Origin of the sequence: Angustibacter luteus, assembly GCF_039541115.1 — a bacterium.
Lineage (GTDB): Bacteria > Actinomycetota > Actinomycetes > Actinomycetales > Angustibacteraceae > Angustibacter > Angustibacter luteus.
In genome coordinates this window covers 570,029-621,684 of record NZ_BAABFP010000008.1, presented here as the reverse complement: position 1 = coordinate 621,684, position 51,656 = coordinate 570,029, and the positions used below count along the sequence as shown (strand labels likewise).

Annotated in this window: 39 protein-coding genes, 1 tRNA gene and 2 pseudogenes (1 of these 42 cut by a window edge); 29 read left to right on the top strand and 13 right to left on the bottom strand. The window is 70.6% G+C overall.

From position 1 onward, the window contains the following. From ABEB17_RS19915 to ABEB17_RS19905, 3 genes and pseudogenes are all read left to right on the top strand, one after another. Positions 1 to 301: pseudogene (locus ABEB17_RS19915) on the top strand (hypothetical protein); the annotation flags it as partial. Beyond that, positions 298 to 1,455: a DNA polymerase III subunit delta' gene (locus ABEB17_RS19910; protein ID WP_345718489.1), complete on the top strand. Its 1,158-nt coding sequence runs from the start codon at positions 298 to 300 to the stop codon at positions 1,453 to 1,455. The pseudogene ABEB17_RS19915 and the gene ABEB17_RS19910, both read left to right, overlap by 4 nt. After that, positions 1,452 to 2,987 carry an alpha/beta hydrolase gene (locus ABEB17_RS19905; RefSeq protein WP_345718488.1) on the top strand — a complete coding sequence of 512 codons (1,536 nt, stop codon included), beginning with the start codon at positions 1,452 to 1,454 and terminating at the stop codon, positions 2,985 to 2,987. The genes ABEB17_RS19910 and ABEB17_RS19905 overlap by 4 nt, the downstream gene beginning before the upstream one ends. A gap of 16 nt (positions 2,988 to 3,003) precedes the next feature. Here ABEB17_RS19905 and ABEB17_RS19900 read toward each other — a convergent pair whose 3' ends face one another. Continuing rightward, positions 3,004 to 3,525 carry a dimethylsulfonioproprionate lyase family protein gene (locus tag ABEB17_RS19900; protein WP_345718487.1) on the bottom strand — a complete coding sequence of 174 codons (522 nt, stop codon included), beginning with the start codon at positions 3,523 to 3,525 and terminating at the stop codon, positions 3,004 to 3,006. A gap of 71 nt (positions 3,526 to 3,596) precedes the next feature. Here ABEB17_RS19900 and ABEB17_RS19895 point away from each other — a divergent pair, with 71 nt between their 5' ends. Together ABEB17_RS19895 and ABEB17_RS19890 are read left to right on the top strand one after the other, a co-directional pair. Beyond that, positions 3,597 to 4,259, top strand: a complete 663-nt coding sequence (locus tag ABEB17_RS19895; RefSeq protein ID WP_345718486.1) for a TetR/AcrR family transcriptional regulator — start codon at positions 3,597 to 3,599, stop codon at positions 4,257 to 4,259. A gap of 65 nt (positions 4,260 to 4,324) precedes the next feature. Then, a tRNA-Thr gene (locus tag ABEB17_RS19890) sits at positions 4,325 to 4,398 on the top strand. Positions 4,399 to 4,435: 37 nt separating this feature from the next. Here ABEB17_RS19890 and ABEB17_RS19885 read toward each other — a convergent pair. Beyond that, positions 4,436 to 5,443, bottom strand: a complete 1,008-nt coding sequence (locus tag ABEB17_RS19885) for a tyrosine-type recombinase/integrase (protein ID WP_345718485.1) — start codon at positions 5,441 to 5,443, stop codon at positions 4,436 to 4,438. Positions 5,444 to 5,561: 118 nt separating this feature from the next. Beyond that, entirely contained in the window at positions 5,562 to 6,263 is a 702-nt protein-coding gene (locus ABEB17_RS19880) for a hypothetical protein (protein ID WP_345718484.1), read from the bottom strand. A gap of 122 nt (positions 6,264 to 6,385) precedes the next feature. On the opposite strand from ABEB17_RS19880, the gene ABEB17_RS19875 reads away from it, so the two are divergent. Beyond that, positions 6,386 to 6,595 (top strand): helix-turn-helix domain-containing protein, encoded by a 210-nt coding sequence (locus tag ABEB17_RS19875; RefSeq protein ID WP_345718483.1) that lies wholly within the window; start codon positions 6,386 to 6,388, stop codon positions 6,593 to 6,595. A gap of 1,087 nt (positions 6,596 to 7,682) precedes the next feature. Here the strand turns inward: ABEB17_RS19875 and ABEB17_RS19870 are convergent. Then, positions 7,683 to 8,294 carry an HNH endonuclease gene (locus ABEB17_RS19870; protein WP_345718482.1) on the bottom strand — a complete coding sequence of 204 codons (612 nt, stop codon included), beginning with the start codon at positions 8,292 to 8,294 and terminating at the stop codon, positions 7,683 to 7,685. Between the two features lie 246 nt (positions 8,295 to 8,540). Then, positions 8,541 to 9,689: a sigma-70 family RNA polymerase sigma factor gene (locus ABEB17_RS19865; protein ID WP_345718481.1), complete on the bottom strand. Its 1,149-nt coding sequence runs from the start codon at positions 9,687 to 9,689 to the stop codon at positions 8,541 to 8,543. Positions 9,690 to 10,623: 934 nt separating this feature from the next. Here ABEB17_RS19865 and ABEB17_RS19860 point away from each other — a divergent pair. The 5 genes from ABEB17_RS19860 to ABEB17_RS19840 all read left to right on the top strand — a co-directional run bounded on the left by ABEB17_RS19860 (position 10,624) and on the right by ABEB17_RS19840 (position 18,291). Beyond that, the gene (locus ABEB17_RS19860) at positions 10,624 to 13,101 is read left to right on the top strand and encodes a UvrD-helicase domain-containing protein (protein WP_345718480.1); all 2,478 of its coding nucleotides are present in this window, start codon (positions 10,624 to 10,626) and stop codon (positions 13,099 to 13,101) included. Next, entirely contained in the window at positions 13,101 to 15,845 is a 2,745-nt protein-coding gene (locus ABEB17_RS19855) for a hypothetical protein (RefSeq protein ID WP_345718479.1), read from the top strand. Before ABEB17_RS19860 ends, ABEB17_RS19855 begins: the two co-directional genes overlap by 1 nt. A 244-nt stretch (positions 15,846 to 16,089) precedes the next feature. Continuing rightward, positions 16,090 to 17,034, top strand: coding sequence for a DNA cytosine methyltransferase (locus ABEB17_RS19850; RefSeq protein WP_345718478.1), 945 nt, complete (start codon positions 16,090 to 16,092; stop codon positions 17,032 to 17,034). A gap of 47 nt (positions 17,035 to 17,081) precedes the next feature. Beyond that, a complete protein-coding gene (locus ABEB17_RS19845) occupies positions 17,082 to 17,861 on the top strand; it encodes an HNH endonuclease (RefSeq protein WP_345718477.1) in 780 nt (259 codons plus the stop codon). 16 nt (positions 17,862 to 17,877) lie between these two features. After that, positions 17,878 to 18,291, top strand: a complete 414-nt coding sequence (locus ABEB17_RS19840) for a very short patch repair endonuclease (protein ID WP_345718476.1) — start codon at positions 17,878 to 17,880, stop codon at positions 18,289 to 18,291. Here the strand turns inward: ABEB17_RS19840 and ABEB17_RS19835 are convergent. From ABEB17_RS19835 to ABEB17_RS19825, 3 genes are all read right to left on the bottom strand, one after another. Continuing rightward, complete coding sequence (locus ABEB17_RS19835; protein WP_345718475.1) at positions 18,288 to 18,899, bottom strand: hypothetical protein; 612 nt, start codon at positions 18,897 to 18,899, stop codon at positions 18,288 to 18,290. The two genes, ABEB17_RS19840 and ABEB17_RS19835, sit on opposite strands and share 4 nt — an antisense overlap. 731 nt (positions 18,900 to 19,630) lie before the next feature. Then, a complete protein-coding gene (locus tag ABEB17_RS19830) occupies positions 19,631 to 20,110 on the bottom strand; it encodes a hypothetical protein (protein ID WP_345718474.1) in 480 nt (159 codons plus the stop codon). A gap of 89 nt (positions 20,111 to 20,199) precedes the next feature. Continuing rightward, complete coding sequence (locus tag ABEB17_RS19825) at positions 20,200 to 23,961, bottom strand: S8 family peptidase (RefSeq protein ID WP_345718473.1); 3,762 nt, start codon at positions 23,959 to 23,961, stop codon at positions 20,200 to 20,202. A 229-nt stretch (positions 23,962 to 24,190) separates the two neighbouring features. On the opposite strand from ABEB17_RS19825, the gene ABEB17_RS19820 reads away from it, so the two are divergent. Next, positions 24,191 to 24,832 (top strand): TetR/AcrR family transcriptional regulator, encoded by a 642-nt coding sequence (locus ABEB17_RS19820; protein WP_345718472.1) that lies wholly within the window; start codon positions 24,191 to 24,193, stop codon positions 24,830 to 24,832. Positions 24,833 to 24,895: 63 nt separating this feature from the next. On the opposite strand, the gene ABEB17_RS19815 is transcribed toward ABEB17_RS19820, so the two are convergent. Together ABEB17_RS19815 and glfT1 are read right to left on the bottom strand one after the other, a co-directional pair. Then, positions 24,896 to 25,195: a hypothetical protein gene (locus ABEB17_RS19815; protein ID WP_345718471.1), complete on the bottom strand. Its 300-nt coding sequence runs from the start codon at positions 25,193 to 25,195 to the stop codon at positions 24,896 to 24,898. 70 nt (positions 25,196 to 25,265) lie between these two features. Beyond that, positions 25,266 to 26,255, bottom strand: a complete 990-nt coding sequence (gene glfT1, locus ABEB17_RS19810; protein WP_345718470.1) for a galactofuranosyltransferase GlfT1 — start codon at positions 26,253 to 26,255, stop codon at positions 25,266 to 25,268. Between the two features lie 167 nt (positions 26,256 to 26,422). On the opposite strand from glfT1, the gene ABEB17_RS19805 reads away from it, so the two are divergent. From ABEB17_RS19805 to ABEB17_RS19770, 8 genes are all read left to right on the top strand, one after another. Then, entirely contained in the window at positions 26,423 to 27,319 is an 897-nt protein-coding gene (locus ABEB17_RS19805; protein WP_345718469.1) for a glycosyltransferase, read from the top strand. Further along, a complete protein-coding gene (gene glf, locus ABEB17_RS19800; RefSeq protein WP_345718468.1) occupies positions 27,316 to 28,503 on the top strand; it encodes a UDP-galactopyranose mutase in 1,188 nt (395 codons plus the stop codon). Before ABEB17_RS19805 ends, glf begins: the two co-directional genes overlap by 4 nt. Beyond that, on the top strand, positions 28,500 to 30,482 hold the full coding sequence (locus ABEB17_RS19795; protein WP_345718467.1) for a glycosyltransferase: 1,983 nt from the start codon (positions 28,500 to 28,502) through the stop codon (positions 30,480 to 30,482). Before glf ends, ABEB17_RS19795 begins: the two co-directional genes overlap by 4 nt. Then, positions 30,479 to 31,345, top strand: a complete 867-nt coding sequence (locus tag ABEB17_RS19790) for an ABC transporter permease (protein WP_345718466.1) — start codon at positions 30,479 to 30,481, stop codon at positions 31,343 to 31,345. The genes ABEB17_RS19795 and ABEB17_RS19790 overlap by 4 nt, the downstream gene beginning before the upstream one ends. After that, positions 31,342 to 32,070: an ABC transporter ATP-binding protein gene (locus ABEB17_RS19785; RefSeq protein WP_345718465.1), complete on the top strand. Its 729-nt coding sequence runs from the start codon at positions 31,342 to 31,344 to the stop codon at positions 32,068 to 32,070. Before ABEB17_RS19790 ends, ABEB17_RS19785 begins: the two co-directional genes overlap by 4 nt. Then, positions 32,067 to 34,043 carry a DUF6541 family protein gene (locus ABEB17_RS19780; protein WP_345718464.1) on the top strand — a complete coding sequence of 659 codons (1,977 nt, stop codon included), beginning with the start codon at positions 32,067 to 32,069 and terminating at the stop codon, positions 34,041 to 34,043. The genes ABEB17_RS19785 and ABEB17_RS19780 overlap by 4 nt, the downstream gene beginning before the upstream one ends. Continuing rightward, entirely contained in the window at positions 34,040 to 34,957 is a 918-nt protein-coding gene (locus ABEB17_RS19775; protein WP_345718463.1) for a sulfotransferase family 2 domain-containing protein, read from the top strand. Before ABEB17_RS19780 ends, ABEB17_RS19775 begins: the two co-directional genes overlap by 4 nt. A gap of 127 nt (positions 34,958 to 35,084) precedes the next feature. Then, entirely contained in the window at positions 35,085 to 37,940 is a 2,856-nt protein-coding gene (locus ABEB17_RS19770; protein ID WP_345718462.1) for a S8 family serine peptidase, read from the top strand. A 24-nt stretch (positions 37,941 to 37,964) separates the two neighbouring features. Here ABEB17_RS19770 and ABEB17_RS19765 read toward each other — a convergent pair. Then, positions 37,965 to 38,153, bottom strand: a pseudogene (locus ABEB17_RS19765) (alpha/beta hydrolase); the annotation flags it as partial. A gap of 266 nt (positions 38,154 to 38,419) precedes the next feature. Here ABEB17_RS19765 and ABEB17_RS19760 point away from each other — a divergent pair. Next, a complete protein-coding gene (locus ABEB17_RS19760; RefSeq protein WP_345718461.1) occupies positions 38,420 to 39,166 on the top strand; it encodes a GntR family transcriptional regulator in 747 nt (248 codons plus the stop codon). On the opposite strand, the gene ABEB17_RS19755 is transcribed toward ABEB17_RS19760, so the two are convergent. Then, positions 39,125 to 39,439, bottom strand: coding sequence for an Ldh family oxidoreductase (locus ABEB17_RS19755; protein ID WP_345718460.1), 315 nt, complete (start codon positions 39,437 to 39,439; stop codon positions 39,125 to 39,127). The genes ABEB17_RS19760 and ABEB17_RS19755 overlap by 42 nt on opposite strands. On the opposite strand from ABEB17_RS19755, the gene ABEB17_RS19750 reads away from it, so the two are divergent. The 8 genes from ABEB17_RS19750 (at position 39,417) to cydC (ending at position 51,360) form a co-directional block, all read left to right on the top strand. After that, a complete protein-coding gene (locus tag ABEB17_RS19750) occupies positions 39,417 to 39,755 on the top strand; it encodes a putative quinol monooxygenase (protein WP_345718459.1) in 339 nt (112 codons plus the stop codon). The genes ABEB17_RS19755 and ABEB17_RS19750 overlap by 23 nt on opposite strands. A 66-nt stretch (positions 39,756 to 39,821) precedes the next feature. Then, complete coding sequence (locus tag ABEB17_RS19745; protein ID WP_345718458.1) at positions 39,822 to 40,436, top strand: acyl-CoA-like ligand-binding transcription factor; 615 nt, start codon at positions 39,822 to 39,824, stop codon at positions 40,434 to 40,436. Beyond that, on the top strand, positions 40,433 to 41,242 hold the full coding sequence (locus ABEB17_RS19740) for a phosphatase PAP2 family protein (RefSeq protein ID WP_345718457.1): 810 nt from the start codon (positions 40,433 to 40,435) through the stop codon (positions 41,240 to 41,242). Before ABEB17_RS19745 ends, ABEB17_RS19740 begins: the two co-directional genes overlap by 4 nt. 103 nt (positions 41,243 to 41,345) lie before the next feature. Further along, positions 41,346 to 45,326: an Ig-like domain repeat protein gene (locus tag ABEB17_RS19735; protein WP_345718456.1), complete on the top strand. Its 3,981-nt coding sequence runs from the start codon at positions 41,346 to 41,348 to the stop codon at positions 45,324 to 45,326. Positions 45,327 to 45,431: 105 nt separating this feature from the next. Further along, positions 45,432 to 46,868 (top strand): cytochrome ubiquinol oxidase subunit I, encoded by a 1,437-nt coding sequence (locus ABEB17_RS19730; protein ID WP_345718455.1) that lies wholly within the window; start codon positions 45,432 to 45,434, stop codon positions 46,866 to 46,868. A gap of 10 nt (positions 46,869 to 46,878) precedes the next feature. Next, positions 46,879 to 47,922 (top strand): cytochrome d ubiquinol oxidase subunit II, encoded by a 1,044-nt coding sequence (gene cydB, locus ABEB17_RS19725; protein ID WP_345718454.1) that lies wholly within the window; start codon positions 46,879 to 46,881, stop codon positions 47,920 to 47,922. Positions 47,923 to 47,926: 4 nt separating this feature from the next. Further along, positions 47,927 to 49,618 (top strand): thiol reductant ABC exporter subunit CydD, encoded by a 1,692-nt coding sequence (cydD, locus tag ABEB17_RS19720; protein WP_345718453.1) that lies wholly within the window; start codon positions 47,927 to 47,929, stop codon positions 49,616 to 49,618. Further along, on the top strand, positions 49,615 to 51,360 hold the full coding sequence (gene cydC, locus ABEB17_RS19715) for a thiol reductant ABC exporter subunit CydC (protein WP_345718452.1): 1,746 nt from the start codon (positions 49,615 to 49,617) through the stop codon (positions 51,358 to 51,360). Before cydD ends, cydC begins: the two co-directional genes overlap by 4 nt. Here the strand turns inward: cydC and selD are convergent. Next, on the bottom strand, positions 51,265 to 51,656 hold the 3' end of the coding sequence (gene selD / locus ABEB17_RS19710) for a selenide, water dikinase SelD (RefSeq protein WP_345718451.1). 619 nt of this gene lie beyond the right edge of the window; 392 of the gene's 1,011 nt are visible here — the last part of the coding sequence; its start codon lies off the right edge, out of view; the stop codon is at positions 51,265 to 51,267. The genes cydC and selD overlap by 96 nt on opposite strands.

The following is a 51,656-nucleotide window of genomic DNA, read 5'->3' as shown; positions in this document are numbered from 1 at the left end:
TCGCGCAGCCGCCGCGGCTGCAGCCGAGCGCGCGGCCGAGGAGCAGGCAGCCCGCGAGCAGGCGGCCCGCGAGCGTGCGGCCCGCGAGCGTGCGGCCCGCGAGCGTGCGGCCCGTGAGGAGGCCGCCCGCCAGGACGCCACCCAAGCCGCGCCTGCCCAGACCCGCCCGATGCGGGCCGTCGGCGGCGACCAGCGCCCCGGTGCGGGCGACGACGCGACGGCCCCGCTGCCCGCCAGCGCGACCCAGCCGCTGCCCCTGGAGGAAGAGATCTTCAACCTCGGCGAGCGCGAGCAGCGGTGAGCGTCTGGGACGAGGTGGTCGGGCAGCAGCCGACGGTGGACGTGCTGCGCAGCGCCGTCCGGTCCTCGCGCGGCGACGGTTCCGGCATGACCCACGCGTGGCTGTTCACCGGGCCGCCCGGGTCCGGCCGGTCGGTGGCCGCCCGGGCCTTTGCGGCGTCGCTGCTGTGCGAGCAGGACGAGGCCGGCTGCGGCGCCTGCCACGCGTGCCACACCGTGCTCGCCGGCAGCCACCCCGACGTGACGACCTTGCGCACCGAGGGCGTCATCATCAGCCGGCAGCAGGCCCTCGAGCTGTTGCCGCTGGCCCAGCGCCGTCCCTCGACAGGCCGTTGGCGGGTGATCCTCGTCGAGGATGCGGACCGGCTGAACGACTCGTCGGGCAACGCGATGCTCAAGGCGATCGAGGAGCCCACGGCCCGCACGGTCTGGTTGCTCTGCGCACCGAGCGCGGACGACGTCCTGGTGACCATCCGCAGCCGCTGCCGGCACGTCGGGCTGCGCACCCCGCCACCGGACGCGGTGGCCGACCTGCTGGTCCAGCGCGACGGCGTCGACCGGCAGATGGCGGCGTTCGCCGCCCGGGCCGCGCAGAGCCACATCGGGATGGCCCGTCGGCTGGCCACGGACGAGCAGGCCCGGATCCGGCGCCGGGACGTCCTGGGCGTGCCGCTGCGGCTGCGCGAGGTCGGCGACGCGGTGCTGCACGCGGCGTCCCTGCTGGACACGGCGAAGGCCGAGGCGGAGGCCGGTACGACGCAGCGGGACGAGGCGGAGCGGGTCGACCTCCTGCGGGCGCTCGGCGCCGATCCCCAGGCCCGCACCCAGCCGCCGCACGTACGCGGCCAGCTGAAGACGTTGTCGGACAACCAGAAACGCCGAGCCACCCGGTTCGTGCGCGACATGGTGGATCGCTCCCTGCTCGACCTGCTCTCGCTCTACCGGGACGTGCTGGTCCTGCACGCCGACCCGACCGCCGAGCTGATCAACGCCGAGATGCGGGTGGACGTCGAGCGGCTGGCAGCCCGGCTCTCGCCGTCGCAGGCCGTGCGGTGCATGGATGCCATCCGGGACGCCCGCGACCGGATCGGGGCGAACGTCGCCCCGTTGCTCGCCCTCGAGGCGATGACCTTGCAGCTGCGGACGGACGCGTGAGGGCGCGGCCGGCAGTCCTCGCCGCCGCCACCGCGGCGCTGCTGCTGCTCGTGGGCTGCTCGGGGGGCGACGAAGCCCCGGAACCCGCGGCGAGCGGTCCGAACGCGCCGTCCGTCAGCGCTCCAGCGGTGCCGGACGCGCTGAGCACCTACTACGACCAGAAGCTGAGCTGGACGGACTGCGGCGACGGGTACCAGTGTTCGAAGCTCACCGTCCCGGTCGACTACGCCGACCCGTCGGGGGCGACGATCCCGCTGTCGGTGATCAAGCTCCCCGCCGGCAAGCCCAAGCAGCGACTCGGCTCGCTGGTGGTCAACCCCGGCGGCCCCGGCGCTTCCGGCGTCGACTACGCCCGCCGGGCGAGCACGTCGATCAGTGCCGCGACCCGGCGCGCCTATGACGTCGTCGGGTTCGACCCCCGCGGCGTCGCCACGAGTGACCCCCTGGAGTGCCTGACCGACGCGCAGACCGACACCTTCATCGGCCAGGACCCGACCCCGGACACCCCGGCCGAGGTCTCGAGGATGACGGCGATCGGCAAGGGGATGGGGCTCGGGTGCCAGCGGGCCGACCCCGCCCTGGTGGGGCACGTCGACACGGTCTCGGCGGCCCGGGACATGGACGTGCTGCGCGCCGCCCTCGGCGACAAGCGACTGTTCTACCTGGGCAAGTCCTACGGCACCTACCTGGGCGCGACGTACGCCGATCTCTTCCCGACCAACATCGGCCGGATGGTGCTGGACGGCGCGATCGACCCCCGGCTGTCGGCGCGCGAGATCGACCTCGGCCAGGCGAAGGGCTTCGAGCAGGCCACTCGGGCGTTCGTGGCCGACTGCGTCGACCGGTCCGGCTGCCCGCTCGGTTCGGACGTCGGTCGCGGGATGCAGCGCATCCAGGGTCTGCTGGCGTCGCTGGACGCCAAGCCCCTCCCGTCCGGCGACCCCAGCCGGCCGCTGACCGAGGGTTGGGGCAGCTACGGCATCGCGCTCGGCATGTACGACAAGGGTTTCTGGCCGAGCCTGCGTGAGGCGCTGGACCAGGCGTTCTCCAGGGACGGACGCGGCCTGATGCAGCTGGCCGACATGTACGCGGACCGCCAGCCGGACGGCACCTACGCGGGCAACGGCACGCCGGCGCTGTACGCGGTCAACTGCCTCGACCGCCCGGTGGGCGACGGCGCCGCCGACGTGAAGGCGGAGCTGCCGACGTTCCAGCGGGCCGCGCCGACCTGGGGTGGCCTGCTGGCGTGGGGCGAGCTGCCCTGCACCTCGTGGCCGCTGCCGGCCACCGGCAAGCCGCACGCGGTCACCGCCCCCGGCAGCCCACCGATCGTGGTGGTGGGGACGACGCGCGACCCGGCCACGCCGTACCCGTGGGCGCAGGGTCTGGCCGAGCAGCTGTCCGACGGGCACCTGATCACCTACCGCGGGGACGGGCACACGGCGTACATGCGGGGCAGCCGGTGCGTGGACAAGGCCGTCGACGCCTACCTGCTGCGCGGCACGAAACCCAAGGACGGGCTGACCTGCTAGCTGGTGGCCGGCGGTCCTAGCCCACCGGGACGTCGTCCGCCGGGATCGGTGGGCCGACCACCTGCAGTCCGTAGCGCGGGCCGACGTCGTTCCAGCGGGCGATCTCCTCGGGCATCGGCCGGCCGTCGGCGCCGGGCAGGCGGCGCTCGGTCGCTGGCAGCCCGACCTCGTCGTACAGCGCGAGCAGGGCACCGGGCACCGTCATCCCGAGGATCTGCGCCGGTCGGTCCCCGGTGACCCGGAAGGCGTGCGGCACGGCCTTCGGCAGGTAGACGAAGTCGCCGGCCGACATCCGGAAGGTCTGCTCGCCCGCCCGGTAGGTCATGGTGCCCGCGAGGAGGTAGAACGCCTCGGCCTCACGGGAGTGCACGTGCAGCGGGGTGGCCGTGCCGGGCGGCTGCAGCACGAGCGACACGCCCAGCTCGTCGCCGCTCTCCTGCCCGGTGACCAGGTGCTCGAACAGCGAGCCCATCGCCCAGGTCGCCGCTCCGGTGCCGGCCGGTCGGAAGACCGCGGTCGTCAGGGTCGTCTCGTCCACGAGGCACCTCCGTGCCTGGGGTGGCAGTTCATCCGAAGTGCGTTCTGCCGAATATTGCTAAGGTAGATCGCATGCGCGAGCCGGTCAACCCCCGCCCCTACCGGTCCCCGCGGCGGGCCGCTCAGGCGGCCGCCACCCGCGTCGCCGTCCTGCGCAGCGCGCACGAGCTCTTCGCCATCCAGGGGTACGCCGCGACGTCCGTCACCGCGATCGCCAGGCGAGCGGGGGTGGCCGTCGACACCGTCTACGCCTCGGTGGGGCGCAAGCCGCAGCTGGTCCTCGCGCTGATCGACGAGGCGCTCGCCGGTCACGAGACCGACGCGCCCGGTGGCCAGGCGACGCCGTCGATCGAGCGCGACTACGTCCAGCAGGTGCGCGCCACCCCCGGGGCGCGGGCGAAGCTCGAGGTGTACGCCGCGGCGATCGTGCGGCGGCACCCCCAGGTCGTGCCCTTGGTGGTCGCGCTGCGCCAGGCGGCCGCCACCGACGCGGCGGCCGGAGCGGCGCTGACCTCCCTGGCCGACCGGCGGGCGGCGAACATGCGGCTCTTCGCGGCCGACCTGCGGGCCACCGGCGACCTGCGCGCCGACCTGACCGACGACCAGGTCGCCGACCTCGTGTGGTCCACCAACGCGCCGGAGTACTACGAGCTGCTCGCCTCGCGCGGGTTCAGTCCGGCGGACGTCGAGCGCCTCCTGCTCGACATCTGGACCCGGGTGCTGCTCGCGCCGTGACTCCGTGCACGAGCACTGCCCGCGGCCCTCTATACTCGATGCTCGTGCCCCTTCGCGGGGGCGCTGCCGCCTTAGCTCAGTCGGCCAGAGCGACGCACTCGTAATGCGTAGGTCATCGGTTCGATTCCGATAGGCGGCTCCGACAGGACCTGCTGGTCAGGTGCTGAACGCGAGTCCTAGGCTCGCAATGCCGTGACCTGCTCCGTGCCCCTAGTGGGCACGGAGTGGGCACGGCTAGACATCGCGCGCTCGCTCATGCGGTCGGCCACGTCGACCAGGTGGTCGTCGAACAGCCCCGCGTAGGTGTCCAGCGTCATCGCCGCAGAAGCGTGCCCCAGCATGCGCTGGACGGCCATCACGTTCGCCCCGGACGCCACCGCCAGGCTCGCCGCGGTGTGGCGCAGGTCGTGGAACGTGAGCCGCTCGACGCCCGCACGCACCCAGGCCTTGGCGAGCACGCGCTGAGAAAAGTTCCGGTTGTCCAGCGGGCTCCCGTCCGGGCTGACGAAGATCAGGTCGTCGCGATCCCTGTCCACCATCAGCCGGGACAGGTCCTCACGCAAGAAGCCCGGCACGACCACCTGGCGGCGCTCGTGCGTCTTCGTGTCCCCCACGAGGAGCCTTCCGCCGACCATCGAGTGGGCGCGCTCGACGGTGATCCTGCCGTGCAGCAGGTTGACGTCCCGGACGCGCAGGGCAGTGATCTCGCCCCAACGTAGGCCCGTGTACCCAGCGAGCAGGACGAATGAGCCGTAGGAACCGCACTCGTCCGCCACGGCCAGCAGCTCGTTGTCCGACAGGTAGCGGTGCGATTTGGCCTTCTTGGCCCGGGGAAGGTACGTGGTCTTGCCGGCCTTGGTCTTGGCAGGGTTGGACCTGATCAGCCCCTCGTCGACGGCTGCGTCGAGCATCCGCACCAGCTGTGCCCCCGCGTCGCGTCGCCTGGTGTCACTTGCGGACCGGCCACGGGCACCCGCCATCGTGGCGACCCAGGCCTTGACCTCGGACAGCATGACGGCGTTCAGGCGCGTGTCCTGCCAGCGCGGGAGGATCAACGACCGGAGACGCTCGTCGTAGCCGTGCCTGGTCTTAGGCGTCACCTCTAGCCCGGCGAGCCAGAGCTTGGACCACTCACCTACGGTGATCTTGCCCAGGGCAGGGTCCGTCCAGTCCCCGCGTTTCACGCGCCGCTCCTGCAGCTCGGCTGCCTCAACGGCATCCCGCTTGCGGCGCATCAGCCGCGTCGATCGCGTCCGTCCGTTGGCATCGCGATAACGCCCGATGTAACCCGCGGCTCGCTTCTCAATCCAGGCCATCTCCTGCCTCCTCAACCTTGCTGGCCCGCACCTTCCCATGAGCCTTCATCCACAGGTCGCCGAGCAAGCGCACGGCTTCCCTGGTTAGACGACCGCTAGCCCTGCCCGGGACAGCGGGAGTGAGAAGGCCCGACTGCCTCGCTTCCCGGATTCGTTGCGAGACCGTCACAGGCGACATGTCCAACTCTGCGCCTAGCGTCTCTGCGGGCTTGCGATCTCCGCGTGCGACCAGGTCGGCGTAGCGCGCGGCTAGGGCCGCGTATGCCAAACCGCTGCGCTTTGCGCCGGTGCGTCGGGCATCCTGCGTCCACACGATCAGCTCTTCCGCGATCGCGGCCTCGTACGCGTCGTAAAGCACCGATGCGTCGCGGGATACCGCTCGGGCAGCATCGATGAGCTGTCCGAGTGGGATGGCGCGCAGCACGCTGGTGGTGAGCGCCACGTCCGAGTCACTGCGGGCCGCGAGGATTGTCAGCTCAACCGGGCGGTCGAGGTCGAGCTCGTCCCGCACGAACTCGATGCCGATGATCCAGTCCTCCCCCAAGCGGCACATCGTGGTGATGCGGTCATCCTCAACGTGCGTCTGTGCCTGCGGGGCCGCCGGGAGGGCGGCGAGGGGCTGGGAGCCCAACTGGCTGCGCAGCCTCGCGCCGAGTGACTGGCGGGTCTCCGATGCGCCGTTGGTCATGACAGTGAGTCTAGCCGACCCCCTGGCCCATGTCCATGCATGGAGTCTTGACAGACTTAATGGAAAGACGATTACATGGGGTCTAGCGTTACTCAATGCGCCCAAGATGAGGAGGACTGATCTTGACCAGCAAGTTGCCTGAGCCGTTTGTAAGCACCAGGGAGGCGGCCAGGTTCCTGGACAAGCCGCCAAGCTGGCTGCACAACTGTGCCGCCAGATCTGGTGTGCCCCGCTACAAGATCGGCAAGCAGTACCGCTACCGGTTGTCGGAACTGGAGCGCTGGCTGAATGAGGATGCCGCTTCAGCGGCCCATCGAATGGTGAGGCCGTGAATCGGGCTGGCTGGCCTCCGCGATCGGACGGCGACCGGCTCGAGGCCGACCTCCCCGGAAGACTCGTGTTGGGGAGTCCCGCGAGGGCAAGGTCAGGTTCCGGTGGTGGCTGGTCTTGTCGAGTCCCATGAGCAAGCAACTGAAGGCACTGCCAGGCACCGCCGAGGCAAGCGCATCGGCAGCCAAAGCCAGGGTCGCGCACAAGATTCATTTCGCTGGCCCTCAGGACCGCTCAGGAACCTGGGCGGCGGTCGCTCAGTCCTGGGCGGCAGAGATCGGGGGAGCGAGGGGGGTTGTCCCGGGTTGGCTTAGGGTCTGGTTCTTAGCGGTCTCGCGCATGGAGAAGAGCGGGCACGCGCCGTTTCGGCAGGGAGAGTTGGTCGGGCTATTTTGCCGTCGATCAACAAGGAGAAGTCGGACCGGGGACCCTCGAGAGCGTCGCCTCGAGTCTGGATCGGTCGATCAGACAGGCCGTGCGCGTTGGCCTTCTTGCGCCAGGCTCGGGTCGGCGCTGTCTCGCTTTGCCTCGACACGTCGCCCAACAAGGGTGGCTCGGCAGGGGCCGGTGTCCAAGTTGCGGGGATCGATCGCCGTAGCGGTTTCGCCTCAAACTGCTACGCCCACGGCTCCCACGGGGAGCGTTCCGCACGTGTCGGCAGGCCGCTGACCTGCAGGTACTCACGCGTTCTCTTGAGTCAGTCTCTTTCGGCGAACAAAGGGGTGGGGGTGGGAAACAAGGCACGGCCGCCCCTATGGGGGCGGCCTGCCAATGCATCAAGCATCTGCTTCAGTATCGACAAGGCGCCTATCCGGCGCCGCCACTCTATTAGACACAAGGCTGGCGCCTTTGGCGCCACCGTTGGGTGTAATGAACACGGATAAATTGATTCTGGGCTCGGCGTGGCCAGGCGCCACGCTGAGCATTGAAGCGTTGCCTCGCATGCTCGGGACGTAGCTGCGCGTCCGGCTGAGTGCTCGAAATCGCTGCCGTTGAGCCGAGTTCTGATGCACGGCACCCTCGATAACACGGGCATCCTCCGAGCGGCATGCGTGACCCAGGCGGGCTCGGTGTCGTGCCGCCCGACTATCAGTCGGTGGCTGAATATCGCGTCGGCGCTTGTGCCAGGTAGCCGGCCCTTACACTCTCGCGAATCGAGGTGGCTACGACTTGCGCCTCCTGCATGAGGCCAAGGATCCGCCGGTGGTGATCCCAGTGCTCGGCCCAGAGGGCCGGGCCGGCCAATGAGGCGAAGTCGAGGCGAGTGGGGGCACTCCAAGCTTCGTACTGCTCGAGTCGCAGCGCCAGCACGTCGAGGTCGAAGACCCCCCGTGAGGCAGGGGACAGGGGCGAGGACCCGAGCATCCAGACCCGCCAGTGCTTGTTTCCCTTTGATTGATTGCACTTTCCGCATGAAGGGACCAGGTTGTGGATCTCGGAGATATAGCCGGTCGGCTGCTTGTTGATCACTAACGGTCGGAGGTGGTCCCACTCGGTGTGAGGATCGGCGCAGTAGGCGCAGCGAACCTGTTCCGTCATGTCGAGAATCTCGAGAGCTCTGCGAATCTCCTCAGGCGTCGGGATGACGACTGGGATGATGGAGTTGATGAACGAGTTCGTGATACTCGACGAGCGACCCGTTATCGCAACGGCCTTCGGCATCATGAATTGACGGATCACGTCGTCCACGGGGTTAGCCATTTCTGCACCGTACGCGCACGGTGAGCATTCGCCGCCGATCTGGTAGCTGGTTGCGCGCTATGGATGCGGGCGGCGCGTCCGGACGCAGTTCACGCTCGGCATCCGTCACGATGAAGCGTGCCTGAAGACGCCGATGGCCTGCTTGCGTTGTCGAGTCGCCTCCGATCGTTCTCGTAGGAGCGGGAGTGGGAGCAGTTCCACTCCCCTAACAACTTGGTGATGGCGCTTGCCGGCGCCTGGGGCTCATCAAGGCCGAGCTCGAGGCTCCGCCGCCATCGCACCGAGCTGACGCATCGCCACGACCTGGATCTGGCGTATCCGTTCCCGCGTAACCCCGTATGCGCGGCCGACCTCGTCGAGGGTCTGCTGCTCAGCGAAGGGATGAAACCCGAACCGACGCAGCACGACCTCCCTGCCTCGGGCATCCAGGCGCGACAACCATGGCCAGACATCTTCAGGAAAGAAGCCACCGACCTCGACGTGTTCGGGTTGATCGGCTTGCTGATCGACGAGATCACCCAATGTAAAGCCATCTTCGCCGTACTCCGCGTCCAGACTAAGCGGCGGTCGGCTCAGTCGCAGGCACTCGATCACCTTTCCAATGGACAGCCCGCACTCAGTCGCCAAGGCAGAGACCGACGGGCCGAAGTCATCAAAGGTAAGGCTCTGCTGCGTGGCTCGGACGCGCTGGATGAGCTCATGCATGTGCACAGGAATGCGCACCAGCCGGCTTTCGTTCGCGATGGACCGCGTGATCGACTGCCTGATCCACCAGGTCGCATAGGTAGAAAACTTGAATCCCGACTCAGGCTCGAACATCTCCACCGCACGAATGAGTCCAGCGATACCACTCTGATACAAATCATCGTGTTCCAAGCCCTGTCCGTGATACCCGCGCGCAATCTTGTGGACCAATCGCACATTGTGCAGAACCATCGCGTCGGCCGCGACGCGGGGTTCGCCCGATAGGTCAGCCAAGCCGCCCCGAGGCAATGCCCTCTCCTCAGTCCCACGGATGATGAGACTCAGCCCGACCTCTTCCTCGGCCGTGAGCAAACGCTTGTCAGGACGATGCGCTCGACGGTCCAGCTCGAGAACACGTCGTGCCGCAGCGATCGCAGCTCTCCTGGGGGCCTTCGGGTCAGGTGCCACGCCGTTGTGCATTCGTTGGTCGTGGGTCAACCCAGTGCGCAGCTCTTCGTCGCCCCCGACGACGGTGATCTGCGCCGCGCTCAACATGGCGACGACTCGTGCTCGAACGGCAGCATCCGCGCCCACTTGGGCAAGCGCCAGCTCAAGTCGGGCGTGATCGAGACTGTCGTTCTCGATCCATGGTCCGATGCTCTCGGTCACCGCCCCGACCTGGGCATTGAACGTCGGTGTGGGCTTGCTCAAGGGTTAGTTCTCCATCGTCTGCCCCAAAGTTCGGCAGTATGAGCCTAGAGATTAGGGATCCCTGGATCTGCGACTGTGCCGAGCATGCTCGGAGTCGCAGGAGGGCCGTGAGCTTTCCGAGGCTGAAAGGATCAGGATGGCGGTCGACCTGGAGGACGACAGTCACTGGCGACGTTGCGAGATCGCGTGGTCCAGGTGGCTTCTCGCTGACGGTTACCTCGTCACGCGCCTCGGGGAGGCGACCAATAACACGCCGAACGCTCAAGCCCCCTTGGTCGGGGCTGGACCTCACCGCATGCGGTCCCCAGACCTTCACACCACGAAGGCTGGGCAATCGGCTTATTGGGAAGTGACGTTTCGAACTCGGTCGGAGGTCGACCCCTTCACAGGCGAGCGGTCCCATTGGATGGAGGCGGCTGCATATCGCGACTATCTGGCGACGGCGGAAGCAGGCGGTACACGCGTCTGGATCGTCCTCTACGAAGCGGCTAGCGCTCTGACCGACGGTCGTTGGCTTCGTGCCGAGGTCCGGGAATTGCGGGACGCCGGCCGACGCGCGCGTCGCACAGGCCAAGGCGGCCTTGAGGTTGATGCCTTTGTCTGGCCGGTTTCCGCTATGACGGCGGTCCGGGGCCCGCAAGTGCCCCCGCCAGCCGAAGGGCCCCTTCCTGATCCTCTGATGCCGGCCGAGGGAGAGGGGCCTCCCCTGGAGTTCTCCGACTTCGCGCCTGTGGAGCGCGCGCTACGCTCGCGCCGCCCTCAGCGAGTACCGGAGACCAGCGAGCCGCTTCGCGACTCTGCAAGTCGCGCCGCCACCGTGCTAAACCAAGATCCAAGTACGGGCCTGGACGTACTGCGCCAATCTCTTGGCCTCCCGGTTCTGCCGAGGTACTCGGTGCTTTGGTTGGGCGCGGGGGCACCCGCTTGGGACGATGTGCTCGGACTGCTGCAATACGGTATTCGCGTCTTCGTTGTAACCCCGAGGTCCGTTACCCACTCGCTTTCAGACGATGACTACCAGGCGTTCAGGGAGAGCCGAATGCTGGAATGCGCCGTCGTGACAGAAGCCGCCGCAGTCGAGGGATGCTGGGTTGTCGACGGACAGCTCCCTAGTGAGAACGACGCGGCGTTCTCGGCGGCACTTCAAGCCGCCGACGCAACGGGACAGATCAACGTCGGTCAGTACCGCATCGTTCATGCCGACCCGGACGCAAACGTCCTTGTGACAGCCGGAGCGGGCACTGGCAAGACCGAGACGATGTCAGAGCGCATTCTCTTTCTGCTCGCCACGTCGGAATGTTCAGGCGCCCTCGACGCTCAACGCCGGAATCTGCGCGCCGACGACGTTGTGCTCATGACGTTCACTCGGGAAGCCGCGCTGGAGATGCGTCATCGAATTGCCCGCACCTTGCTGTTGCGTCGGCGCCTATCGAGACGCTGCGTGCTGCCGGTCGTTGCCTGGATGCTTCAGTTGGCAACCGCGGAGATCGGCACCATCCATTCCTACGCGAAGAGCCTCGCCCTGGCGGGCGGCGCGGCCGTGGGATTCGGTCCAGAATCGGCAGTGTCTAGGCTGACCATGGAGTTTCGCGATCTGGTGGATCAAGCACTCTCGCGACAGCTCGCCGACCTGGTGACCGCCTATAGCAACAGACAGGTGCCAGCCAGCTATGAGTGGCAAAACCACCTTCGGCAGGTCTGGGACGCGCTGGAGAACAACGGCGTTCCCGTCATTTCGTATGAGCCCGACGCCAGCCTCGCGGACGCTGTGGACCTTGGTGGGCTCGACGGTTCTGACCTTCCGGCACAGATCTGTAATGCGGTTACCTCAGCGATCTGTGAGGTGTCGCGCTCGATGTCCGAGCATGCGTTGCGTGAACAAGTCGTGAGCACAGGACAGCTGGTCCCGCTCGCGTTGGCCGCCCTCCGAGCGCAAAGCGATCCGCCGGTCCGCAGACCCAGGTTTCTCTTTGTTGACGAATTCCAGGACACAGATTCCGCGCAGATGGACTTGATCATCGAGGTCGCGAGAAGGCTTGACGCAAGTCTGTTTGTTGTTGGAGATGCCAAGCAAGGCATCTACCGCTTCCGAGGCGCGGAGGGCAGCGCATTCAGGGAGCTAGAGCGGCGAGTGCGAGCTAGCGGGATGCAAGCTCTCCGTCCCTTCTCGCTAAGCACCAACTTCCGATCCGGCCCACGTCTGCTGGAGTCGTTGCATCCGCTCTTCACGTCCTGGGCGCAGGATCGCCTCCTCGATTACAGCGATCGGGACCGGCTGCGTCCGAGCAACGTTGGCAGCGACAGGAGCCAGCCCCTGGCGAAGCGCCCAGTTCGCCCTGCCCAGGCGGCAGCGGAAGCGGCGGCGTTGGCCCTCGAGTGGCGGGAAACCCACCCCCAAGCAAGCATCGCCATCCTGTGCCGAAACAACTGGCAGGCGGTCGAAGTTCAATCCCAGGTCCGCGACCGAGGGGGGGCTTGTGAGCTGCTCGTGGGCGGCAGCTTCTATACATCGCCAGCGGTTCGTGAACTCCGCGTGCTATTGGAGGCGGTTACCCAGCCGGATGCCGCTGGTCCGACGCTCGAACTCTGCGAGTCCCGCTGGGCTGCCGGCATCCTGGCTGGCGAGCCACCGAGGGGCATCAGAGCCCGCGACTGGACGGACCCCGTCCCAGCGCTCCTTGACTGGCAGTCGCGCCTATCAACTCTCGCCTCGACGGGTTCCCTCGACTTGACGGACCTTCGGCCGGTCCACGACAGGCTACGAGCGCTTCTGGACCTGTCGCGCCGAATGCCTGCGCTGGCATGGGTGATCGAATGCGTACGGTCGTTCGCGCCCGCCGCGTCAGTGCTGCCGGGGCCGGACGATGTAACTGAGCGTGTGCGATACGCAGCCTGCCTGGACCACCTGGTCACACTGATGGACCTCCAGTACCAGGACGGGTCCACGACCTTGGAGCGAATCCTGGCATGGCTGAAACTCCAGATCGCGACGAACCGATTGGAGGATGAGCCCGTCGATAACGACCGGCTGCTAGCAACTACGACGGCGCTTACCGTGCACAAGGCGAAGGGACTGGAGTTCGATCGAGTTCTCATTCCCTACGTTGCCACCAGTTTTGGGCCACCCCGCCGTGCGAGTTCCCGCGTGGCGGTGCTCCGCAAGGACGGCGAGCTGCCCCGCCTGCTTTGGGAATGGCGTGTAAAGAACCCTTCGATCTCGAACGTTCCGAACGCGGACACGCGGGCCTGGGCAGATGACGACCTGGAGACCTCCCGCGAGGAGGCGCGCCTGCTCTACGTAGCCCTGACGCGTGCGAAGGATCAACTGACCGTTCTTGTTCCGCGCCAAAATCGACCTGCCCCTCCTCGCCCAGACTCCTGGCTGGACCTGATTAACCTAGGGAGCCATTGATGGGCAATTGGGAAGCACTCGCTTTCGACTCGGTGCGCGGCCCGATCGTACGTGCGGCGCTGGCCGAGCGCGGGATCGTCTGGAACGAATCCGCGCACGTCACGGCGACAACCACCCTCGCGAGCGCGATACGCGAGCGCGGAGCAGTCGCTCTGCCCATCGCAACGCTTATCGACGCCATCGTGATGCCGAAGCTTGCGGGCGGCGAAGAACTAAGAGTCGACGGTCTGCCAAGCCCATCGGAACTCAGTTCCCCCAAGCGCTACGGCGAGAAAATGAGCGCCTGGCAGGACCGGGCGTCAGGCCTCCGGATCCAGCAATACATTCAGCTCGAAGACAGACTGAGGGCCTACTGTAGGGAGCACGCCTCCCCCGAGCAGTACAGGGTCGTGACGCGTGGGCGGAGGGAGTTCACTCGCACCGTTGTCACCCTGGCGGCGTCCGGAGTCCATCCAAGCGAGGTGACGCCCCAAGATCCCACCGCAAATCTCGCAGTTCGCGCTTGGGAGGACATCGAGACCCATGTCCCTGGCCTGACCGCAACGCGGGACGATCTTTGGATCGACCCTGACCGGTTTCGGAAGCAGGCGGATCCCGATGCGCGAGCGCTAGCAGACCGAATGGATCGCGCCCTGCGTCACTTGTTCCCTGTCACAGGAACGCAGAGGATTCAGGTGATCCACCACGGCTTCTACTTCTTCACTCCGCCGCAGTGGGCACTGTTTCAGCTCCTCCGGGAGCTTTCGTACGTTGATCAGTGTTTTGTCGTCCACGACGACCAGCACTCAGAGGTGTTCGAAAGTTGGCGTAGGTTTTTTACGACCTCCTGGGACATGCCGCGCCCGGTCCACGTCGACTCCTTGCGGGACGCCCCCACACCAGCCGCGATTGCGTTCGAAGACGCTCTGCGTGGCGAGCCCGTTGACTCCAACGCCGTGGTCGGCAAGGTCCGGGTGCTTGAGTGCGCCAGCCCCACCGAGTTGGTCAAGCAGTTGACCCGAGAGTCGATAGAAAATGCTGAGTCTCTGGGAGGAACGCTCTACGCAGCTCAGGCAGCCCAAGTTGACAGGTTCATTCGACGGCTGGGAACTGAAGCAGCTGACGGCACCGTCGATCTCGCACAGTTGCCGGTGGGCATATTTCTGCTCGCCCTGCACCGCTGCATAGAACCGGTCCAGACCGGTCTCCCACTCATCAGGCTTGCGTCTGAAGACTTGCTGGACATGGCTTCGACGGGCTTCCTGGACGTTGACGGTGGAAGCAACGCTGCCGACCTCGTTGGCGTGCTGCGCCGCGCAACCCCGTTCTTTCAAGGTTGCAGTACTGATACGTCCTGGCGGGAACGAGCCCGGTTGCTCACCGCGCTGGTCATCGGTGACGTCGCGACGCACGGATCTAGGGCTGGGACCGAAAGCGATGTAGCGCGCTGGCAAACCGCTGCGTCAAATCCGCTGCGGCTCGTGCCCTGGGCCGACCTAACCGTAGATGAGGCCAGATCGGTGGAGGGCGTAGTCGAAACCGTTCTGCAGCTTGCGGGGCGAGTGGCGAGCAGGGAGCGAGTCTCGCTGCGCGAGCATGTCACATTCCTCAACGGTCATCTTGAACGCGGGATGCGCGGCGTCCCGCGGGCCGAGCAGCAGAGCATCCGCCAGAAGCTTCAGGGCTTGACTGGCGGACCCGACTTCGAGCTGGACGCCGACGGCCTCATCGACGTTGTCACCATGCTGCTCGGGCGGCACGTCGAGTTCGAAGATGACGGACGCCCGGATGCTACAGGCGTCCGCGAGCTCCGCGGGCTTGATGCCCTTGGCTTTGCCCGAACACCTGGCGATGTGCACCTGGCGAACCTTAGTGCCACCACCTTTCCCAGTCGCGGGCCAAGTGTCGGGTGGCCGCTTCGCCTCGAAGACCTGCGCCGTTCCCCGACCATGGCGGCAGCCACGCTGGAGATCTTGGAGGCGCGGGCCGAACTTGGTGCACTGGGCGATCTGTACTTGCTATGGCTAGGGCTTGATGGCGTGGAGCAAACCGGCGGGGTGACCCTCAGTTGGATCGCAAGGGTAGGTGGAGAGCTTCAAAACGCGTCGCCACTTGTCACGCTTCTCACCGTCCCCGACTACGACAGTCCAGCCGTACGTCAGCGAGCCGGTGGCCTACCTTCGGAGATCGTGGCTCCGGGGTCCGACCTCCCACCGCTCACAGCGCGACCGCTCACCGTGGACGCTCACTGTGACGCCGCGAGCTTGGACCTGGCCGTTGCAGAGATAGACCCCCGCGCGGCAGGGGCAGGGCAGGCGTGCCCACGCAGGTTCGCGCTTCAGTGGGCAGTGGGTCCGACGGCCGCGTTTCAAGCGGCCCACCATCTACTCATGCTCTACGGCAACATGAGGAACGCGCTCGTGCGACTTGGTTTCGTCAACAACGAGCTGGCCGCGAGCGCCCTTGCCAACCGGCTTTGGCCGTTTCTCACGCCGGGTCAGCGCGGGAGTTCCGTCGACCGCGCAGTGATCAAGCCTCAGGGGTCGCGTTCTGCTGATCCAGAATGGCTGTTCACGCTCGCCGGGTCCAAGTCTGGGTCGCGGCCACTGGACCGGGCCTACAAGGCAGCCTCAACTCGCGCGAGTCCGAGTGCTTCGGCTATCGCTCCCACCCCCGGGCGATTCCTGCCGGCGGGCATCGACGATGCGGCGACCTGCCGCAGCTGTCCAGTACGCAACCACTGCAAGGAGGTTGCGCTCGAGTGAGATCACTAGTCGCTCCGCCGAAACGGCGTCGACCCCGCACAGCAACAGCTACGGCACCCGAGTTGCGGTAGGACGGGGGCGGGGGCGCCGGCCCGTCCCTGAGCAGGGTGCAGGAGGTCGGTCGCCCGGCTGTTCGTTCATACGTTCGAGTCCATCCAGCGTGGTGTCGCAGGAGTGTCGGCGCTCTGTGATGAAATCCTGTCTACGGCTTCCCGCCTCCGCAGACTAGCCAGAGGACCACGTAGTGAGCAGGTACACATCCGTCGAAGTATGCGCCGGAGCTGGGGGACAGGCTCTCGGGCTGGAGCGGGCAGGGTTCGACCACTTGGCGTGCGTCGAGATTGATGCCCATGCCTGCGCCACGCTCCGTGACAACCGCCCCCAGTGGGATGTCCTCGAGGGCAACGTCCGCGAGTGGACGCCTGCAGGCGACCTTCGTGGCGTGACGCTTTTGGCCGGGGGGGTGCCTTGCCCCCCGTTCAGCCTGGCGGGAAAGCAACTTGGACGCGAGGACGAGCGCGACCTGTTCCCGGAAATGGTCCGCCTCGCACGTGAACTCGATCCGCAGGCAGTCATGATCGAAAACGTACGTGGTCTTCTGGGAAAGAAGTTCGACGCGTACCGGGCCGAGATCGTGGCGGAGTTCGAGGAGCTCGGCTACGAGTACTGCGGCTGGGAGCTGCTCAACTCCGCCGACTACGGGGTGCCGCAGTCAAGGCCTCGGGCGATCCTGGTGCTGATGAAGCCCCAGGCGGCCACGCACTTCACCTGGCCGGAACCTGACGGTGTGATGGTGACCGTCGGCGAACTCCTCGAACCGCTGATGGGGGAACTGCTCTGGGAGGGCGCCGGCGACTGGGCCAAGAAGGCCCAGGGCATCGCACCCGCGCTGGTCGGTGGCTCGAAGAAGCACGGCGGCGCGGACGTCGGTCCGACGCGAGCGAAAGCGGCCTGGCGGGACCTTGGCGTCGACGGCATGGGCATCGCAGACGGCCCCCCAGCGCCCGGCTTCAAAGGTCTCCCCCGGCTCACCGTCAGGATGGCAGCGGCAGTGCAGGGCTTCCCAACCGACTGGCGTTTCGCCGGCCGCAAGACCGCCGCCTACCGCCAAGTCGGGAACGCCTTCCCGCCGCCCGTTGCCGAGGCAGTCGGCCGGAGAATCGCGGCCGCGCTGGAGGCGTCGAAATAGGTCGTTCTGCTGCGCCCCCCGGTTGCTCTCTGCAATCATTTGGTCACGTGAAGCAGCAATACAAGACCGACGGCCCAGAGTCCCCCGACGGCACGCTGTGGTGGCACCTCAAGCTAACCCCCGGCACCAAATGGCAGCCTTACGGTGGCGAGAAGCGGTTGGCGGCCTACCTCTACTTCGAGGCAGAGGTCGGGGACCGGTTCACGATGCGGGAACTGCGCGAGGGGCTGGGCACTGATGGCGTAGCGGACGACGCCGAGCAGCTCAACCGCAGGCTGCGCGCCCTCCGGCCCGACGACTGGATCATTAGGTCCTACAAGGACGACCACAGTCTTCCGCCGAACACCTACCGCCTGGAGGCCGTCGGCACGCGCGTCTGGCTGGGAGAGCGCAATCCCCGGGACAAGGTGTCCAAGCTCACCGAGAAGGTCGTGATCGAGCGCGACGGCCGACGGTGCGTCGTCTGCGGCGTTGGGGCCGGCGAAGAGTACCCCGGTGAACCTGGTTCCTTCGCACGGATGACGATCGGGCACCGAGTCCCCGGGGCGAGACGCGGCGGCGCCAGCCCGGACGACCTCCAGACCGAGTGCGCCCACCACAACGAGGCCGCGCGCGACGTCCTCCCGGACCCCGAGGACTTCGACGAGGTCCTGCCCGCCGTGCGCGCCCTCAAGAGGGCCGAGCTGAGGGACGTGCGGAACTGGATGGCTGCGGGTCGTAGGTCGCGCTCGAAGTTGGACCTGGCCTACGACCGTGTGCTCAAGCTCCGCCCGTCGGAGAAGGAGCGGATGCTCGAGGCGATCGACGACATCATCGGCGACGAATAGTCGTAGCCTCGACCCTGTGACGGCATCGTGGGCGCTCAACCCGGGCCGGCGGAGAAACATGCAGGCGAACACCCGGCGGGACACGAAGCCGGAACTTCGCCTCCGGTCCGAGCTCTACCGTCGCGGCCTGCGGTTCCGCGTGTGCCACCGACCGCTGGCGTCGGCCCGCTACACAGCCGACGTGGTGTTCACGCGAGCACGGGTGGCCGTCTTCGTCGACGGCTGCTACTGGCACGGCTGCCCAGAGCATTACAAGGAACCCCGGACCAACACCGGCTACTGGGCGCCGAAGATCGCCCGAAACCGGGAGCGGGACGCGCTCGTTGACGGCCTCCTCCTCCTGGAGGGTTGGACGGTCATCCGGGTCTGGGAACACGAGCCCGTGGAGGACATCGCCGACCGCGTCGAGGCCGCAGTCCGGGCGGCTTAGGCCGCGTTGTAGACCTTGATCGCCTCGGCATTGATGCGTTGGCCGATCAATGCGATGAGGTCCACGCACTCGGTGGCCTTGGCACGGGTGTACGCGGGCGCCTGGCCGCGGTGAACGATTTGGTGCCGGTCCTCGGTGAAGGCCGTAAGTGTTCCCTCCCACCCGGCGGGGAGCCCGGTGGGAAACCGGAGCCCGGCCATGGACGCCGCAGACTTGACCTTCTCCACGCCGTGGAACGACTTGGACTCGAGCCAACCCTCCAGCGCGGACCGGAACTCCTGCTCGCGGGACGTCTCGTCCCTCGCCAGAGCCACCCGAAGGCTGAGGCCAGGGTCATCCCTGGCGATTGACCGGAGAGGCTCACGCATCTGGGCCTTGTCACCGCCGAACTTCGACACGAGCTCCAGGATGAGCTCGTGCATGAAGTTGTCCAGTGCGCCAACAGAGAACACGACCGCCCCGCGGAGCAGCTCGCGCTCGTCCGCCTTCGGCGCGCCCGGCGATCGCTTCTCCGCCCCCTCAAACAACCTGAGGAACGCACGCGATCGCCTCATGTTCTTCTCGAACACCTGATACGAGTCGCACTTCTTGCGCCAGCCTGTCGCCATCGTGCCTCCTCGCTCCTGGCTCTGGCGAGGTTAGTGCCATGAGCGGCTGTGTCGTGGCTCAATTCAGTCAACCGGCGTCGACCGATTCGAGGTCCGTCGAACCGTGAGCCCTGAGGCGTGGTCGGCGAGCAGGAGAGACGACCGCCCATTCCACAACTGCAAGGCCCGGCGCGTCAGCCCGGGACGCCGGCATCCCCGGCAAGTGGGGGTTGCCAGATCTGCCCGTGACGGCCGCCCGGCGATACCGGGAGAATACTTCTGTAGGCACAGTAGGTGGTGGGGGTGGGCGGCCGTTTTAGCAACCCCAGGTCATGGGGATGGGTGGCATCCCGCTCGGCTGTCCAGGGGGCAGGTGGTGGGCAGGTGGTGGGCAGGACAGGCACAACCATGCAGGACGAGGCGTGAGCAAGATGCTCTGGATCTGTGCTGGGGAGGACCGGTTCCAGAACCACCAGCCAGGGTTTGGATCTGGTCAGATCGAACTCGTAATGCGTAGGTCATCGGTTCGATTCCGATAGGCGGCTCCGTCTCAGACGGCCCCCGACCTGCCCCGACGCAGGGAAGGGGCCTTCTGCGTACGGCGCCGACGGCGCGCCATCCTCGGCCCACACGTGACGGAGATCGACCTCCAGATCGACTGAGCCCCGACAGCGCGAAGGCCAGGGTCCCGTCGTCCGGCGGGGGTCCCTGGCCCCACGTCCGAGCATTCGAGCCCAGGACGGCCTCCGGCGTCAGATCCCGAGCGTCGCCTTCACCTGGTCGAGCATGGCCTGCTCGCCGTCACTGACCTGCTTCGCCCCGAAACCCATGAATCCGCCGTCCTTCGCGGCGTCCGCAGCGGCCTGGGCGGTCGCGAGCAGCCACTGGTTGTAGCCGGCGCTCTCGTCCGCGGTGGCCTTGGCCGAGACGAGCCCGGCGGCCGCGCCCAGCTCGTCGAGCACCTGCTGCCCCGGGCTGGAGTCCTTGCTGAGCTTGAAGTCCTTCAGCGGGTTCTGCTTCTGCTGGCTCATCGCCTGGATGTCCAGCGCCACCTCCGCGAGCAGCTGCTCGCGGCTCGGCGGGTTCGTCGCGGACCGGATGGTCGCGATCGTCTCCTTGCTCATCTCGATCGGACCACCCGGGTCGGCCAGCGAGATCGCCATGCCGGCCACGAAGGGCGCGCGCCGGATCCGGACCCACTCCTCGTCGGTGAAGTCAGCTCTCGTCGTCACGTCCGCTCCCCTCAGGTGGCTGCCCGTCGGGTCGACCCTAGCCACCCCCTGGCCCCGACGTGGGGGACGTCGGGGCCAGGGGCGGCGGGCTAGCGCACCGAGTACGCGTCGGTGATCTCCTGCGAGACGGTGCGGCCGGCGGAGTCCGTGGCCCTGACCCGCAGGCTCGCCTTGGCGCCGGACTTGTTGGTGACCCGGACCTGGCAGGACGTCGTCCCACATGCCAGCGACGCCGGCTTCCAGGTCGTGCCGCCGTTCCAGGAGACGTCCACGCTGCGCTTGACGACGGGCACCGTGGCGACGCCGTTCGGCATCACGAAGTCGACGCCGAACCGGTACCGCCCGGCGGGCGCGCTGCCCGTCGCCGAGAGCGCCATCCGGTAGTCGACGCCGAGCATCGGCAGGATGGTCCGGAAGTCGGCCGGGGTGTCCGAGTCGAAGCCCCACTCGGTCCGCACCCGCGTCGACAGCCGCCAGAACAGGTTGTCCCGCTGGGTGTCCGTGATCACCCGGTACCGGTGCTTGCCCGCTGGCACGGTGGTGTTCATGAACACCGAGGCGAACATGTCCAGCACCAGCTCGTCGTCCGCGTAGATCTTCCCGTTGAACTCCTGGTCGTTGAACAGGTCGGAGTTCGCCATGTGCCCGTAGGCGTCGGTGTACGCGCCCATCGACAGGAACATCTCGTCGTTCTCGCGCACCGGCGGCGGCGCGCCGTTGGTGAGCTGGAACTGCGGCGAGACGCGCGAGCCGATCGGCCCGCCGAACCACGTCTCGCGGTGCGTGGCGCCGCCCGCGAAGGTCTGCCGCGGCGCCCACAGCCGGCCGTACTCGCCGCCGTACGTGGCGTCCACCACGGAGACGGTGCGCTCCCACTCGGCGCCGGTGGACACGTAGTGCGTGACGGTTGAGGGGAAGCGCACGGTGCGCTCCAGGCCGATGTTCGCCGTACCGTCGCGCTCGGGGACCCAGCCGATGAGCTCCTCGACCACCCGCAGGCCGTCGTTGCTGGTGCTGCCGAGACCGTTGTACGTCTCGACGAGCGCCGTGACCGCGCGGCCGGTGCCGTCCACGGTCCCGCCGTTCGGGACGCCGTCCGCCCAGTAGTGCACGAGGTCGTACATGTACCCGGTGTTGGCGTGGGTGACGACGTGCGCGCGCCCAGCCGAGTGCGTGAGCAAGCCAGGGACGTCCATCGGTCGGGCCTGGAAGGACGGCAGCACGGGCGTGCCCTCCATGGTCCCGGCGCAGGACTGACCCCGGCCGGCGTAGGCGACCATCGCGGCCGCACCGGCCTTCTTCAACGCCGCGGCGGTCGCGCCGAGGTCCGTGCAGGTCCCCGCCACGAGCGCGACGGCGCCCTTGACCTTGCGCAGCCGGGGCGCGGCCGCCGGCCCGGCGTCGACGACCCGCAGGTCGCCGTTCAGCCGGGGCACGGGCGTCTCGTACGCCACGGCGCCGGCCGCCGTCACCGGCCGCAGCGGCACGGCCTTGCCGCGGCGCGGCACGATCAGGCCCTCGGGCTCGCTCAGCAGCCAGTTCGCGGCAACCGCCGCGGTGCCACCGGCCAGCCCCTTCGACGGCTGGGCGTACAGCCGGTCGACGGAGCCGAAGAACGTGAAGCCGGTGTACCCGGCGTCACCGTTCCAGGACACGTCGAGGATGGCGCCGCCGTCCACGACGGGCTTGTCGACCCGGTAGTCGAAGCGCCGGGCCGCGTTCTCGTCGAGCACGATCTCGGTGTTCTTGGACACCGTGAACGACGGGTTGTAGGACACCACGCCCTCGTGCGCGCCGTCCTTGGCCAGGCCGAACGAGATGGCGCCGGTGCCGTACGTGCCGGGCGGCAGCCGGAACGTGGCGCTCTGCGCGCCCGTCGAGGCGTCGAAGGTCCGCTGCTCGTAGACCCACGGCTCGCCGTACCCGCTCAGACCGAGCTGGTGCGTGACGTTCTGCGAGCCGGCGCGGGGCTTGATGGTGACCTTCACGTCGTACCGCTCGGGCTCGAGCTGGTAGGCCAGCGCGGTTCGCACGGTGCCGCCGCCGCTGGCCACCGTCGCGGTGACGACGGCCGAGTAGGCGCCCGCCTTGGCGACGGTCGGGTCGAGGACGACGGCGGTGGACGCCGTCCCGCTGGCCGGGACGGTGAGTGTGGACGCCGCGAGCTTCATGGAGCCCGTGGGCTCCGCCGCGCCGTCCTCGCCGGTCAGCGCGAGCGACAGCGTCACCGGCGCCGCGCCGGTGTTCGTGTACGTCAGGGTCGTGCTGGTCGGCGACAGGTCGGAGTAGGGCCAGGAGTAGTTGCCCAGCGACAGCGAGGCCGGGGCGAGCACGTCCTGGTGGATCGCCTGCAGGGCGTCGATCCGCCCCGTGCCGGCGTCGAAGCCGGTCGCGTCGGCGACCTGCACCGTGCTGTTCGCGATCGCCGACTTCAGGCGCTCGCCGTCCCAGCCCGGGTGCTCCTGCTTGAGGATCGCCGCGAGCCCGGCCACGTGGGGCGTGGCCATGGAGGTGCCGCTGATCGTCGTGTAGTACTCGTCGACCACCGGGCCCAGCTCGGTGCCGGCGGCCCGTGCCGCGGTGATGTCCACCCCGGGGCCGACCACGTCGGGCTTGAGCGCTCCGTCGCGCACCCGCGGGCCACGGCTGGAGAAGCCGGCCATCGCGTCGTGGACGTCGACCGCGCCGACGGTCAGCGCGGCGTCCGCGGAACCGGGGGCCGACACGGTCGAGGCGCCGTTGCCGCCCTCGTTCCCGGCAGCGATGACGAACAACGTGTCGGACGACGCGGACAGCTCGTCGACGGCGAGCGCGAGGGGATTGGTCCCGTCGTCGGGCGTGCCGTTGCCGAGGCTCATGCTGACGACGTCCGCGCCCTGGGCGACAGCCCAGGCCATGCCGGCGAGCACCCAGGAGTCCTCGCCCGAGCCGTTGTCGCCGAGCACCTTGCCGACCATCAGGTCGGCGCCGGGGGCGACACCCTTGCGCAGGCCACCCGACGCGGCGCCGGTCCCGCCGACGGTGGACAGCACGTGCGTCCCGTGCCCGTTGCCGTCGGTGACCGTGGCGTCGGTGGTGAAGTTCGCGGTCTTGCTGACCCGCCCGGCCAGGTCGGGGTGGGTGCTGTCGTAGCCGGTGTCCAGCACGGCCACGGTGGCGCCGGTGCCGGTGAAGCCCGCGGCCCAGGCCTGCGGGGCGTGGATCTGCGGCACGGAGTGCTCGAGCGAGGCCGTGACCTGGCCGTCCAGGTCGACCCGGGCCGCGCCGTCCGCCAGCCCGGTGGGGTGGCCGGCCCGGTCCGCGCCGGTGGTGAGGTCGTCCCAGAAGGCCCGGGCGTGCTTCTTGTCCGCGGCGAACGCCGCGACGCCGAGCGCCGGGATCGTCAGGGTGCGCCGGGCAGAGTCGAGCCTGGCCGCCTTGGCCTGCGTCGCCGCGGTGGAGCCGCGGCCGTAGTCGACGAGCACCGGAAGCGAGGGGCGGGAGGCGTCGTCGTAGTCGTCCGCCAGCAGGGCGGTCACGTCGAACAGGTCGCGGTCCAGCCGCTTGGCGGCGAGCAGTCCGAACGCCTCGACGGGGACGACGTACAGGTGCCCGTGGACGTCGTTGATGGCCGCCTGCGGGACAGTGCCGTCCGGGCGGGGCAGCAGGGTGACTGTGTGCCGCTTGTCGGCACCGCTGGTGACCTGGACGACGTCGCCGGTGACCAGGGTGACCGTCTTGACCGTGGGTGGCCCCACGCGGTGCGGCTTCGTCACCGGCGCGGTGGGGGAGGTGGCGGAGGCGGTCAGGGTCGGCGCCGTGACGAGGCCGATGCTGAGCGCGAGGGTGGCCAGGCCGACCGTGGTTCGCACGGTCCTGCGGGCGGGGCCCCGACGACCACGGGTGGTGGCACGGGGGAGTTCGGACGACGGCATGGACGGGGTCCTCTCGGGTCGACGCGACACCGTTGTCGCGTCCCCACGGGGGCGCAGAGTCGGTCGGACGACCGACTTGAGCGAAAGTACGTGGGGTTCACCCGAATGGCAAGACCCCGGCCGTGCAAGACTCGGTCACGAAGGCATCGCGAAAGGGGAACGACGGGTGGTGTACGTCAAGGCGTCCGAGCGCCGCAGGCAGTTCGTGCACGCCGCGCGGGAGGTCATGGCGCGCGAGGGCGTCAGTGGGACGACGCTGCGCGGCGTCGCCGCCGAGGCCGACGTGCCGCTCGGCACCCTGCACTACGCGTTCGCCACCAAGGACCTGCTGATGCAGGCCGTCATCGAGGACGTGATGGCCGAGATCAGCGAGGTCCTGCAGGCGACCGCCGACGTGGACGGCGGCCTCGAGCACGCCCTTCGACAAGGCCTGGACGACTACTGGCAGCGCATGGTCGTCGGGAAGCCGCAGGAGCAGCTCATGCAGCACGAGCTGCTCATCCACGCCCTGCGGACCCCGGGGATGGAGAGCCTGGCCCGCTGGCAGATGGACCGCTACTGCCGGATCGTCGCCGCGTGGTGCCAGGAGGCCGCGAGCAACGCCGCCGAGACCTGCGCCGTGCCGTTCGACACCCTGGCCCGGGTCATCGTCGCTGCGGTGATCGGCATCGTCCTGCAGTACGTCGCCGACCCGGACGAGCGGCGCTCGCAGGAGGACCTGCAGGCGACGATCGAGATGGTCCTCGCGATGGCCGGGGTCCGGCCGGCCAGACGCTCGGCCCGGACTGCTGGGCGGAACGGCGCCTGAAACCGGTCGGGCGACCGAGTTTGTGGCGCGGGGCGCGGAATCCTCGCCGTGGAGCGAGGGGCGTCAGTCGGACGAGCGCCCGCGCACCTTCCGGCGCAGCCGCACCAGCGCAGCGCCGGCGAGCGCCAGGACGAGCAGCACCGGCGGGACGACGAGCGCGACCTCGCCCGCGAAGGCGAGGCAGCCGCCCACGGACCAGTCCTGCCGCGGCTGACCCCAGTCGAAGACCCAGCGCAGCACGGCGAGACCGAACGCGAGCACGAACACGAGGGCAGTGACCAGCACGTACACGATGACGAGGTCGCGCAGCTGCCGGGTGCGCACCACGGCAGGTTCGTGCTCGAGGATCTGTCGGTCACTCATCAGGGCTGGTCGTCCTTCGTCGGCTGGTCCGACGATTGTCGCCCATGCGGGGACGATCGGCCGCATCGTGCTACGGGACGGGCTCCGGCACGTGCTCCGCGACCGGTTCGGCGACCGCGTCGGTGCGTGGGTCGTGCGGTACCGCGGGGAACCGCTCGCTGCGACCCTGCGCGGACAACCTGGACCACTCACGCCAACCCCCGACGTCCCGTTCGTGCACGAGGTACCACCACGCGTAGCGCGCGGAGTCCGGCAGCCGCCGCCAGCGCAGGCCCCGCTGGGCGGTCAGGAAGCCGAGGTTGCGGAAGGTCGTCTCGCGCCGCGAGGGGTCCCGGGGGACGAGCACCTGCAGGTGACCGGCCAGGATCGGCTGCCAGTCGTCGCGCCCTTGCGGGTGCAGGTACGCCGCGGCCACGCACGTGCCGAAGCCGATCCCCGAACGGCGAACGCGCCGGTGCATCTCGACCTCGTCGCCGCGCACGAACAGCCGCGGGTCCGGCACCCCCACGGCGTGCACCGCGTGCGCCGACATCAGCGTGCCGTTGAACAGGTTGGCGGTCCCGCGCACCAGGGTCCGCGCGGTGACCTGCTCGCGCCGGGTCAGCCAGGTCAGCCCGCGGCGCAGGGGGAAGGCCAGCCGGGTCGGGTCGTCCTCGTCCAGCACCAGCGGCGAGACGACGTCCAGCTCGTTCTCGGCGGCGCAGACCAGCAGCCGCGACAACGTCCACTCGTCGGCCGGGTAGCCGTCGTCGTCGGCGAGCCAGACCCAGTCCGCGCCGAGCGCCACCGCGGTCAGGACCCCGTGGGCGTAGCCGCCGGCGCCGCCGAGGTTGCGCCGGGACGGCAGGTACACGGTGCGCAACGGGCTGGCCGCGAGCATCGCCTCGGCCACCGGGTCGTCGCCGTTGTCGACCACGACGAGCAGGTCCGGGCGGCGGATCTGGGAGGCGACCGCGTGCAGGCAGCGGGACAGCAGGTCAGGCCGGTTCATGGTGACCACCACGCAGGCCACCGTCCGGTCGGCGACGGTCAGGTCGATCGGTACTCGATGAGTCCGCACGTCGCAGACGCTAGGTCGCGACGGTGGCGTCTCTCGGACCCGCACGTGAACGGACGACGGCCGTCGGATGAGCAGCGCGCCGCCGCCGCTGAGCGTCCGGTTGCGGGACAGGCCCTCGACGCGTCGCGTTCACCTGCGGGATGTCGGGCGCTCGTAGCGTCACAGCCATGGCAGAAGCCTTTACGTTGCTCATGCCCGTGTACCGGCAGGACCGCCCGCAGATGCTCCGCCGGGCGTTCACCAGCACGGTGCACGAGCAGCTCCGCCGGCCGGCCGAGGTCGTGGTCGTGCAGGACGGCGCGATCGGGCGCGAGCTCGCCTCCGCGTTGGAGTCCCTCGAGTCCACCAGCCCGGTGCCGGTGCGCCGGCTGCGGCTGTCGCGGTCGGTCGGCCTGGCGCAGGCGTTGCAGTGCGGGCTGTCTGCCTGCTCGCACGACGTCATCGCCCGGATGGACGCCGACGACATCAGCCTGCCCGAGCGCTTCGCCCGCCAGCTCCCGCTGCTCGAGGCGGGCTTCGACCTGGTCGGCAGCGCGATCGAGGAGATCGGGGACGACGAGAGCCGGGCCGGGGTGGTCCGGGTGCCGCCCACCACGGCTGAGGAGATCGCCCGAGAAGCCCGCTGGCGCAGTCCGTTCAACCACCCGTCCGTCGTCTACCGGCGTTCCGCCGTCCTGCACGCCGGTGGCTACCGCGAGCTGCCGCTGCTCGAGGACTACTGGCTGTTCGCGCGGATGATCGGCAGTGGTGCGCGAACGGCGAACCTGGCCCAGGCGCTGGTGCTGTACCGGATCGGCGCCGGCTCCTACGAGCGCCGCGGCGGCCTGCGGCTGCTGCGCTCCGAGGTCGCCCTGCAGCGCCGGCTGCGGTCCGAGGGCTTCATCGGCGGTCGCGAGCAGCTGCGCAACGTCGCCGTGCGCGGCGGCTACCGGCTCGTGCCGGTCGCCCTGCGCCGCCGGGCCTACCGGCGTGCCTTCACCACGACCTGCACTGTGGCAGAGCCGGTCTCGCCACCCGCGGGTTCTCCGCCCCCGCTGCCCCGCCGGTCCGGGACCGTCGCGTGAGGGCGGACGTGGTGGTGGTCGGCGCCGGGCTGTTCGGCTTGACCGTCGCCGAGCGGTGCGCCAGTGCCGGACTGGACGTCCTGGTCCTCGAGCGCCGTGACCACATCGGCGGCAACGCCTGGAGCGAGGACGACCCGCAGACCGGCATCGAGGTGCACCGCTACGGCGCGCACCTGTTCCACACCTCCAACGAGCGGGTCTGGGGCTACGTCAACCGGTTCACCGCCTTCACGGACTACCAGCACCGGGTCTGGACGACGCACCGCGGCGAGGTGTTCCCGATGCCGATCAACCTCGCCACCATCAACCAGTTCTTCCGGACGAACCTGGGTCCAGCCGCCGCCCGGGCGCTGGTGGCCGGGCAGGCGGGGGAGCTGTCGGCGGACGCGGCGACCAACCTGGAGGAGCGGGCGGTGGCGTTGATCGGGCGCCCGCTGTACGAGGCGTTCGTCCGGGGATACACCGCCAAGCAGTGGCAGACCGACCCGCGGGACCTCCCGCCTGAGGTCATCTCGCGCCTGCCGGTCCGGTACGGCTACGACACCCGGTACTTCTCCGACACCTACGAGGGCCTGCCGGTCGACGGCTACGCCGCGTGGCTGCAGCGGATGGCGGACCACCCGCGGATCGAGGTGCGGCTGGGTGTCGACGTCCTGGACCCGCGGGCAAGCATCGGCCGGGACCACCTGGTGGGGCGAGTGCCCGTGGTCACGACCGCGCCGGTGGACCGCTGGTTCGACTACGCGGAGGGCCGGTTGTCCTGGCGCACCCTGGACTTCGAGCGCGAGGTGCTCCCGGTCGGGGACCACCAGGGCACCGCGGTCATGAACTACGCGGACGACGACGTGCCGTACACCCGGGTGCTGGAGTTCCGGCACTTCCACCCGGAGCGGGCGCACTACCCGGACGACCGCACCGTCGTCGTCCGGGAGTACTCCCGGGCCGCGCAGGTCGCGGACGAGCCGTTCTACCCGATCGGCACTCCGCACGACCGCGCGGCCCTGCTGCGCTACCGCGAACGGGTGGCCGCCGAGTCCGGGGTGCTGTTCGGGGGACGCCTGGGCACCTACCGCTACCTGGACATGCACATGGCGATCGGGTCGGCGCTCACCCTGGTGGACAACCAGCTGCCGAGGTTGCTGCGCGGGCGCGCGAGCGGGCTCGACCTCGTGGCGACGCCATGACGGGGGTGCCCGAGCGGGTGCTGGCCCGGGTCGTGCTGCCGCACGACCGTGACGTGGACGTGCTGCCGTTGTACGTCGACGGCGAGGCGCCCCCGGTGCTGACACCAACCTCGGACGACGACACGGCGCTGCTCGTTCCGCCCGCCCGGACCCAGCACCCGGACCAGGTGCTGGACCGCCGCCGCTACGTCGTCCCGGCCGGTACCCGGACGTCGTTCGCCACTTACCACAACGCCTTCCCGGCCTCGTACTGGCAACGCTGGTCGCGGCTGACGAGCGTCCGGCTGCGGGTGCGCACCGAGGGGACCGGGACGCTGCTGGTCTACCGCTCGACCGCGCGCGGCGCCGCACTGCGGGTCGATGCCCGCGAGGTCAGCGGAGCGGTGGAGACCGTGGTCGACCTCCCGCTGGACACGTTCGTGGACGGCGGGTGGTACTGGTTCGACCTGGTCGCGGGCCTTGAGGGGCTGCGGCTGGAGCAGGCGGACTGGACGCAGGTCGCGCCGGACGGCACGCCCCCCGCGACGGTCACCATCACGATCACGACGTTCAACCGCCCCGCCTTCTGCCTCGACCTGTTGCGGCAGCTGGCCGTCGCCACCGGCCCGGACGGTGAGCTCACCGACCTGGTCGACCAGGTGCTGGTCGTCGACCAGGGCACGAAGCGACTGTCGGACCACGGGGACTTCGCCGCCGTCCAGACGGCCCTGGCCAGCCGGTTGCGGGTGGTGCCGCAGCGGAACCTCGGCGGGTCCGGCGGGTTCAGCCGCGGGATGCTCGAGGCGCTGGACGGCGGCCGCAGCGGGCACGTGCTGCTCCTGGACGACGACGTGGTGATCGAGCCCGAGGGCATCGCCCGCGCCCTGGCCTTCGCCGACCTGGCGCGCCGGCCGCTCGTGGTGGGCGGCCACATGTTCAGCATGTACGCCAGGTCGGTGCTGCACGCGTTCTCCGAGACCGTCGCCCGCCGTCCGTTCACCTGGCAGCCGGCCGGCCCGACCCAGCACGACCACGACCTGTCGACCCGCAACCTGCGCGGCACGCCCTGGCTGCACCGCCGGGTCGATGCCGGGTACACGGGCTGGTGGATGTGCCTGCTGCCGGTCGAGGTGCTGCGTGAGGTGGGGCTGTCCCTGCCGTTCTTCATCAAGTGGGACGACGCCGAGTACGGGTTGCGGGCCCGCGCCCACGGAGTGCCGACGGTGTCGTTGCCGGGGGCGGCCGTGTGGCACGTGCCGTGGACCGACAAGGACGACTCGGTCGACTGGCAGGCGTACTACCACGCCAGAAACCGGGTGGTGGCCGCGCTGCTGCACTCACCGTTCCCGCACGGCGGCCGGTTGCTCGCCGACAGCATGGCCGTCCAGGTCAAGCACGTCGTGGCCCAGCAGTACTCGGCCGCCGAGCTGCGGATCCAGGCGCTGGAGGACGTGCTGGCGGGGCCGCACCACCTCCACGGGCAGCTGGGCTCGCGCCTGGCTGAGCTGACCGGGACGCGACGAGGGTTCACCGACGCCCGGGTGGTGGCGGACGTGGAGGACCTGCCGGCCGTCCGCGAGGTGCGCCCGCGACGGCGTGAGGACGTCGACCGCCGTCCGGGGAACCGGGTGGCGGCCCTGGCATCGGCTGCCGTGGCCGTGGCCCGGCAGGCGTTGCCCGCCAACGGATCGCAGGATCAACCGCCCCAACGCTGGCTGGCGGCACCGGACGCGGGCTGGTGGAGCATCGGGCGGCTCGACTCCGTCCTCGTGTCGACCACGGACGGCACGGGCGCGTCGTGGCACCGCCGGGACCGCGCGGTCGCCGCGGACCTGCTGCGCCGCAGCGCCGCCGTGCACGCCAGGTTGCACCGCGAGTGGCCGCAGCAAGCGGTGGCCTACCGGGCGGCCCTGCCGTCGCTGGTCTCGCCGCAGGCCTGGCGGGAGACGCTGGACGTGCCCGCTCCGGACGCGGCCGTGGCGCGGGTGGTGCCGACGTGAGCGTGCTGTCCCGACCGGACTTCGACGTCCTGCGGCCGCCCGGCCGCGGCGCGGGCCTGCTCGACGTCGTCCGGCGGCGCGATCTCGCGGTGCTGCTGGTGCGCAAGGAGCTTCGCGTCCGGTACCGCGGGTCCGTCCTCGGGTTGGCGTGGAGCTACGTCAAGCCGGCGGTCCAGCTGGCCGTCTACTACTTCGGGCTCGGGGTGGTGCTCGGGCAGGGATCTCGCGTGCCCCACTACGCGGTGTACCTGTTCGCCGGCCTGGTAGCGGTGAACGCGTTCAGCGAGGTGGTGGGCAACGCGACGCGCTCGGTCGTGGCCAACGCCGACCTGGTGCGCAAGGTGTACCTGCCACGGGAGCTCTTCCCGGTGTCGAGCCTGTGCGTCGCCGGGGTCCACCTGCTGCCGCAGCTGCTGGTGCTGACCGCCGGTGCGCTCGTCGCGGGCTGGCGACCGGACGCCGCCGGGGTGCTCAGCGCCGTGGGCGCAGTACTCCTGGTGGCGGGTTTCGGACTCGGGCTGGGGCTGGTTCTCTCCGCACTGAACGTGTTCTTCCGTGACGTGGAGAACCTCGTCGACCTGGTACTCAGCGTGGTGGTCTGGACCTCCCCCGTGCTCTACGCGACGGAACGGGTGGTCCGCCTGCTCGGCGAGGGCCCGCTGCTGAGCGCCTACCTGTCGAACCCGCTCACCGTTGCCGTGCAGCTGATGCACCGGGCCTTCTGGGAGGGCGCCGCGGGGGTACGTGGCACCGGTCCGGACGCCGCCCACCTGGCTGCCGCCACGGTCGTCGTCGTCGCCGTGCTGTGTGTGGGGCAGTGGACCTTCGCCCGCCTGTCGCCGCGGTTCGGGGAGCAGCTGTGAGCCAACCGCGCGTCGTGCTGGAGGGGGTGCAGAAGTCCTTCACCCGCCGGCACACCCGCTCGTTGAAGGAGTCCGCCGTCTGGTCGGCGCAGCGGCGCAAGCTGAACCACCGCTTCCGCGCCGTCGACCACGTCGACCTGCACGTCCGCGAGGGCGAGTCGCTGGCTCTGGTGGGACACAACGGTTCCGGCAAGTCCACGCTGCTCAAGCTGGTCGCGGGCGTGCTGGTCCCGGATGCGGGACGGGTGCTGGTGCGCGGGCGCGTCGCGGGCCTGATCGAGGTCGGCGCGGGCCTGCACCGCGACCTCACCGGCCGCGAGAACATCGCCCTGAACGGCGCGATCCTGGGCATGTCGCCGTCCCAGGTGCGGCAACGGTTCGACGCCATCGTCGACTTCAGCGAGCTCGAGGAGTTCCTCGACACGCAGGTCCGCTTCTACTCGTCCGGGATGTTCCTGAGACTGGCCTTCGCCGTGGCGGTGCACACGGACCCCGACCTCTTCCTGGTGGACGAGATCCTGGCCGTGGGGGACGAGCCCTTCCGCCGCAAGTGCCTGGACCGAGTCGCCCGGATGCGTCAGGAGGGCCGCACCCTGGTGGTGGTGAGCCACGACCTGTCGTTGCTGGACCAGGTGTGCGATCGAGGCGTCGTGCTGGACCACGGCCGCGTCGTGGCGCAGGGCTCGGTCGCGCACGCGGTGAGCTCGTTGCGGGCCCGGGCGTGAGCGGCGGTGGTGTGCTGGGCAGCTGGTGGGACGCCGTGCCTACCCTGCTCGCCGCCGCCGCGCTGCTGCTCGTCCCCGGGGTGCTGGTGGTCCGGGCCGCCGGACTGCGCGGCGTCCTCGCGGCCGGTGCGGCCCCCGCCGTGTCCGCGTCCGTGCTGTCGGTGGCGGCCGTCCTGGCGGGCGGCGTCGGCCTGGCCTGGGGGTGGCCGACGGTCGCCGTCTCGATCGGCGTGGCCGTTGCCCTCGCGCTGCTCGTCCGCCGCCTGCCGGCGTCCACGCGCGAGCCGCTCGACCCGCCGCCGACCCTCGGCACCGCACTCGGTGTCGCCGCCGGAGCCGTGCTGGTGCTGGCGACACTCGGGCGCGGGATCGGCCGCCCCGGGGCGCTGTCCCAGACGTACGACGCCGTGTTCCACCTGAACGCCGTGCGCTGGGTGCTCGACCACCAGGACGGCTCCAGCCTGCACCTGGCAGCGGCGGGTCGAGGGAGCGGTCAACCGGGCTTCTACCCGGGCGCCTGGCACGACCTCGTCGCCCTCGTCGCGAAGCGCCCCGGAACGTCGACCGTCGTGGACGTCGTCGGCGCGGCCAACCTCACGGCGATGACCGTCGCGGCGTTGGCCTGGCCGCTCGGGTGCGCCGCCCTGGCTCACGTCACCCTCGGCCGGCGGTGGCGGCTGGCGGCGGCCGTCGCGGGGGTGCTGAGCGCCGGCTTCACCGCAGCGCCCTACCTGCTGCTGTCGTTCGGTGTGCTGTGGCCGAACGCGATGGCCGTCAGCCTTCTCCCCGGCCTGCTGGCGCTGCTGGTGCGCTCCGTCGAGGGGCGAGGCTGGCGCGAGGGACTGGTGCTCCTGGGTGCGCTGCCCGGACTGGCGCTCGTCCACCCGGGTGGGTTGTTCGCGTTCGGTGTCCTCGCGCTGCCGATGGTGGCCCTCGCCGCTGCCCCCGGCGTGCGGACCGCCTGGGTGCGCCGGCCGCGCCGGACGGCGGTCGTCCTGCTGGGGGTCCTGGCCGCCGCCGCCCTGGCCGCGACGATCGTCGCCAGCTCGCCACTGGTGCGCGCCGTGAGCCAGCACGACTGGCGAGCCCGCGAGTCGGTGGCGCAGGCGGCTGGTGAGGTGCTGCTCAACGCCCAGCTCGGCGGGCCGGCCGCCTGGGTGCTGAGTGCGACGGTCGTGGTGGGGGCCGTCGTCGCGTGGCGGGAGCCGCGCACGCGGTGGATCGTCGTGTCACACGTCGCGGGTGCGCTGCTGTTCGTGCTCGCGGCCGGCAGTGACAGCCGACTGTCCCAGGCGTTGACCGGGCTCTGGTACAACGACTCCTTCCGGCTCGCCGCGCTCGCTCCGGTGACCGGGGTCGCGCTCGCCGCCGCGGGGGTGCTGTCCGCGGCGGACGCGCTGACCCGTCGCCTCCCGCAGGTGACCGGCGTGGCGCGCCCGGCGGCGGCGGTCCTGCCCGTGGCGGTGGTGCTGACCATCGTGGTGGTGGGCTCCGGCGGCCTGTCCTGGCGGGACCACACCACCAGGATCCGGCTGAGCTACTCCGGAACGGCCTACCTCGGGCCCGGCGAACGCGCTCTCCTGCAACGCCTCGCGAACGAGGTGCCGCCGGGGGCCGTGGTGGCTGGAAGTCCGTGGAACGGGACCGCCCTGTCCTATGCCCTGGCTGATCGACGCAGCCTGTTCCCGCACCTGGTGAGCGGCTGGGACACCGATCGCGAGCTGGTCGCCGGTCACCTCGACCAGGTCGCCCAGGATCCCCGGGTCTGCCCCGCGCTGGACCGCTTGGGGGTGCGGTGGGTGGTCGGCGGTGAGAGCTCCTTCTGGACCCGTGACCGACGTCAGGCCAAGTACGCCGGGATGGTCGACCTCGCCGGCCGCGCCGGCCTACGGGCGGTGGACCGCGGGGGACGCCTGACGCTCTACGAAGTGACCGCGTGCGGCGCGATCGACCCGAGAGGAGCACAGCTGTGAGCGAGTCAGCGGAGTTCAGCACCTGGGTGCGCGACTACAACGGTCTGGCGTTCCTGCACCCGCAGTGGCGGCTGCTGTTCATCTCGGTGCCGAAGGCGGCTGGCACGTCGCTGAACATCGCGCTGACCCGCAGCGCCGGTATCCCCTTTCCGGGGCGCTTCCTGTACTCGACCGGGGAGGAGTCGCTCGTCAGCCAGACGATCTGGGACGGGGCGGCCGGGGGCCGGCCGACCGTCGACGGGCTCGCCGACCCGGCCTACGACCGGTTGATGCGCGAGGGGCTGGGCACGGTCTTCACGGTCGTCCGGCACCCGGTGGCCCGGCTGCTGAGCACGTGGTCCAGCAAGTACCTGGTGCGGGCGCCGTACTACCGGACCCGGATCGGACTGCCGGACGACGCCCTGGTGCAGTTCACGGAGCTGGATCAGGTGCTCGCGGACCTGGACCGGCTGGTGGACCACCTCTACGAGAACCCCGGCATCGAGCGACGTGACGGGCACCTGACCGCCCAGCGCGACCTGCTGCGCGGTGACCTGCGGCGCTTCGACCACGTAGGGCGCGCGGAGCGGCTGCCGGACACGGTGGGCTGGCTGTCCGCGCGGCTGGCCGAGCTGGGGGTGGGGCTGCACCCGGTCGGCCGCGACAACGAGTCCGTGGCGAGCGTGGACCCGGCCATGCTGCGTCCGCGCACGCTGAGCCGGATGCGGGACCTCGCGGCGGCGGACTGCGCGTTCCTCGGTTACGACGTGGACGACCTGCCCACCGGGGGAAGTCTCTGCGCGGCAAGCCTTCCAGCGATCAACCGGGAGATCGAGCACCAGGTGCGCGCGGAGGTCCTGCACCGAGCCGGCCGGCCCCGGGTGGCGACGGCGGCGAGGGGCCTGCTCGGCCGGGCCCGGTCGTTGGTCTCCTGACGATCCGGACGTCCGGGACTGTTGTGGCATTTCATGATCAAGCGGTACGGTCGCGACTTCAGCGGCTCCGGGGTGCGGCCGGCTCGAAGGCAGGACCGTGCGCGGGGCCCAGCAGAAGGGGGCCCCAATGCTGCGTCCGTCCCGTGTGCGCTCCACCTTGCTCGCCGCCGTGGCAGGCACGGCGCTGGCCGTCCCGGCCGCCGCGTTCGCGCCGTCCAGCGGCAGCGCCGCTCCGCCGACGCCGACGAGCCTGGCGGGGGCCACCCTGCCCGCTCGCGCCGTCGCGCAGATCGACGCGCTGGCGAAGCAGAAGCTGGCCCGCACGACGACGGAGCAGAAGGTGGACAGCCGACTGCTCGCCGCGGCCCAGGTCCGGCGCGGCAAGGCGGTGGCGCCGGGCGTGGCCAAGGTCGACCCGGGCCTGCGGGTCGACAAGACGGGCCGCACCGCCGTCACCGTCGAGGGCACCGTGAAGAGTGCTCTGCTGCAAGGCATCTCGTCGCTGGGCGGGGTGGTGCACGACGTCCGGCCGAAGGCGGGCACGGTGCAGGCTGACATCCCGGTCGCGTCGGCCACCCAGGTGGCGGCGCTGCCGGGCGTCTCCCACGTGAGGGTGGCGATGGGCTGGACGACGGCGTCGATGAACCGTCCCTCGGCTCCCGCCTCCAAGGACGTCCGTGACCAGCAGCGCCGCGCCCGCGTGGCCGACGCACTGCGCACCGCGAAGGCCAGCAAGACCGGCATGAGTGCGCTGGCTGCCGGTTCGACCACCACCGAAGGGGACGTGACCCACGCGGTCGACGCGGTGCGCGCCTCCCGTCACGTCGCGGGCGCGGGCGTCACGATCGGGGTGCTGTCGGACGGCGTGGACTCGCTCGACGCGTCGATCGCGTCCGGTGACCTGCCCGCCGACACCCAGGTGCTGCCCGGCCAGGCCGGCGAGGGTGACGAGGGCACCGCGATGCTCGAGATCGTGCACGACCTCGCGCCCACCGCCGACCTCGCGTTCGCGACGGCCGTCGACTCCGCCGAGGGGTTCGCCGCGAACATCCGGGCCCTGCGGGCGGCCGGTGCCGACGTCATCGTGGACGACGTCCTCTACTACGCCGAGTCCCCGTTCCAGGACGGCCCGATCGCCCAAGCCGTCCTCGACGTCACCGCCGACGGCGCGCTCTACTTCAGCTCCGCCGGCAACGAGCAGAACGTCGACGACCACACGGCCGGCAACTACGAGGGTGACTACGTCTCGTCCGGCCAGACCGTGGGCAAGTTCGCCGGGATCGCGCACGACTTCGACCCGACCGCGGCTGGCGTCCAGGTGCTCGACCCGGTCAGCCCGGACTCGACGGGGGTGCCCACGCTGCTGCAGTGGGCCGACCCGCTCGACCACTCCGGCAACGACTACGACCTGTACGCCGTGGACGACGAGGGCAACGTGCTCGCCTTCTCCAACGACGTTCAGAACGGCGACGACCAGGCCTTCGAGGGCTTCTACCTCCCGAGCGGAACCGCCGGACTGGCCGTCGTGAAGTTCAAGGGCGACGACCGCTACTTCCAGGTGACGCCGTTCCAGGGACGCTTCGAGGACGGCAGCGGGCTGACCGCCTACAGCTCGCCGGGGGTCACCCGCGGGCACTCGGCGGTGCCGGCCGCGTACAGCGTCGCCGCCGTCCCGGCGCACGACCCCTTCCCCCGCGAGATCGCGCCCGGTGTCCCGAACCCCGCCGGTCCGTTCCCGGGGCGGTACACCTCAGCCCAGCAGTCCGAGACGTTCACCTCGGACGGGCCCCGGCGGATCTTCTTCCACCCGGACGGCACGGCCATCACGCCGGGGAACTTCACCGCCACCGGGGGTGAGCTGCGCCGCAAGCCGGACGTCGCCGCGGCGGATGGCGTGCAGACCTCCGTGGAGGACTTCTCGCCCTTCTTCGGGACGTCGGCCTCGGCGCCGCACGCGGCCGCCATCGCGGCCCTGGTGCTCAGTGGGAACCCGGGCATCGGGCCGGACGAGGTGCGCGCCGCCATCACCGGGACGGCGCTCAACATCGAGCAGCCCGGCTGGGACCGCGACACCGGGTACGGGATCGTGATGGCCAACCGGCTGCTGAACCGGACCGGGGCGACCGCCCAGCCCCTGGTGCGGGCCGGCCAGCCTGTGGTCACGCCAGCCGGTGACGGCGACGCCTACCTCGAGCCAGGCGAGACCGGTGCCCTGGCGGTGCCGCTGACCAACGAGGGTGACGGTCGGGCCACCAGCGTCAGCGTCCAGCTGTCCACCTCGACGCCGGGTGTGACCATCACGCCGTCGGTGCGGTCGGCGGGCGCGATCGCAGCCGGCGCGACGAAGACGCCGGCGCCGTTCACGGTGCGGCTCGCGCCCGGCTACGAGCCCGGCGTGCCGATCGCCGTGCGCGCCCGGGTGAGCTTCGTCGGAGTGCTGTCTCCGCAGGTCTCGCAGCAGTCCCTGCCGACCGGGCAGCCCTCGGACGACGTCCTCGACATCTCCTACGCGGGCCCGCCCGTCCCGATCCCGGACGCCAGCAACGTCGGTGCCAGCGTGCCGCTCCAGGTGCCCGCGGCGACCGGCCGGATCAGCGACCTCACGTTCTCGATCGACGGGACGGAGTGCTCGGACGACGAGGGGTCCGAGACGGTGGGGCTCGACCACACCTACGACCGTGACCTGGTCGGGACGCTGACCGCACCCGACGGTCAGCAGGTCGTGCTCTTCGACCGGGCGGGCGGCAGCGGGGCGAACTTCTGCCAGACCGTCTTCACCGACACGGCGACGACCAACATCCAGCAGGCGCCGTTCAACCCGCCCTACACCGGGTCGTACCAGCCGGCCGAGCCGCTGTCGTCGCTGGTCGGTGCGGTGGCGGACGGCACGTGGACGCTGTCGGTGGTCGACGCCGCGGCGGCCGACACCGGCTCGATCCGCGCCGTGTCCCTGCACCTGAAGGGGTACGTGCAGACGCCCTGACGCGATCCGCCCCCCCCACCCCCGTCACGAGTCCGGAGGTGGGGGGAGCGGGGGGAGGGCGGCGAGGACGCAGAACCCGTGGAACCCGCCGGACAGCACGTGCAGCTCGGCGGCACCTCCCGCCTGCCAGAGGCGTTGCGCGTAGGCGATGTTCTCGTCCCGGAACGTCTCGACCGAGCCGACCTCCACGTAGGCGGGCGGCAGGCTGGACAGGGGAGTGGGCGTCCTCGGGCATCCGGGTGAACGCGATCCAGCCGTGCCGGGTGAGCACGCCGCTGTTTCGAATCTTGGTCGACCCCTCGGGCCGGACGGCCCAGAGCTGTTGGCGCGCATGGTGAAGGGGATCCCGTTGGGTCGGCTCTCCGAGGTGTGAACGCGGGAGGCACGCTGCGCCGGGGACGTGTGGCGAGTGCGCGCCGCAGGCGTCCAGTCAGTATCTTTGCAGCAAGTTGACAGTCTGGAATCTACAGGAGATGGCCATGGCGCAGACGCTTCCCGCCCTCGGCCCGGCTCGCCGACGCGTGCTGGCCGACGAGGTGACGGATGACCTTCGTCGGGCCATCGTCTCGGGCGAGCTCCCCGCCGGTGAGCGGCTGCGAGAGGACGAGCTCGCGCTGAACATGAGCGTCAGCCGCGGTCCGGTGCGTGAGGCGCTGGTGCGCCTGGAGCAGGAGGGCCTCGTCGTCCTGGAGCGGCATCGCGGTGCGCGGGTGGTCACCCTGTCCCAGGAGGACCACGAGCACATCTACAGCCTGCGCCGCGCCCTCGAGCAGCTGGCGGTGGAGTACGCCTGCCGGAACGCCACCGACGAGGACTTCGCCCGCATGGAGGCCGTGCTGAAGGAGTTCAGCCGGGCTACCAAGGCCATGCGCACCCCGGCGGCGGCAGCCGAGTGGGACATCCGGTTCCACGACGCCATCTACCTCGCCGCCCACAACAAGCCGCTCTACCGGGCGTGGGAGGGGCTGCGTTCGCAGATCCACTGCTTCCTCACCACCCGGATGGCGTTGCGCCCCGACTACCACGAGAGCTGGGAGCCGGACCACCGTCACCTGCTCGAGCTCATCCAGAAGCACTCGAAGGGGGCCAGCGTGAAGTTCATCCGGGCCCACGTGCAGGCCGGGTACGAGCGCATCGTCGCGGAGCTCTACGCCGAGGGCGACGTGCCGGTCGACGTCCCGTCCTCAGCCGCGCGCAAGCGTCCGCGCGCCAAGGTGCTCAGCTAGCTCGGCCAGCTGGTCGCGCACCTGGTCGGGGAGGGGCAGCAGCTCGCCGCGGGCGGCCCGGATCGCATTCTCCACGTCGCCCGGCAGCAGCACGGGTCGCGCCGGATCGACGGGGGCGCTCTGCCGCAGCGCCCGAGCGCACTGGCCGGTGTCGGTCAGGAACGCGTCGAGCCCGACGAACGCCTGCGGGTCGATCACGACGAGGACGACGCCGTTGCCCGCCTCGTAGTCCGGCGACGTGGACGGGTGGTTGCCGGACAGCGCGCCGGTCACCGGCGACCCTGGCGGCGATGTATCGGGCCTGTCACGCCTGCTTGACGAGCGGGCCAACGCGAGCGCCGCGGTCCGGGACGAGTCTGGCTGCCTCGGGTTCGACATCGTCGAGCTCGCGGGCGACGACGGGCGGTTCCTGCTGTATGAGCGCTACGCGGACGAGGCGGCCTTCGTCGACCACCAGCTCCGGCCGCACTTCGCCACCTGGTCCGAGGTCGCCCCGACCCTGCTGGTGGGGGACCGCCAGCGGCTCACCGGCGAGGTCGTCACCTCACTCGCCGACGCCCACCCCAGCCCCACACCTCCCGACGTGTGACCCGTTCGCGTCGTGGCGGAATCTGCAGAATTGCAGATTCTGCAAAAATCTGCCTAGCATGGTGACGTGAACGTCGGGGGACTGCGCGAGCGCAAGAAGCAGCGCACGAGGGACGAGCTGGCCGAGGCCGCCTTCGCCCTCGCGGTCGAGCGCGGCCTGAACGGTTTCACCATCGACGAGGTGGCCGCCGCGGCGGACGTCTCACCCCGCACCTTCTTCAACTACTTCACCAGCAAGGAAGAGGCCGTCGTCGCCCACCGCGACGGGGCGCACGCCGAGTTCGCCGCCGCCCTGGCGGCCCGGCCGCTGGACGAGTCGCCGGTCGAGGCGCTCCGCGCGGCGATCGTCGGACGGGTGCGAGCCTCGTCCCGCGAGGCGATCCGCGAGCAGCTCGAGCTGCTGCGGCTGCTCCGCGAGACGCCGTCCCTGCTGCCGTACCTGATGTCCAGCTTCGCCACCACCGAGCGGCTGATGGCCGAGGTGGTCGCGGCGCACAGCGGGACCGACCCCGACCGCGACTGCTACCCCCGCCTCGTGGCGGCGTGCTCGATGGCCGCGTTGCGCACCTGCTACGTGATGTGGGAGCAGGAACCCCGCGGCACCGCGAAGTCCCTCGCGGATGCGATCGACGCCGCCATGACCGAGCTCGGCGGCGGCCTGCCCGACCCGCGCGACGCATGACCCAGGTCACCGTGGACGACACCGCACTCGTCACCGCCATCGCGCGGGCGCAACGCATCCGACGCGCCACCCTGCGACTCGGCCGCGAGGCGGCGATCATCTCCACCGGCTGGATCGTCTACACCCTGGGCCGCTACCTGGCAGGGGGTCGTGAGGAGCTCGCGCTCGAGAACGCGCGCCGGCTGTGGGACTGGGAGCGCTCCCTCGGACTGCCCGACGAGGCCGTCATGCAGGAGTGGGCCATGCGCGTGCCGCACCTGATCGAGGCCGCGAACGCCTACTACGCCAGCGTGCACTTCCCGCTCACCATCGCCACTTTGGGTTGGCTGTTCATCTGCCGCCCGGCGCAGTACTCACGGTTCCGGCGCTCCCTGCTCTGGCTGACCTCGGCGGCCCTCGTCGTGCACTCCCTGTTCCCGCTCGCCCCGCCCCGCCTCGTCCGGTGGGACGGCATGACCGACACGGCCACCGCGCTCGGCATGTCGGTCTACGGACCGGTGGGCACGGGCATTGCCAACCAGTTCGCCGCGATGCCTTCCCTGCACTTCGGCTGGTCCCTGCTGGTCGCGGTGGCGATCACCCGCAGTCTGCGCTCGAAGTGGCGGCTCGTGATCTGGGTGCACCCGGTGGTCACGTTCCTGGTCGTGGTCGTCACCGCCAACCACTACGTCCTGGACTGCGCCGTCGCCGGCTCGTTGGCGGTCGTGGCGCTCCGGCTCGCCGACGTCGACGTCCTCGCGCACCTGCGGCGCAGCGCGTCCAGCCCGCTGCTCGGTGACCCTGCGTCGCCCGATGGGGTGACCTGACGTGACCCGTTCGGCCTAAGCACGTCACGTTCCGCTGAGGTCGACCACTGACCGCACCGACACTGCGATGACCGGGGAGTCATCGAGCAACAGGGGTCGGGTCATGGTTCGTGCGCATCGAGCGCAGCTGGTACGGCACAGCGCAGCGGTTGCCGTCGTGCTGCTCGCTGCCCTCGGGGTGTCCGCGTCGGGGGCCCGTGCCGTCGTGCCGACCACGCCGCTGACCACCGAGAGCTTCGCCGGGGCCAGCACCGCCGGCAGCGGTTGGTTCCTTCCGTCGCGCGCCAGCAACTCCGGCTGCCTGACGGCCGGCACGGACGTCGCCCAGATGCCCGTCCCGGCGTGCGCGTCCACGCCGATCAACCCGGCGGGTTCCGGTGCCCTGCGCCTGACCCGCAACGTCGGCAACGCCGTCGGCACCGTCTACAACACGACGAGCCTGCCGAGCTCACAGGGCCTGGACATCCAGTTCAACACCTACCAGTGGAACGCCACGACCAACCCGGGTGCGGACGGCATCGCCTTCATCCTGGCCGCGACCGACCCGACGAACCCCGCGCCCCCGGCCAACCCCGGACCGCTCGGCGGCTCGCTCGGCTACTCCGCGACGCGCAGCAACAGCGCTCCTGGCGTCAGCTACGGCTACCTGGGTTTCGGGCTGGACGTCTACGGCAACTTCGAGGGATCCGGTTTCGGCGGCACCGACTGCCCGGCCAGCTCCCGGGTCCAGCAGAGCATCACCGTCCGCGGACCGGGCAACGACAACCTCGGCTACTGCGTGCTGGACACCACGCAGGTGACCTCCGGCGCGCTGGACGACCGGACCGGCACCACGCGCCCGGCGCCGGTCCCCGTGGAGATCGCGATCAACCCGGGGTCGGCGACCACCACCGCCTCCGGGGTGTCCGTGCCCGCCGACAGCTGGATGATCCAGGTCACCCCGCTCGGGGGCTCGACCGTGACCCGTACCGGCCCGCTGCCGTCCGCGGCGCGACTGGCCGCCCTGGGGTTCCCGTCGTCGTACGTGGACGGCGTCTCCGGGCTGCCGCAGCAGCTGACCTTCGGCTGGGCCGCCTCGACGGGCGGCAGCACCGAGACCCACGCGATCGACACGATGCGCTCGACGACGCTCAGCGGCCAGGTGCCGGTGCTGTCCGTCGCGGTGTCGGACGACGAGGCCGGGCACCTGGTGGCCGGTAACCACGCGGTGCTGACGGTGGACACGGCGCTGGCCGCCGGCCAGGGCAGCGAGTCCCAGCCGATCACCGTGACCACGATGCTGCCGCCCGGCCTGACGCCGACGCAGCCGACCGCGGCGGGGTACTCCTGCACCGTGTCCGGGCAGCTGGTGTCCTGCGTCTACGCACCCGCCTCGGCGTTGACGCCGGGCTCGTCGCTGCCCCCGCTGACGATCCCGGTCGACGTCGGAGCCGCCGCGACCGGCAGCTACACGATCTCCGCCAAGGCGTCCTCGGCGGACGCACTGCCAGCCACGACCTCCCACCAGGTGTCGGTGACCGCCTTTGTGGCACAGGCGAACCCGGCGTCCAGCACCTACGGTGACGCCGTCACCCTGGCCACGAACGGTCTGCCGTCGGGTGCTGCGGGCACCGTCGCCTTCAGCACCGGCGGGACGCCGCTCTGCTCCGTCACCATGCCCAGCTACTCGTGCGCGGTCCCGGGTCCGCTGCCCGTTGGCACGTACCCGGTCACCGCCACCTACTCGGGTGACACGACGTACGTGGCGCAGACGACGTCCACCACGTTCACGGTGGGCAAGGCGGCGACCGCGGTCACCGCACAGGCCGCTGCCGCCACGGTCACGTACGGCGCCGACGACCCCATCACCGCTGGTGGCCTGCCGTCGGGCGCGACCGGCACGCTCACCTTCTCGTCGGGTTCGGACGTGCTCTGCACGACGACCCTCCCGGAAGCCGTGTGCCTGCCCGGGTCGCTGCCGGTGGGCGAGACCACCGTCCACGTCACGTACTCCGGCGACGGCAACCACCTCGGGTCCACCGACGCAGTGACCGTCACGGTCACCAAGCTGGCCACGACGCTGGTCGCGGCGGTCAGTGACTCGAGCGTCGAGTTCGGGGCTCCCCCGGTGCTGTCCGTCACCGGGCTGGCCGTCGGATCGAACGGCACGGTGCGGTTCGAGGCAGGCGGGGTGCTGCTGTGCACCGCGTCGCTGCCGGACACGTCGTGCACCCCGGACCCCGCCCTCGAGGTCGCCGACTACCCGGTGACCGCAACGTACTCCGGCGACCCGACCCACGAGGCCGCCACCGACGACACCGCGTTCGAGGTCGTGAAGGCGAGCACCGCCGTGGTCGTGGCCACCTCCGCCGCCCAGGTACCGGCCGGCACGGCGCCGACCCTGTCCGTCAGCGGCCTGCCCGCCGGCGCGACCGGCACCGTCACGCTGACCTCCGGCACGGACACGCTCTGCGTGATCACCCTGCCGGCCACCTCGTGCCAGCCGCCCGCCGACCTGGCCGTCGCCACCTACCCGGTGGTCGCGACCTACTCGGGTGACGCGCACTACACGGGATCGGACGACGACACCACGTTCGATGTCGCACTGATCGACGCTGCGGCATTCGCGGCAAGCGCGAACCCGGCCGCCACCGTGTACGGCAACCCGGACACGCTGTCCTTCAGCGGGGTCGACCCGGCGGCCACCGGGTCGGTGACCTTCACCTCGGGCGGCACCACCCTGTGCGTCGCGCTGCTGCCGGCCACCTCGTGCCAGACGCCGGCCGACCTCGTGGTCGCGACCTACCCGGTCACCGCGACCTACGTCGGTGACCTCACGCACGCGGCCGCCACCGCGACGACGACGTTCGACGTGGTCAAGGCCCCGGTCGTGCTCGATGCCGGCGTCGCGGCTTCGCAGGTCAGCTACGGCAGCGCGCAGACCCTCTCGTTCTCCGGCGTCCCGGCCGGCGCCCAGGGGTCGGTGACGTTCAGCGCCGGTGGAGCCGTGCTCTGCACGGTCACCCTGCCGGGCACCTCCTGTGCCGCGCCCGCCGACGTCCCGGTCGGTGACCTGGTCGTGCAGGCCGTGTACTCCGGTGACGCGAACCACGAGGCGGCCCAGACCAGCACGGGGTACGCGGTGGTGCGGCTGGCGACCCAGGTGCTGGCGGCGGTCGCGCACCCCGCCACGCCCTACGCCGTGGCCGACACCGTCCTGCAGAGTGGCCTTCCCGCCGACGCGACCGGCACCGTGACGTTCCGCGCGGGCGGTCGGGTCCTCTGTGTCGCAACGCTTCCGGCCTCGTCCTGCGACGCTCCGGCCGACCTCGCGGTCGGCACCCACCACGTGGTGGCCAGCTACTCGGGCGACGCCCGCTACGAGCCGAGCCAGGACGCGACCCTGTTCGCCGTCACGAAGCTCAGCACCCGACTGAGTGCGTCAGCGACCCCGCAGGTGGCGGTCGAGGGCACCCAGGCGACCTTGTCGGCCACTGGGCTGCCGGCGACGGCCACCGGCACCATCCGATTCGCCACGGGCGGCCAGACGCTCTGTGTCGCAACGCTTCCTGCGACGTCCTGCGTCGCGACCGCGGCCCTGCAGGCCGGTCCTCACGGCGTCCGGGCGACGTACTCCGGCGACGCGGTGCACGACGGCTCGAGCGCGCGCACCTCGTACCGGCGGACGGCGCAGTCGCTGGCCCAGCGCAGCGTGTCCACGCCCGTGGGCTCGCCGGTGAGCGTGCCCGTACCCACGGCACCCGGCGGTGTACCGACCGTCGTCGCCGCACCGTCGCACGGCAGCGTCGTCGTCCAGGACGGGGTGCTCGTCTACACCCCGTCGGCCGGTTTCACCGGAACGGACACTGCCACCGTGGAGGTGACAGACACGCTCGGGAACGTCCGTGCGGTGGCCGTCACCTTCACGGTGCTGGCGGGGTCGACGACCAGTGGCAGCGGCACGCCGGACGTCGAGGGCACCAGCGTCCAGCTCAGCCGGCTGCCCCGCACCGGTGGGCTGGCGACCGGCCCCCTGGCGCTCGGGTTGTCGCTCATCGTGCTCGGTGGGCTCGCCGTCGCGTGGAGCCGCCGCCGCGAGGTGTAGCGGCTCGCGGGACCTAGGTCCCACGCCGCACAGCCGACCTGACGCCCTAGGATCGCTTCCAGGCGGGCGCGCAAGGCCCGACTCCTCGGGGTGAGGGAGGCGCTCATGGATGCGCTGGACGTGGCCCGGCTTCAGTTCGGCGTCACCACCGTGTACCACTTCTTCTTCGTGCCGCTGACGATCGGTCTGGCGCCGCTCGTCGCGATCATGCAGACGGTGTGGTGGCGCACGGGCGACGAGCGTTGGCTGCGGCTGACCCGGTTCTTCGGCAAGCTCTTCCTGATCAACTTCTCGATGGGCGTGGTCACCGGCATCGTCCAGGAGTTCCAGTTCGGGATGAACTGGAGCGAGTACTCGCGGTTCGTCGGGGACGTCTTCGGTGCACCCCTGGCGATCGAGGGTCTGGCCGCGTTCTTCATCGAGTCGACCTTCTTGGGCCTGTGGATCTTCGGCTGGGACCGGCTGCCCCGCGGCGTGCACCTGGCGACCATCTGGCTCGCCGCGATCGGCACCTGGCTGTCCGCCTACTTCATCCTCGCCGCCAACTCCTTCATGCAGCACCCGGCCGGGGTGCGGTTCAACGCCGAGCGCGGCCGCGCCGAGCTCATCAGCATCTGGGACCTGCTCACCAACGTGACCGCCCTGGCGACGTTCCCGCACACCGTGGGCGGGGCGGTCGTGGTCGGCGGCACGTTCGTCGCGGCGATCTCCGCCTGGTGGGCCGCGCGAGCACACCACAGCGGCGACGTCAGTGCGGTGGACACGTTCCGCCCGGCGATCCGGCTGGGCCTCGTGGCGCTGTTCGTCGGAGGCCTCGTGGTCGCGGTCTCCGGTGACACGCAGGCCAAGCTCATGTTCCAGCAGCAGCCGATGAAGATGGCGGCCGCGGAGGCGCTGTGCGACACCGAGACCGGGGCGGGCTTCAGCGTCTTCGCGATCGGGGACGTCGAGAACCGTTGCGACGTCAGGCAGCTGACCATCCCGGGGCTCACGTCGTGGCTGGCGACGGGCGACTTCGACGCGACCATCAAGGGTGTCAACGACCTCCAGGCCGAGTACGAGCAGAAGTTCGGACCGGGCAACTACAAGCCGCTGATCCCGGTCACCTACTGGTCGTTCCGGCTGATGATCGGCTTCGGGGCGCTCAGTGCCGTGCTGGGGCTCTGGGCGTTGTGGGTGACCAGAAAGGGGCGGGTGCCGACCAGTCGCCGGTGGGCGCTGGCGGCCCTGTGGTGCATCCCGGCCCCCTTCCTGGCGAACTCCTTCGGCTGGATCTTCACCGAGATGGGCCGACAGCCGTGGGTGGTGGCGCCGAACCCGACCGGCATCGACGGGGTCCGGATGCTCACCCACGACGGGGTCTCGCCGGTCTCGGCCGCCACCGTGTGGATCTCGCTGGTCAGCTTCACGCTGCTGTACGGGGCCCTGGCCGTGGTGTGGTTCGGCCTGATGCGTCGCTACGTCCGCGAGGGGCTGCCGGCGGCGAACCCGCCGCAGCTGCGGACGCCGGACGACGACCGCCCCCTGTCCTTCGCCTACTGAGGAGAGCGCCATGGAGCTGACGACCGTCTGGTTCGTGCTGATCGCCCTCCTGTGGACGGGCTACTTGGTGCTCGAGGGCTTCGACTTCGGGGTCGGGATGCTGCTGCTGCCGTTGAGCCGGGACGCCGACAAGGCGGTCACGCAGACCGACCGGCGACTGATGATCAACACCATCGGCCCCGTGTGGGACGGCAACGAGGTGTGGCTGCTGGTCGCCGGCGGCGCCACGTTCGCCGCGTTCCCCGAGTGGTACGCGACGCTGTTCTCCGGCTTCTACCTGGCCCTGCTGCTGATCCTGCTCGCCCTCATCGTGCGTGGGGTCGCGTTCGAGTACCGCGGCAAGATCGACGACCCCCGTTGGCGCGCCCGGTGGGATCTCGCGATCACCGTCGGCTCGTGGGTGCCGGCCCTGCTCTGGGGAGTCGCGTTCGGGAACATCGTCGCCGGCGTCCCCATCGACGCCGACCACCACTTCACCGGCACGCTGTGGACGCTGCTCAACCCGTACGCGCTGCTGGCCGGGCTGACCACCGTCACCCTGTTCCTGTTGCACGGCGCGGTGTTCCTCGCCCTGAAGACCGACGGCCCCATGCGCGAGCGCGCGGGTCGGGCTGCGGCCGGGATCGCGCCGGTGACCCTCGTGGTGGCGGCGGCGTTCGCCGTCTGGACCCAGCTGGCGCACGGCAAGACCTGGACGTGGGCCGCCGTCGTCGTGGCCGCGCTCGGGCTGGTCGGCACCGTGGCCGCGACCCGGCAGCGGCGTGAGGGCCTGGCCTTCCTGCTGACCACGGTGGTGATCGTGGCTGCGGTGGTGCTGCTGTTCGGGTCGCTGTTCCCCGACGTCATGCCGTCCACGACCGATCCCGCGTTCAGCCTCACCACCGAGAACGCGTCCTCCACGCCGTACACGCTCAAGGTGATGACCTGGGTCGCGGTGGTCCTGACCCCGTTCGTCCTGGCCTACCAGGGGTGGACGTACTGGGTCTTCCGTCAGCGGCTGACCAGCACGCACGTCGAGGGCACCACGGGGCTGGCGCCGCTCGCGCGGCGCTGACGGCGTGCCAGCGCTCGATCCACGCCTGCTGCGCCAGGTCGCGCCGGCCCGCCGGTACGTCGCGCTGACCGCCGCCGTGGGCGTGACGACCGGAGCCCTCGTCGTCGCCCAGGCACTGCTGCTCGCGGACGTCGTCGCCGCGGTGTTCTACGGCGCCGACGTGGGCGCGAAGCGCGCCCAGGTCGGCGCCCTCGCGGTCGTGGTGCTGCTGCGGGCCGTGCTGGCCTGGGTGCAGGAGCGCTACGGCGAGCGCGCCGCCACGCAGGTGGTGGCCCAGCTGCGGCAGGACGTGCTGCGGCACGGCGCCTCCCTCGGCGCCGGTGGGCTCACGTCCAGCGGGCGGACGGCGCTGGTCGCGCTGGTCACGGACGGGCTGGAACGGTTGCAGCCGTACCTGTCCCGATACCTGCCCCAGCTCGTCGCGGCCGCCGTGCTGACCCCGGCGCTGCTGGCCGTGGTGCTCTGGCAGGACCCGCTCTCGGCGCTGGTCATCGCCGTCACCCTGCCCCTCGTGCCGCTGTTCATGGCCCTGGTGGGTCTGATGACCCGCGATGCGTCCGCGCGTCGTCTGGTGACCATGCAGCGGCTGGGGTCGCAAGTGCTCGACCTGCTCGTCGGGTTGCCGACCCTGGTCGCGCTCGGCCGTGAGCGTGGACCGGCGGCGCGGGTCCGCCGGCTCGGTCAAGCGCACCGGCACGCCACCAACGCGACCTTGCGCACGGCGTTCCTGTCCTCGCTCGTGCTCGAGCTGCTGACCACGTTGTCGGTCGCGCTCGTGGCCGTCGAGGTCGGCCTGCGACTGCTGCACGGCAACCTCGGCCTGCGCACCGCGCTGGTCGTGCTGGTGCTGGCGCCGGAGGTCTACCTGCCGTTGCGCCAGGTCGGCACGCACTTCCACGCGAGCACCGACGGGCTCGCCGCCGCGGACGCCGCCTTCGCCGCGCTCGGGCAGCCGCTGCCGGCCGACGGAACCCTCGACGCGCCAGACCTGCGGACCGCCATCATCGAGCTGCGGGACGTCGTCGTCCGGCACGAGGGTCGGGATGAGTCGGCGCCGGACGGTCTGACCCTGACGCTGCGGCCCGGGACCGTCGTCGCGATGACCGGCCCGAGCGGGAGCGGCAAGACCACCGCCGCCCAGGTCGTGCTGCGGCTGAGGACGATCGACGACGGCGTCGCCGAGGTGGTGGACGTCGACGGCCTGCGCACTCCGCTGTCCCAGCTGGTCGCCCGGACCTGGTGGGACCAGCTGTGCTGGCTCGACCAAGATCCGGTGCTCGTCCCGGGGACGTTGCGGCACAACGCGTTGCTGTTCGAACGCCGCTCGGACGCGCACGCCGTCGACGAGGACAGGCTGGCCGCTGCGGCAGTGGCGGCCGGGTTCGAGCCGGTCGTGGCCGACGTCGCCGGCGGCTGGGACGCGCGGGTGGGTCGGGACGGGCTGGGGCTGTCGGCCGGTCAGCGGCAGCGGCTCGCCCTCGTCCGGGTGCTGCTCGCCGACGCCCAGCTGGTGGTGCTGGACGAGCCGACCGCGCACCTGGACGGAGTCACGCAGGACGTCGTCATCGCCGCCCTGGACCTGTTGCGGCGGCAGGGACGCACGGTCCTCGTCGTGTCTCACCGGGAGTCGCTCGCGGCGCACGCCGACGTCGTCGTGTCGTCACTGACCTTCGCTGCCCCGGAGGGTGCCCGGTGAGCACTCTGGTCGACACCCTCGCGGTCATGGCGCCGTCACGCCGCCGACTGCTGGTCGCGGTGCTGCTGGGCGCGCTCGCCCTCGGCAGCGGGGTCGCGCTCATCGGGGTGTCCGGGTGGCTGATCTCCCGGGCGGCTGAGCACCCGCCCCTGGTCGCGCTGTCGGTCGCCATCGTCGGGGTGCGAGCGCTCGGCATCTCTCGAGGCGTGTTCCGGTACCTCGAGCGGCTGGTCTCGCACGACGTCGCGCTGGCGGCTGCCGCGAACCTGCGCGAGCAGCTCTACCGGCGGCTGTCCGTCGCCGACCGGGCCACGATCGCCGGGCTGCGCCGGGGTGACCTGGTGACCCGTCTCGGGGCCGACGTCGAGCTGGTCGGCGACGTGCTGGTGCGCGGGGTGCAGCCGTTCGCGGTGGCCGGGGTCGTCGTCCTGGCGGCCGTCCTGGTGGTGCTGGCGCTCGTGCCGGTCGCGGGACTGCTGCTGGCCGGGTGCCTGCTGCTGGCGCTCGTCGTCGCGCCGGCCCTGGCCGGACTGGCTTCGGCGCGGGCGCACCAGGTCGCCGACGAGTGGGCCGGCGAGCTCACGGGCCAGGCGCACGACCTGCTCGACCACGGCGACGAGCTGGCCGTCAGTGGGCTGCTGAGCGGCCGGCTCGCCGCGGCGGCGCAGGCCGAGCAGCAACGCGCCCAGGCCCTGGACCGGGCGTCCCGTCCGGCCGCCTGGTCGGCGGCGCTGAGTTCGCTGTCGTGCGGTGCGGCCGTCATCACCGGGCTGGTGGTCGGCGCCGAAGCCGTGCGGGACGGCGACCTCGGGCGGGTGTGGCTGGCCGTCGTGACGCTGGTCCCGCTCGCACTCGCGGACGTCGTCTCGCCGCTGCCGGCCGCAGCGACCGTGCTGGTCCGCGGGTCATTGGCATCAGGGCGGCTCGCGCCACTGCTGCAGGCGGATCCAGCGCCTGACGACACGGCTGGCGTCGACACGGAGTTCGGCGACGACGGCCCCGGTCCCGAGCCGGCGGAGCTGGTGGCGTCCGGTCTGGCGGTGGGCTGGCCCGGTGGCCCGACGGTGTGGGACGACATCGACCTCGCGGCACTGCCCGGTCAACTCGTGGTGGTCGCCGGACCGAGTGGCGGCGGCAAGACGACGTTGCTGCTGACTCTGGCCGGGCTGCTCGGACCGGTCCGTGGCACCGTCACGTACGGCGGCGCCGACCTCGCCGCGATCGACCCGCACCGGTTGCGCCGTAGGGTCACGTTCCACGCGGACGACGCCCACGTGTTCGCCACGACGGTGCGGGACAACCTGCTGGTGGCTCGTGGTGACGCCTCGGACGACGACCTCGCCACCGCGCTCGAGCAGGTCGGGCTCGACGCGTGGCTGGCCGGGTTGCCGGAGGGTTTGGCGACCGTGGTGGACGCCGGGTCGCTGTCCGGCGGGGAGCAGCGCCGGCTGCTGGTCGCCCGCGCGCTGCTGGTCGGCAGCGAGGTCCTGCTGCTCGATGAGCCGACCGAGCACCTCGATCCCGAAGCGGCGCAACGGTTGACCAACGCCCTGCGTGAGCATGCCGGGGCCCACTCCGCGGCCGTCGTGGTCGCGACCCATGACCCACGGCTGCTGGCCCACGCCGATGTGCTGCTCGACCTGACGTCAGCGGAGACGCACGGTGACGCCGGGCTCCGCGGGGACGAGCTCGCCGACGACCGGCGCGCCGGGGATCTCGCCGGCGACCAGCAGCCCACCTGAGGTCTGGGCGTCGGCCAGCAGCAGCAGCTCCAGGTCGTCCACGCCGCCGGCGTCCAGGTGCGGTCGCACCCAGTCGAGGTTGCGTTGCGAGCCACCGGGCAGGTAGCCCTGGGCTGCGGACTCGCGCACGCCGTCGAGGTAGGGGACCGCCGCCGCGTCGATCACCGCGGTGACCCCGCTGGCCCTGGCCAGCTTGTGCAGGTGCCCGAGCAGCCCGAAGCCGGTCACGTCCGTGGCCGTCCGGATCCCCTGCGCGACAGCCGCTCCGGAGGCGGTGTCGTTGAGTGCCGTCATGC

Excerpts from the sequence above, each read along its gene's own strand:
- cydB (WP_345718454.1), top strand. The coding sequence starts at position 46,879 with ATGGAGCTGACGACCGTCTGGTTCGTGCTGATCGCCCTCCTGTGGACG.
- ABEB17_RS19735 (WP_345718456.1), top strand. The coding sequence starts at position 41,346 with ATGGTTCGTGCGCATCGAGCGCAGCTGGTACGGCACAGCGCAGCGGTT.
- ABEB17_RS19770 (WP_345718462.1), top strand. The coding sequence starts at position 35,085 with ATGCTGCGTCCGTCCCGTGTGCGCTCCACCTTGCTCGCCGCCGTGGCA.
- ABEB17_RS19870 (WP_345718482.1), bottom strand. The coding sequence starts at position 8,294 with ATGGCTAACCCCGTGGACGACGTGATCCGTCAATTCATGATGCCGAAG.
- ABEB17_RS19815 (WP_345718471.1), bottom strand. The coding sequence starts at position 25,195 with ATGAGTGACCGACAGATCCTCGAGCACGAACCTGCCGTGGTGCGCACC.
- ABEB17_RS19730 (WP_345718455.1), top strand. The coding sequence starts at position 45,432 with ATGGATGCGCTGGACGTGGCCCGGCTTCAGTTCGGCGTCACCACCGTG.
- ABEB17_RS19740 (WP_345718457.1), top strand. The coding sequence starts at position 40,433 with ATGACCCAGGTCACCGTGGACGACACCGCACTCGTCACCGCCATCGCG.
- ABEB17_RS19880 (WP_345718484.1), bottom strand. The coding sequence starts at position 6,263 with ATGACCAACGGCGCATCGGAGACCCGCCAGTCACTCGGCGCGAGGCTG.
- ABEB17_RS19835 (WP_345718475.1), bottom strand. The coding sequence starts at position 18,899 with ATGGCGACAGGCTGGCGCAAGAAGTGCGACTCGTATCAGGTGTTCGAG.
- ABEB17_RS19895 (WP_345718486.1), top strand. The coding sequence starts at position 3,597 with ATGCGCGAGCCGGTCAACCCCCGCCCCTACCGGTCCCCGCGGCGGGCC.
- ABEB17_RS19760 (WP_345718461.1), top strand. The coding sequence starts at position 38,420 with ATGGCGCAGACGCTTCCCGCCCTCGGCCCGGCTCGCCGACGCGTGCTG.
- ABEB17_RS19855 (WP_345718479.1), top strand. The coding sequence starts at position 13,101 with ATGGGCAATTGGGAAGCACTCGCTTTCGACTCGGTGCGCGGCCCGATC.
- ABEB17_RS19795 (WP_345718467.1), top strand. The coding sequence starts at position 28,500 with ATGACGGGGGTGCCCGAGCGGGTGCTGGCCCGGGTCGTGCTGCCGCAC.
- ABEB17_RS19805 (WP_345718469.1), top strand. The coding sequence starts at position 26,423 with ATGGCAGAAGCCTTTACGTTGCTCATGCCCGTGTACCGGCAGGACCGC.